Source organism: Micromonospora sediminimaris (genome assembly GCF_016863575.1).
Lineage (GTDB): Bacteria > Actinomycetota > Actinomycetes > Mycobacteriales > Micromonosporaceae > Micromonospora > Micromonospora sediminimaris.
The window spans coordinates 115344-172773 of sequence record NZ_BOPD01000010.1 but is presented as its reverse complement, the minus strand read 5'-3'; the positions used below and the strand labels follow the sequence as shown (position 1 = coordinate 172773).

Sequence of the window (57430 nt, the reverse complement as noted above, 5' to 3'; positions counted from 1 at the left end):
GGATCCCGGATCCGGAGTCCGGGATGCCCCACCTGATCGACGACGCCCACACGGCCGCGGACTGCCGGGTCAGCAATGCCCTGCCCGTCGGGGACCACGTCGTGGTCTTCGGGACGGTACTGCGGGTACGCACCCACGCGGTCGCCCCGGTCAGCCCGCTGCTGTACGGCATGCGGCGGTACTGGTCGCTGGCCGTCACCCCGGACCCCGAACGTGGCGGGCCCGACCTCGACGGCCGACGGTGAACGAGTCCTCTGGAGTTGAGATGAGCAGTGTCCACACCGGCGCCCCGCCCGGCGCACCCCGTCCGACCGGCCCGAGGGCCCGGATCCCCGACTGCCCGCTGGGACGCACGGTGGAGGCCGTGGGCGCCTGGTGGACGTTGGAGATCCTGCACGAGATGTTCAACGGCCACACGCGGTTCGGGACCATCCGCCACAACCTCGGGACCCCCGACGAGCTGCTGCTGGAGCGTCTTGGTGACCTGCGGACCAGGGGCCTGATCGAGCAGGTGGCCGATGCTGCGGACCTGGAGGTCCGGGAGTACCGGCTGACCCCCTTCGGTAGGACGCTTCGTCCGCTGCTGCTGGTCATCGCGGCGTGGGGCAACCATCGGCTCGTCCCCCAGGAACGCAGCGTCATCCTGGTCGACACGGAGACCGGTGTGGAGGTGGAGCCGGTCGTGGTGGACCGGCGGACGGGCCGGCGGATCGACGACGAGAACGTGGTGTTCGCCTGTGGCCCGAAGGCGAGCGAGATGGTCACGGCGCGGTACCCGAAGATCATGCTGACCGCCTGAGGTTGTCGTCGTCAGGAAGGGTGGCGGTGTCCCGCCGCGTGTGCGCCGTGGAACGGCGTGCTGACGCCGTCGTACCGCAGGCGGAGCATCATGCCCTGGTCGGCGTGCGGCAGATTGTGGCAGTGGTTCATCCAGATGCCCCGGTTGGTCGCCTGGAACACGACCTCCCACACCTCGCCGGGGCGGACGTCGAACGTGTCCATCCAGAGCGGGCTGCCCGAGGACTGCTGGCCGTCGCGGGACAGGATCAGCACCGGATGGCCGTGCAGGTGCCAGGGATGGGTCTCCAGACTCCGGTTGACCACGGTGAACCGGACGATGTCGCCCTCGGTGACCAACTGGTCGGGGATCGACGGATGGCCGAGCCCGTTGACGGTCTGCGCGAACGCGGGTCGTCCGTCGACCATGGCCAGCCCACGGTCGAGCACGAGGGTGAAATGCCGGTCCGCGGGCGCGGTTCGCAACGGCACGGGGGTCGAGGTCCCGTAGGTGAGCAGGTCCAGTTCCGGCCATCCGGCGGTGTCCTCACCGGCCGCCGCACCGTCCGACGCGCCCGGCTGGGGCCGTAGCCACACCGCGGCCACGCCGTCGACGAAGAGCGCGACGGGGGTCTCCGGCATGGCGAACACCAGGTCACGCCGCCCACCCGCAGCGACCCGCAGCGCGGTCCGGCTCGTCTCACCGGGCCCGTGCAGGTCCCGGCCGTCGACCGCGACCACCCGAAACGGGGTGCCCGCCAGCGCGAAGCGACGCGGGTCGGAGTCGGTGTTGATCAGACGCAGCCGGACCGTCGCGCCGGCCGCCGCGACATGCTCGACGCCCGCGACCGCCGCGCCGCCGCTGAAGGTGTGCACGGGGACGACCACGTCGAGATCCGCGGGGTCGGGATCCGTGCGGGGGGCAACGACGAGCACGCCGTAGAGGCCGCGCCGCACGCCGACGTGGGACGCGTAGTGGGTGTGGTACCAGTACGTCCCGACCTGGTCGGCGCGGAACCGGTAGACGAAGGCGGTGCCAGGCGCCACCGCCGGTTGGCTGAGGCCCGGCACCCCGTCCTCCCCGCACGGCACGTCGTAGCCGTGCCAGTGCAGGGTCACGCCCCCGTCGATGTCCTGGTTGACCAGGCGCACTTCGAGCAGGTCGCCCTGGGTGGCGCTGAGCTGCGGACCGGGCACCGCACCGTCGAAGGTCCAGGCATCGATGTCCTTCCCGGACGGCAGGCGCACGGCGGCCTTGCGGGCGGTCACCCCGTACGCGCGTCGAACGCCACCCGGCGCGGGAGTGTCCGGCCCACGCAGGTCGGCCACCGACACCAGCGATCCCCTGCTCGGGCCGGGACCACCGCCGAGGGTGTGCGCCGCCCCGGAGGTAAGCACCGACAGGCCCGCGCCGGTACCGGTCGCGCCGACAGCGACCACGCCGCCGGCCACGCCGAGGAAACCACGACGGGACAGGCCCATCCCGGCGTTCGAGACCGCCTCCCCCACGACCTCCGCGCCGGGTGCCGGGAGCGACCGCGCGGTCAGCAGTACGGCCGCCACCACGAGACCGACCGTGATCAGCGCCGTCGGCAGGGTCAGCGGGTACCCCACGAGGTAGGTGGTCACGAAGCTGGCCACCGCTGCGTACCCGGCGGCGAACAGCGCGACGACACCCGCCTTCTCGCCACCGGATCGCCGGGGCATTCCGGCGATCCGCGCGAGCAGCATCGGTCCGGCGGTCACCGCGGCGGCCAGGGCGGTGACCCCGAGCAGCGGCATCCCCAGCAGGACCTTCTCCTGGACGAACCACCAGCCCCGTCCGGCCAGCACCGCCACCGACACAGCCTTGGCCAGGGTGAGCAGCAGGGCCGCGCCGAGCAGCACCAGGCCGGCTCGGGCGCGGCCCCGTACCGCGGTCACACCGGCGGCGAGCCAGGCGGCGGCGCCGAGCAGCGCCCAGGCGTGATCGAAGACGGTCAGCGCCGCCGTGGTCATGACCGGGTCGCGTGGCTGAGCTCGGTGCGCGGCCAGGCGATCTGGCGAGCCTCACGCACCACCCAGATGGTGGCCCCGACGATGATCAGCCCGTTGACGGCGTGCACGCCGAAGATGAGGTGACCCGTCTCGGAGCCCTCGCCGAAGGACCTGGCGACCTCCCGGATCAGCGACTGGATGAGCACCAGCCCGGCCACCAGGGCCGTCCTGCCGATCACCCGGCCGGGCATCCGGGCGATCGCGGAGACAACCACCAGCACCACGGCGGAGAAGAGGATCAGGTAGCCGAGAAAGCGATGAGGGGAGAACGCCTCCTCGATCGGCGCGGAGTCGAATGCTCCGCTGGCGGCGAGATAGAACTGTGCGACCTCGGCGAGCAGCAACAGTGACGCCAGGCCCGCGAAGAGCTTCTTCATGGCACCGATCCTGGTGCCGGGACCACCGTCGCGCATGCCCCCAGGCGTGTCTCCGGCTACGCGAATTCGCGTAGCCGGAGACGGTCCGGATACGTCGCAGGGCGTAGTTGGCCACGCACCAGAGAGTGTGAGAGGTGCCGTAGGATCGCGTCATGACCCTGCGGGTGCTGCCGGAACGACTGCGGGCCTGGCTCGCCCGACGGCCTGCCTGGTTCGCGGACGTCCTGTTGGCACTGTTCATCACGGTGGTCCAGGTCCAGAGTGTCAGCGAGCACGGTGCCGTCCTTCCCGAGCCGATCGCCCGTCCCGCCTCGGATTTCGGGTACGCCGGATACGCCCTGGTGGTGTTGAGTGGTGTGGCCATCGTCGCCCGACGCCGGTGGCCGGTCGCCGTGTTCGCGCTCACCGGAGCGGCCAGCCTGGTCTACTTCGGTCTCGGGTTTCCCGACCGGATGGCCTGTCTCGGCCTGTTCGTCGCCCTGTACACCCTCGCCGCCTACGGTGACGGGCGTCGGTCGCTGCTGATCGCGGGCACCGGCACCGCGGTGCTGGCCGTCGGATGGTTGGTCGCCGGTGCGGATGTCCAGCCGAGTGAAGCCCTGGGCTGGGTGCTCTTCCGGATCGGAGCGTCGGTCATCAGCATCACGCTCGGCGAGTCCGTCCGGTCCCGCAGGGTCATCGCCGCCGACGCGCAGCGACGGGCCGAGCTGGTTGAGCGATCTCGCGAGGAGGAGACCCGGGCCCGGGTCGACGCCGAACGGTTGCGGATCGCCCGCGAGGTCCACGACACCGTCGCGCACGCCATCGCCATCATCAACGTGCAGGCCAGCGTCACGGCGCACGTGCTCGACAAGCGGCCGGCTCAGGCCCGTGACGCGTTGCGGGCCATCGAGCAGACGAGTTCCCGGGCACTGCACGAGATGCGCGCCGTGCTCGGCGTCCTACGCGAGGACGACGGGCGCGAACCGCACCCGGGTCTCGACCAGGTCGACGCGCTCGCCGGCAAGGCCCGCGAGGCCGGCTTGGAGGTCACCATCGAACAGAGCCCGGCCGTGGCACCGCTGCCGAGCGCGGTGGACAGCGCGGCCTACCGCATCGTCCAGGAATCGATCACCAATGTGATCCGCCATGTCGGGCCGACCCGGGTGACAGTGACGATCGAGGCGACCTCCGACGCGCTACGCATCCGGGTGCTCGACGAGGGTGCCCGCGACCCGGTTCTGGTCGCGGTGGGTGCGGGCGGTCCACCGTCGGGCGGGCGTGGAATCGTGGGCATGCGGGAGCGCTGCCAACTGCTCGGTGGGGAACTGCACGCCACCGCACGTACCGGTGGCGGCTTCGAGGTCGTCGCCCGCCTGCCGCTCGCGCCGGTTGCGTCCCTCCCGTGACCAGCGTGTCCATCAAGGTGCTGCTCGCCGACGACGAGCGGCTGGTCCGCTCCGGTTTCCGGCTGCTACTCGACCTGGAGGACGACATCACAGTGGTGGGTGAGGCCACCAACGGCGCCGAGGCCGTCGAACTGGCTCGCGCCACCCGACCCGACGTCGTCCTGATGGACATCCGCATGCCGCGACTCGACGGCATCCGCGCCGCCGCGCAGATCGTCGAGATGCCCGGCATGGAGCAGGTCCGCATCCTCATCCTGACGACCTACGACACCGACGAGAATGTGTTCGAGGCCCTTCAGGCGGGGGCGAGTGGTTTCCTGCTCAAGGATGCCGGTCCTGCCGAGCTGCTGCACGCCATCCGGGTCATCGCCGCCGGCGACGCGCTGCTCGCCCCACGGGTCACCCGCAGGCTCATCAGCCAGTTCACCGCGCAACGCAAGGCAGCGCAGGCGGGCGAGGACCGGCTTGCCGTGCTCACCGAACGCGAGCGTGAGGTGCTCACACTTGTCGCGCAGGGGCTGAGCAACGACGAGATCGGGGCCGCCCTGTTCCTCAGCCCGGCCACCGCGCGCACCCACGTCGGCCGCATCATGGGCAAGCTGGGTGCCCGGGACCGAGCGCAACTGGTGGCGATCGCGTACCAGACCGGTCTGGGCCAGTACACCGAGCAGCACTGATCCGGTCCCGTACCGAGCCGGAAAGGAACAGGCAAGAGTCCACACGGGAGCGTCATGTGCCTGCCACCATCGGGCCATGAGCGAGCCCGCCCTCGGCTTCCGGTCCCTGGACCTGGTCGACCCAGCCACCTTCGTCGACAACGACGTGCACGGGTTCTGGCGGGACGTACGGGCGGAGAATCCGGTCTACTGGCATCCGGCCACCGACAACAATCCGGGGTTCTGGGTGGTCTCCCGGTATGCCGACGTCCAAGCGCTCTACCACGACGCGGCGCTCAGTTCCGAACGCGGCAACGTCCTGGACGTCGTGCTGCGGGGCAACGACTCCGCAGGCGGAAGCATGCTCGCGGTCACCGACGGACCGTCACACCGGAAACTACGCAACCTGATGTTCAGCGCCTTCACGCCGCGGGCGCTCGCCGAGGTGGTGACAAACGTTCAGCTCCGCTCCACCGAACTCGTGTCGGCGGTCGTCGGCGCGGGCTGTTTCGACTTCGCCGCCGAGGTGGCCGAGCAGATCCCGATGAACACCATCTGCGATCTGCTGTCGGTGCCGAGCGCCGATCGCAGGGACCTGCTCCGGTGGAACAAGATGGCGCTGTCGTCGGACCGGGCCGACAGCAGTGACCTGGACGCGCTCAGCGCTCGCAACGAGATCCTGCTCTACTTCGTCGAGTTGGCCGAGGAGCGGCGGCGCAAGCCGGGCGACGACGTGATCAGCATGCTGGCGAGCGCCGAGGTGGACGGGGTGGCGCTGACCGTCGAGGAGATCGCGGTCAACTGCTACAGCCTGATCCTCGGCGGCGACGAGACGTCCCGGATCTCGGCAATCTGTGCCGTACTTGCCCTGATCGAGAACCCGGACCAGTGGGACGCCCTGCGGACCGGCGCGGTCGACGTCGACTCGGCCGTGGAGGAAGTGCTGCGCTGGGCGACCCCGGGGATGCACGTGGCGCGTACCGCGCGTACCGGTTTCGCGATTCACGGGCACCGGGTCGAGGCCGGCGACATCGTCACGCTGTGGAACATCTCGGCGAACAACGACGAATCGGTCTTCCACCAGCCGCGACGGTTCACCCTGTCCAGGTCGCCAAACAAACACCTTTCGTTCGGCCACGGCCCGCACTACTGCCTCGGCGCCTTCCTCGGCCGCGCGGAGCTGCGGGCACTGCTGACCGCCCTGACCACCCAGGTGACCCGGATGGAGCTGTGCGGCAAGCCCCGCCCCATCTACTCGAACTTCGTATCCGGCTACGACACCCTGCCCGTCCGTTTCGAGATGTCGAGGTGACCGTGAAGAAAGCCGTCTGTGTCATCGGCGCGGGCCCGTCGGGTCTGATCGCGATGAAGGAACTGCTCGACGAGGGCCACACCGTGACCTGCTTCGATCACAACGCCGAACTCGGCGGTGTGTTCCGCGCCGGTGCGGGCACCGACGAGCCGGGTGCCTACGACTCGACGCTGCTGACCATCTCCAACTACATGATGGCGTTCTCCTGCTTCCCGCCGCCGGAGAAGCAGGAGCGACGGTTCTGGACGGCGGTCGAATACCGGCAGTACCTCCACGACTTCGCCGACGCCTTCGGCCTGCGTCCCCTCATCCGCCCCCGCACCGATGTGCTGAGCGTCGCGAGGAGCGACAGCGGCGAGGGCTACGTGGTCGAGACCGCGCCCGTGGACGATCCCACCGCCCGGGTCAGTCACCAGTTCGACGCGGTGGTCGTGTCCAGCGGCACCCACCGGGTTCCCAACAAGGTCAACCTGCCGGGGCAGGAGGACTTCGCGGGCGTGGTCACCCACTCGGCCTTCTACCGCAATGCCGAACCGTTCCGCGGAAAGCGGGTCCTCTGCGTGGGCATCGGCGAGACCGCAGCCGACGTCGTCAACGAGATCGCCCAGGTGGCGGCGAGCTGCACGCTGTCGATCCGCCGTTGGCAGTCCGTCGTCGCACGGTTTCCGGGTGACCGGCCACATCCGAACGACGCCTACACCTCGGAGATGCTGAACGCGCTACCGCTGTCGGCTGCCACCGCTGTCCACCGCATCGGCACGCTGATGGGCAAGCGGTTCGGCAAGACCGCCGCAAGCCGGGCGATAGCGGCGTGGAACTCGAACAACAAGAGCTTCTTCAACCACTTCCTGACCAAGAACGATGCGTTCATCCATCGGATCGTCGATGGCACCCTGACGGTCAACGCCTCCGGCATCGAGCGGCTCGGTGCGGATTACGTCCTGTTCAAGGACGGCCGGCGGGAGACTATCGACACGATCATGCTGAACACCGGGTACACCGAGGACTTCACCCTCCTCAAGGACGTGCACATCACCGACGTACGCCAGATGTACAAGCACATGATCCACCCGGAGCTCGGTACGGGCGTGGTCTTCATCGGATGGGCGCGGCCCGCCGCGGGCGGGGTCCCGGCCTGCTCGGAGATGCAGGCCCGCTACTTCGCGCTGCTGTGCAGCGGCAAACGGACGCTGCCGCCGCCGGAGCAGCTAAACCAGCTGATCAAGCAGCAGGCGACGTACGAGGACGAGTTCTTCACCGGCAATCCCGAACTGCGCACGCTGGTGCACTACAACCGGTACATGATTGATTTTGCCAAAGTGATCGGGTGTTCGCCGTGGCGTCCCGAGGTCTTCCGCAACCCGCGGCTGGCATACCACCTGTGGTGCGGTTCGCAGGTGCCGCTCGTCTTCCGCCTGCACGGGCCGCACAGCGACCGCGCGACGGCACAGCGTCGGATTCTGGAGCTGCCGGTCGCCTTCAACCCCGCGGAGATCATTCTGGCCACCGCGCTCACCGGTGTCACCCGCGCGCTGGGCGCGGTGGGCCTGGCCAAACGCGACGGCGTCTACTGACCTGCCGCGCAGCTCGGGTGCTGCCCGCGACCAACCGACGGGCAGCACCCGACACCTGCCTACCTGGACTGCGCCATCAGCTCGGCCAGATCGGCCAGGCTCTCGGCCTCGAAAACCGAACGCATCGGTACGGTCACGCCCAGCTCTTTGCGCATCCGGCTGGCCAGCTTGGCGGCGAGCACCGAGTGCCCACCCAGCTCGAAGAAGTTGTCCTGCGGCGTCACCTCGGTGATCTCCAGCGTCTCGGCCACCAGGCCGCACAGCCGGTCCTCAAGTGACGGCGCGGAACCCGAGCCGTCGACTGCGGGCTCACCGTCGGGCGTACCGGCCGCCGGTGACGGGGCAGGGCGCTGCTCGGCCGGGGCCGTCGCCGCCCGCTCGGCCAGCGCCTTGCGGTCGATCTTGCCGTTCGGCAGCGTGGGCATCCGGTCGAGCACGACGACGGCGGACGGAACCATGTGCTCGGGCAGTGCGGCCCGGGCGTGCTCGCGTACCTGCGTCGCCACCATCGGCTGCTGTCCCGAGGCCGTCACGTAGGCGACGATGTGCTGCGACGAGGCGTCGGCGCCGCCGAGTACCGCCACGGCCAACTCCACCGCCGGGTGGCTTTCCAGCCGCGTCTCGACCTCGCCCAGTTCGACCCGGAAGCCGCGCACCTTCACCTGGTCGTCGACCCGGCCGGTGAAGTAGAGCTGCCCGTCGGCGGCGCGTCTGCCCCGGTCGCCGGACCGGTACATCCGGCTGCCCGGCGGGCCGTACGGGTTGGCGACGAAGCGTGCCGCGGTCAGGCCCGGACGGTGCAGATAGCCCCGGGCCATGCCACTGCCGGCCAGGTAGAGCTCTCCCTCGTCGCCGTCGCGCAGATCGCGTAGGTGCTCGTCGAGCACGTACACCGCGCTACCGTCCCAGGGCGAGCCGATGCTCACCGTCTCCTGCACGCCCTCGACCGGGCCACCGATCGACGTGCCCACTGTCACCTCGGTAGGACCGTAGCCGTTGAACAGGCGCCGGCCCTGCGACCACTGCGTCGCCAGGGCTCTGGTGCAGACATCTCCGGTCGAGGTGAGCGTGCCGCCGGACAGCAGGCCCGCGCTGTCGGTGATGCTCAGCGCCACCGGGGGCAGCGTGGCGTGGTCCACCTCGTACTTCACCATCGTGTCGCGCAGCGCCTCGCCGGGCATCAGATCGTCCTGCTCGGCCATCACCAGCGTCGCGCCGTGCATGAGGGCCATGGTGAAGTCCCAGAACCAGGCGTCGAAGCTGAATGAGGCCCACTGCAGCACCCGCTCGCCGGACCGGATGCCGTACACCCGGGTCTGGGTGGAGACCAGGTCCGCCACCCCGGCGTGGGTGAGCGCGACTCCCTTGGGTACGCCGGTGGAGCCGGAGGTGTAGATGACGTACATCAGGTTGTCGGCGGTCAACGGCGCCCGCCGCTCCGCCGCGGTGACGTTGTCCCCCCGTTCGCCCGCGCACTCCGCCACGACGGCGGGATCGTCGAGCACCATCTCCGGCACACCCAGATCCAGCGTCGCGACGCCGCTGGTCCGGATCGACAGCATGGCCCGTGCGTCGGTGACCATGTGGGTCAGCCGCTCGCCCGGGTAGGTCGGATCGAGCGGCAGGTACGCGCCGCCGGCCTTCAGCACGGCGAGAACCGCCGTGATCAGGGTGTCCGAGCGCGGCACCGCGACCGCGACCAACGAATCCGGACCGACACCGGCCGCGATGAGCCGACGGGCCAGGCGATTCGCTCGTGTGTTCAGTTCCGCGTACCCGACGGTGGTGTCGCCGAAGATGACCGACGGAGCGTCACCGGCCTTCAGCACGCTCGCCTCAAAGAACTCCGAAACAGTGTCCACTCCGCCTCCGACGCAGCTTTCCTGCCGATGTGGTTCCGAACATAACGGTGGTGGCACGGCCCTTCGCCGTACGCTTTCTCGGATCTGTCAATCTCCTTGCGGGTGGACGGACCGCGAGGTCCAATTCACCACGTACGCACCGACTCACCTCGACCGGTCCTTCTTCGACACCGCAGTGACGGCCCGCCGCGTGTCCACCCGAGGTGTGGACGCCCGTGATCCGGGCTCGACGAAGAAACCACGTCCCCAGACCGTACGGATCGCGAGACCGACGATCTCCAAACGCCGGCGTAGCCGCATGACGTGCAGGTCCAGCGCGTTGCTCGACGAGCTGGCCCCGGAGCTTTCCAGGATCTCCCGCAGCTCGGTCCGGTAGACCAGCTGGCCGTACCTGGTCAGCAGCGGCGCCAGCATCTCGCACTGCATCAGAGAGAGCGTGACGGATGTGTTGTTGAAGTACAGCATTCCGGCCGGGTCCAACACCGGCTTCTCGTTGAGCACTGCCCGGGCCGCCAACTGACGGACCCGGACCTGGAGGTCTTCCCGTCCGATGGGCGGGCGTACCCAGTCCTCGTAAAGGCTGAGTTGGTCCGGCGGTGCCGCGCCGTGTTCCACGATCAGCAGACAGAGGTGCTGCTGCTCGTGGCACTCCGCGCGGATGTCACTTTCCGCAGGCCAACGAACGAACTTAACCCGGTTCTTGACATCGACCATCGCCTGCATCCCCCATAGCCACCATGTCTCGATGGGAATTAAGAAATGCCACCCTTGAGACTCCTCACAGGTCTGTCTTCTTTGCGTCCCAGCGCTGAACCGGCGCGCCGGTCACCAGCGGGTGGTCTCGTCGGTCCGGCCCGGAGGGCGATGCCGGCGACCCGAGCTTCCCCTCGCGCCTGAGCGACCAACGCACCAGCGGCCCGGTCACCGCCGTGGTGAGCACGGCGACGAGCACGAGGACGCTGTATCCCAACTGGTTGAGGAAGCCGGCCTGGTAGCCGATGCTCAGCACGACCAGCTCGGTGACCCCTCGGCAGTTCATCAGGATGCCGAACCGCAGCGCCTCGCCGTTCGGCATACCGGCCAACCGAGCCACCCCGCCCGCCCCGACGATCTTGGTCACGACGGCCGCCACGAACACCCCGGCGAATACCAGCCAGGTGATCGGCGCAGTGCCGATCAGCCCGACCGAGGTCGTCAGGCCGACACCGGCGAAGAACAGCGGTAACAGGATGAGCAGGGTGAAGCCCTCCAACTGCTGACAGATCCGTTCGACGACCAGCGAATCGCGCGGTACAGCGACGCCGAACAGGAAGGCGCCGACCACCGGATGAAGCTGGATGGACTCAGTGAGCACCGAGTAGCCGATCGCTCCGGCCACCAGCACCACCGTCAGCGACTGACCAGAGCCCAGCCGTCGGACCAGCGCCAGCAGCAGCGGGCGGACGCACAGGACGGTCACCAGAACCAGCGCGGCCCCGAGCAACAGGACGCGCAGCCCCCCGCCGCCCGCGCTCTGCCCGGCCAGCAGGAAGGCCAGCACCAGCCAGAGCAGGCCGTCACCGATGGCCGCTGCCGAGATGGACAGCACACCGACGCTGGTGTGCCGCAGTTTCAGGTCGTCGAGGATGCGTGCCAGCACGGGCAACGCGGTCACCGCCATGGCCAGTCCGACGAACATCATCGTGCCCGCCGGCGAGCCCTGCGAGCCGACGAACAGCCCGCCGGCAGCGGCGACGATGCCCATGCCGGCCAGCCACGGCAGACCCATGCCGGCGACCACCACCGCCCCGACCACGCCCTTGCGCTCGATCCGGTCGGTACGCAGTTCACAGCCGAGCAGGAAGACGAAGATGACCAGGCCCAGTTGCGCGACCTTGTCCAGCCCTTCCGTCACCGCCGGGGGGAACAGGAACCCGGTAGCCGCCGGCCAGACCACACCGAGCAGGGACGGGCCGAGCACCAGACCGCCCACCATCTCGCCGACCACGGAGGGCTGACCGAACCGGCGGGCCAGCCCGGCGCACACCTGGCAGGTCACCAGGACCACCGCGACCGCGAGCAGGAATCGGGTGAGCGAGCCCCCGTCGTGCGGGCCTGCCGTGTCCCACAGCGGCACCGTGCTCACCAGCACGACGAGGCCGACGGTCACGCCGAGCAGGGTCCGGGCCCGGGCGGACAGGTTCATCACGCCCGCGAGCCGGTCGACGGGGCCGAGTCCGCTCTACCGCCGGCAGCGCCGTACTCGGGCACGGCGTCCCGCAGGCTCTTCGGCCGCATGTCGGTCCAGGACCGATCGATGTGGTCCACGACCTCCCGTCGGGGCGCCGGACCGTACACCACCTGCCAACCGGCGGGGACGGTGATGCCGGTCGGCCACAGCGAGTACTGCTCCTCGTCGTTGCACAGGGCCAGGAATTCTTGACTGTCGTCGTCGAACGGATTGGACACGCGGACAACCCCTCAGGATCTCGAATGGTTTCCGGATGGCGACGGGTAAGGGTTGTGGCAGGCGCCGGTCCTCGTGGCTGGTGTGGTGGTGGCCGGCGAGGTGGGTGAGTGTCCGGTTGTCAGGCCGGTGCGGGTGCCGCCTTCTCGATGAACAGTTGTCGCGCTTTCGCTCGTTGCAGCTTCCCGCTTGTGGTCTTGGGGAGGCTGCGTCTCGGTACGAGGTGAACCTGGGCCACGGGCACACCGCTGCGTGCGCTGACCGCGGACCGCACCGCCTGGCGTAGTTCTTCCTGCTGATCTGCGGGCACGTACGACTCGACGATGAGGTGCAACTCCTCCGAGTCGCCGCCCTCGGGGCGATGGCCGACGGCGACGACCGTGCCGAGGCGGACGCCCGGGACCGCCTCGGCCGCCTGCTCGAAATCCGACGGGAAGTAGTTGGCGCCGCGGATGATGATCAGATCTTTGGAACGTCCGGTGATGCGGATCTCGCCGTCTCGCAGGTAGCCGACGTCGCCGGTCTTCCACCAGTCCGGCTCGGCGATGGCCGCAGCGGTCTCCGCCGGCAGGTCGAAATATCCGACCGTGCGCGACGGGCTGCGGAACTGGATGTCGCCGATCTGGTTGTCGCCCAACGGCTCGCCGTCACCGTCGACGACGCGGATCTCGGTACCCACGACGGGCGCACCGCAGGCGACGACCTGCATCCCGCTCGCCTCCCCCGGGTCGACGTCGATCACCTGACCGTGGGTGACGGCGGCCGTGCGGTCGATGGTGTCGACCCGGACCGGCGCGTTGTGCGGCGACATGCTGATGGTCAGGGTCGCCTCTGCCATGCCGTAGCAGGGCATGAAGACGTCCTGCCGCAGACCCCACGGGCGGAAGCGATCGACGAAACGCTGGATGGTGCCGGGGTGGATGGGTTCCGCTCCGCAGAATGCCATCCGCCAGGACGACAGGTCGACACCCTCGAGATCGCTGTCGCGGACCCGGTCGGCGGTGTAGCCGTAGGCGAAGTTGGGCGCCGCCGCGAGGGTGCCCCGCATCGCCGTGATGTTGCGTAGCCACTCGACCGGTGAGCGCAGGAACTGCGTCGGCGGCATGAGGACGCTGCTGCCCCCGGTGTAGACGGGAACCATGATCCCTGAGATCAGGCCCATGTCGTGGTAGAGCGGAAGCCAGCTCACCGACGTGTCCTCGGCCGACCACCCCGTCGCCGCAGCGCTCTGGGCCAGGTTCGCGGCCAGGTTCGCATGCGAGATCATGACGCCCTTGGGCCGGCCGGTCGATCCGGACGTGCACTGGATGAACGCCAGGTCGTTCTCGGACGGCAGACGGAACCGCTGCAACGAAGCCTCGGCGGACGCGGCACGCTCCTGCAGCACGTCCGCGTCGATGAACACCGTGTCCGTCACGGCCTCCGACGCCTGAACCACCGCGGCCCTGGCCAGGACGGCCGCCGGCCGCAGGTAGGCCACCAGGTCCTTCACCTGGCCGTCGAATCCCGCCGCCCGCCCGAAGCTCGTCGGCACCGCGATCGCCGTCGGGGCAGCGCCGAGCAGCTGACACCCGAGGAACGCCGTCACGAACGTCCAACTCGTCGGCAGGCAGAACAGCACCCGGTCGCCACGCCGCACGCCGTACTCGGCGAGGACCGCGGCACAACGCAGCGCGTCGTCGAACACCGTGTCGTAGCGGCGCGACTCCACCCGCCCCGGCTCGGGTACCACAGCCATTTCCGCCCCGTCCGAGCCGCGCTCCGCCTGGGCCGCCAGGGCATGCATCACCGTCGGATAACTCGGCACAACTTCACTCATCGACCCCGCTCCTCACAACCTGGGACGGCCTCACTGACAGCCCTCAACCACATCCAGCACATCGCGCTCCCCCGCGCGCCGCGTCGTCCCGGCGGACCGCCGCGTTCGCCGGCACCGAAACGCCTCACCGCCGCACCGCCAGGGCAAACGCGAGGCCGTCCGCATAGCGGGCCCACACCGGTACCGACAGGCCACCAAAGGAGGCAATCAGCCCATCACCCGCCCGGTGCAGCTTGATTCGCCAGAACAGCACGCCGTCACCGACCGCCATCCCGTCCAGCGCCTTGAACGCCGCCTCCTTGGCGGAGAACAACTCGACCGGGCGGTACCGGCCGTCGGGCGCGAGCAAGGTACGCCGCTCCCCCTCGTACAGGACAAAATCGACCATGCGCTCGGTGACGGCCGCGTCCTCGATGTCGACGCCTACCCCGGCGGCGCCGGGGACCACCACCGCGACCGCCACCCGCTCGGTGTGCGCGATGGACCCGGGGTAGCCGCGCGGAAAAGCCGGCCTGCCGCCGGCGACGCGCGGCACGCTCCGGACGACCGAGCCCGCCGCGGCCAGCGCCGCCGCGGCGGCCTGACGGCCGGCCACGAACTGTTCGTCGGGCCCGTTCGGCGGCGCTACCGGAGACCATTCGAGGTACGTGCCCGGTGTGACGAGGGCTCCGAGTCCAGCGGTCACCGAGTCACCTCAGACGCGCAGCGCCACGACGTGCTCGGCCAGCGAGCTGATCGAGCGCAGCACCTCCGGTTGGATGTCGTCGTCCCACTCGAAGCCGAACGCATCCTCCATCGCCACGAGCAGGCTGACCAGCGCGGCGGAGGACAGCCCCTGTTGGCGCAGCGACACCGTGTCCGACACGGTCCGGACGAAGCTGTCCGGGCCGTGCATCTCGACCAGCAGCTCGCGAATGCGCTGCCGGGTCTCTGTCACCTGGTCAGCCATTGTTGTCGACCTCGTCGACAAACCTCGCCACCGAGGCCGGCTGCTCAATCCTCGTCGGATTCTTTTCGAGTTGAAAACTGCTGAGTGTCACGTTCGGCGGACACCCAGGAAGGTCACCAGCAGACACCACATCCCCCTTGTTCATCCCCTGCGCGCCCAAGGCGCATTCGGATGACTGCGTCACGTCCCGCCAGCGCACTTGATGGGCGCACCTCAGTCAGGTGAGCGTCCACCGGGCGTCGCCTCCATGGCGGCGCCTGATGGCGCGACAACCGCACTGATCTCGTGGCATCGCGCGGATTGCGCCCATTCCCCAAACCGGCGGAGCACTACCGTACGCTATCATCTGATCGACGTACTGCAATCCATTAATTCTGCATACCCTGTTGTGCGCTTCCCACGTGACAGGCAGCGAATAATGGGTCGAACCACACCTGTGAACCGCCGGGAGGAAGTTTCCATTTCCCGACGGTCCACAGATGTTGACAAAATCCGGACGCGACCTAACGCGCGTCGCGCCACATGAAAGAGGTATTGATGCCGAGAATCGCCTCCTGGGAGACCACCCGGAAGCCGAACCTCTCGTAGAGCACGACGTTGCGGTCGACATCCGCCTGGAGGAACGCCGGCACCTGCTGCCGGTCCACGTCCGCGAGAAAGGCCGTGAGCAGTGCCGAGCCGATCCCGTACCCCTGCTGGTTTGGGTGGACCGCGATCGGTCCGATGTGCCAGTGGGGTTTGTGGGGTTCGTGCTTGGCCCGTCCACCCACCACCTTCAAGGCACGCGGCAGCCCGAAGCCCATCGTGCGGACCTGCGAGGGCACCGATTTGATCTTTTCGCGGACCGTCATCTGGCAGTGCGGCCACTCCGCGGCCTTGAGCACCCCGGCGAGCTCGCCCTCCCGCTCGGCGACGAGCACGTGGCTGGCCGTATTGCCGAGCTTGAGGGTACGGGCAGCGTGTTCCATGATCCGGGCGGCCTTGTCGCGGTTGCCGCCGGCGATCGCCAGGTTGCTCGGATTCAGGGCGAACGCGAGGCCGACGATCCGGCTCGCCTCGTCCATCTCGGCGGGCGTGATCCGCCGTACGGTCACCACGCTCATATGCCAACCTCCGGGTGGGTCGTCAGTCCGGTGGAATCCCGCACCATCCACGGCGTCGTCGATACGTCCGCCGCAGTGATCCGGGTGGGATGGAAGCCGTGCCGACCGGCCAGTTCGAGAGCGGACAGCACACCGTCGACGGAGAGTCCGCCGTAGGACGGACTCGCGGCGGCCGGTTCGAGGCCGAGCAGGATGGTCTCGGCCAGGCACGAGTAGACGATGCCCGGCGGCAACGTGATGCCCGGGAAGTGGGGCGTCTGCCCATTGGGGAGCCGGACGCGGCCACCGGACACGAGGGTGACGTTCGGCAGACCCGCCACCGCCGGGTGAGCGTCACCCGGCACCGCGAGATCGCAGACGAGAACCTCCCGGTCGGCCGCCAGGTGGGTCGGGAGGATGACCGGGTCAGCCGCGTTCGTGGCGCTCACCACGATCGGGCAGTCGCGCAGCGCGTCGAGGTCCTCGGCCACCGAGACGTCGACCAGGTGGGCCATTCGTTTCGCGACCGCGGCGAGCCTGCGCCCGGAGCCGGGTCGGCCGACGAGGACGAGCGAGTCGCAGTGTGGAGCGACCAGATCGGCCATCACCGCGCCGATGTTGCCGATGCCGCCCACCAGCCCGACCCGACGCGCACCGGAACCGCTGCTGCTCAGGTGGCGCTGAAGCAGGTCGTACGCGCAGGCGGCGGTGAGTGAGTTGCCGGAGGTGACGCGTACCTCGTTCTCGATCACGTCCCGCCCGGCGCCGGTGACGATCGAGGTGTAGCCGCCCAGACCGACCACGTCGCCGCCGAGGGCGACGCCCAGCTCCACCGCGTCCAGTACCGTTCGGGACAACCAGGGCCGGTGCCCCGCGCGCAGCGCGTCGACCGCCTGAGCGGCGGTGAACGGCACCGCCACCACGCTGACATCGGCCTCGCGCCCGGTTGCAGAGGTCACCCGACGCCGGACCACCTCGAACGGATCCAGTTCGCCGCGCATCCGGTCCAGGGCCGCCGCGCACCGACTCTCCGACCACTCCGCCAGTTCGGGCGCCAGGGACCGAACCGTGGTGGCGTTGTCGAGGTTGGCGAGGAACACCACGTGCGGAACGTCCGCGTCGTGGCGCGCCCGGCGCGGGCGGGGTGGCGAGGGCACATGCTGGCGCGGCCGCCAGGCTCCCGTCGGTGGCACGGCCAGGTGCGACAGCAACGTCGCGTAGTCGCCCTTGGCGAGCAGGCCGGCCACGTCGTCGAACGCCGCGACGGCCCGCTCGATGTCCTCGGGTGCGAGCAGGGCGGACGGCTGTACGCGGACGGTCGTGGGCGCGGACAGGGTCGGCATGACCCGGACCCGGTGCGCGTGCAGCAACCGACCCGCGATCAGGAAGCCGAGCGACTCGGCGTCGAACACCGCACGCAACAGGGCCGACTCGGGCTGCGGCAGGCGAAACTCCACGCCGATGAGCAGCCCGCGGCCGCGGACCTCAACAACTGCTTCCGGCCACCGCGCCGCCACCCTGGCGAGTCGGTCCCGCAGCTCCGCGCCGGTCGCGGCGATCCGATCGCGGTGACTCTCGTAGAGCTCCAGGGCGGCCGCGGCGATCAGCGCGGAGAAGTCGTCCTCGGCGAAGGTGGACGTGTGGTGGCGACCGAAGTCGGCGACGTAGCGGTCGGCGGCGACCATCATCGCCGAGATCTTGGCCAGTCCACCGCCGAGCGACTTCGACAACAGATAGTAGTCGGCGACCACACCGGACGGTTCGGACGCCAGGAACGTACCGGTGCGGCCCATGCCGCACTGGATCTCGTCGAACACCAGCGCCGCGTCGTGCCGGTCGGCCAGTCTCCGCAGTGCGGCCAGGGTCTCGGTCGGAACCTCCCGCACCCCGGCCTCACCCTGTACCGGCTCGGCGAAACACGCCGCCACCGGAGACAGGTTGCGGGCCCGGGACTGCGGCACCCCGTCCGCGTCCAGGGTGACGGTGCAGATCTCGACCAGCCGGTCGTCCAGCGCTGCCACCACCGCCTCGGGCGTCCAGTCGGCCAACCGCACTCGCCGGGGCCCCGGCACGTGCAGGTCCTCGGGCACGTTGGAGCCGTGGGTCAGGGTGCCCGCGGCGGTCGTCTTGCCGTGGAACGCGTCGCGCAGCGAGACCAGGACCGGCTCGGCCCGCAGCAGCTCGGTCACCTTCTCGACCGCCGCACCGACCACCTCGCCGCAGGGGCGTCCGGCCGCCGGCCCGCTGCCGCACGGCAGGTCGGCGAGGCCGTCGCGGTGCAACCGGCGCAGGGACCGCTCAAGCTCCTCGCGCAGCGCGCCGAGCCGCCTGCGTCGCTCGACCACGGCGTGCTTCACCGCAGCCTCCACCGCCTCCGCACCGGTGGACCCGAGCGTCACGACATAGTCCACACCGGTGGTGGCCCGCACGAGTGCCGACAGCTTCGCGGCCAGCACGGCCGCCCCCGGGCGGATGCTGGCCTGCGCGTTGAAGGGAAGCTGCTCGTCGAGGCACCGTCGGGCCACCGCGACCAGCGCCGGGTGGTTGTGCCCGAACAGGGAGGACCCGGCACCGCCGACCAGGTCGAGGACCTGGTCGGCGGTCTCGGCACCGTCCGACGACTCCGGCGTGAGATGGTCGCCGCGCCCGCGGCGGTACGCCACGTCCAGGTTGAGTGCCTGGAACAGGCGGCCCAGCTCCGGGCGGGCGTAGCGGCCGAAATCGAGGTCGGTGCTCACGGCTGGCCGATCCCGTTTCCGACCCGTACGGTCATCGACGCGGTGACCTGGTCCACGACGTCACGCAGCGTGCGCATCGACGCCGCCTGTCCGTCGGACATCTGCACCTCGAATAGAGACTCCATCTCCACGATCAGATCGATCGACCGCACCGAGTCCAGGCCGTAATCCGCCAGTGGCGTGTCCGGATCCAACTCCGGCACCTGCAACCGACGACGGAACAATTCGTCAACCACATCCAGAACTTCGCGATCCACTGCGCTCCCCCTCCTCACGCAAAGCGCCATCCCGCCCGGCGCTTCGGCAGCCGCCTCGTCGGTCGAGCGCACCTCGACCGGGCTTTTCCGACCGTCGACCGGTCAGGCACGGGTTTCGACCTCGTCGATGAACTTCGCGACCAACGCCTGGAAACCCGCCGCGTCGTCCAGGAACGGCAGATGGCCCGCTCCCGGCATGATCTCGTAGCGACCGTTGGGAAATTTCTCCGCCAGTTCCTTGGCCCCGGACGGGCTCAGCAACACGTCGTCGTCACCGATGACCACCAGGGTCGGTGCCTCGATCCGAGCCAGCACATCCGCGCTCGTCTCACCGGTCAACGCCAACTTCAACCCGTTGACCAGATCCTCCTTCGTCGACAGAGCCAGGAAGCTCTCCCGCAACCCGAGGAAGCCCGGCGTACCCAATTCCTCGATCATTTCCGCGCCGAACACCTCCGGGTACAGGTGCGCGTACAACGCCGCCATTCCGTGCTGCTCCAGCGTCAGCAGCCACGCCCGCTGCACCAGACGATGACGACGCATCCCCCGGGGACCGAGCGCCGGACCGGCCAGCACGATCCCCTTGACCCGGTCCGGGTGCTTCAGGGCCACATCCCGCGCCAACACCGTGGAGATCGAGGTCGACAACAGGTACGCCTGGTCGATCTCCAGCGCATCCAGCAGCCCGACGACGTCCTCGACGTGCTCGTCCCACGTCGGATACTTCTCCGGGTGCGACGACCGGCCATGGCCGCACAGGTCGTAACTCACCACGCGATGGCCCACCGACAACTCGTCCGTGAACACCCGCCACGTCGGAGTCGTCATGAAGAAGTTGTTGAGCGTCAGGACCACCGGACCCGTACCGGTCGACTCGTAGTACAGCTCGACACCCTCCCGCCCACGGGCCCGCACCGCATCCTCGCGGTACGCCACCTCAAGACGTTCGAGAACCTCACCAGCAGACACCACATCCCCCTTATCCCAGTTCAATGCGTTCAGCAGCAGGAAGTACGCCGGCGAACCCGGCGACGACATCGGCTGCCGACGTCTCGTCGGAGACCGATTCGCAGGACAGGCCGCAGTACATCGCCATCTCCTCGATGCGGCCGGTGGTCGCCACGGTGGGCACCGCGGCGCTGAAGCGGGGCACCAGGTACGAACGCTCTTCGACCCTCGTGCGGCCGATGAACTTCTTCGGTTGCCGCGGGTCCTCGGTCACCGGTGTGGCCAGCACCCGGTGACGCCGACCCGGCCACCCGATCTCGTAGACGTCGGTGATCACTGTGTCGGCACCGTCAGCCGCGCACACCGCCGTCTTGAAGTGGGGATGGGCCCAGGACTCCCGGGCGACGACGAACGCCGTCCCCAGCAGCACGCCGTCGGCTCCGGCGGCTATCGCCTGCTCGGCGTCGGCCGGCGAACCGATGCCACCCGCCGCGACGACGCAGGCGCTGGGCGCCCGGTCGCGCAGCTCGGCGACCAACTCGTCGCGGCGCGACCCACCGAGCAGGTGTCCACCTGCCTCGATGCCCTGCGCCACCACGACAGCGCCCCGCTCCGCCGCCCGTACGCCATCCTCCACGGTGCCGACCTGGACCACGAGAACCCGGCCGGTCGCGGCGACGCGCTCGAACACCGCTTCCTCGGGCATGCCGAACAGCGACACGTAGACGTGCGGCGGCGTCTCGGTGAGCACCTGCGTCACCTGGCGGTCGAGGTCGTCGGGACCGACCACCTCCGGGATGAGATTCACGCCGACCGGTCGCGACGTGCCCGCCACCAACCGGCTCAGCACCGCCGACAGTGCCTCACCCATCAGCTTGTAGCCGCCCACGCAGCCGGCCGCACCCGCGTTGGAGACCGCGCACGCCAACTCCGTGCCCGCGACGCCGCCCATGCCCGACTGGAGCAGGGCCACGTCGGTGCCGAGCACCGTCGCCACGCTCGACCGCATCAGCCCAGGCTCTCCACTGCGGACAGCGCGGCCTCGACACCACCGAAACGCGCCGTCAGCGTGTGCACCCACCGCTCGACGCCGAACGCCAGACAACTGGTGTGGGCGGTGTCGTCTCCGGCCTGGATCTCGCACCGCTCGCCGAAGAAGTTCCGGTGGTAGTTGACCGAGCCGATGGCCAGGCCATCGACGACGAACTCCTCCTTCACCGGGAACAACCGCTGCATCTTCGCCTTGCCGCTGTTCTTGTCGAAGAACGGATCCGTGGCGACCTCGAGCTTGACGTCGAGACCGAGTTCGGCGCACAGCGCCAGCACCGCGTCCTTGGCCCGGCCCAGGTGCTGCTTGGCACCCTCCTCCTGGCCGACGAAGACGATCTCCCGCATGGAGAAGCCGAGCAGCCGCTGTAGGCCGTCGTAATGCTCCTCGTTGCGGAAACAGGTGCCCAACGTGGTCCGCAGGACTCCGTCTGCGGGCAGGACCGACCCGGCCAGGTCCAGGTAGATCGCGTAGCAGGCGGCCGAGGGCAGGGCGAACTCGGCGGGCCGCAGCACGTCGGCCGGCACCTGTTCCAACGGCCGGGACGCGGTAGCCAGCAGGGTGCCCACCCGCTCCGGGTCGAGCCGGGCGGCCGCCAGCCCCAGATGCGGGAAGTTGTCGTAGTAGTCGAAGGTGTCCAGGTCCCGGGTGCGCAGCAGGAACGGGAACCGGAACTCCGCGGCACCCCAGCCGTCCCCGAATCGCCGGAACACCGCGTCGATCGCTCTCAGCAATCGCAGCTGGCCACCGTCGAGGACCCGCAAGCCATTGTCGGTAACGGTAGTCATGACGCCGCCTTCTGCTTCAGGAACCGCGCCCCGATCGCGTTGAGGGTGCGGAAGTCGTCGAGGTCGAGTTCCTCGGGGTCGATCGACTCGCCGGTCAGTTCCTCCAGCAGGAAGATGAACTCGACGAAGGCCAGCGAGTTGATCGCCCGGCTGTCGATGAGGTCGAGGTCGTCGTCCAGCTTGTCGAGTTTGGGATTGCGGTCCAGGATGAACTCCCGCACCGCCTGCATCGGTTCGGTCCTCACTTGACCAGTTCCCTGCCCACGCCGGCCTTCGTCAGAAAGCTGCGCGTCCGCTTGAGGATCCGCTCGTGCGCGGCGTGTCGGGCCGGGTGCTCCAACGCGCGGCGGCGCAACGCCAACGCGTCCGGAATGCCGGCGTCGCGGTAGGCCGCCGGGTTGTAGAGCGTGGCGATGCTGTACCGCAGGTAGTTCTCCAGGTACTCGGCGACCAGCGGCACCTCGGCCGGGTCGCGCTTGGCCACCTGGCCGAGCAGGTTGGTGAAGATCATGCGCCCGAACGCCACGTGCCGGCTCTCGTCCTGGTGGTGCACCCGGTTGATCTCGCGGGCGATGTGCGGCAACGACTCGTCGGTGGCCATGTACGCGTTGTAGTGGTCCACGATCTCCTCGAAGATGAGGATGCGGGCGAACACCACCAGCTCACGGGCCACCGGCGACAGGTGTTCCACCGAGTCGGCCTGCAGGGACGGCTGGGCCGGGTACAGCTTGCCGCCGTAGCGCAGGCAGAACTGCGCGAAGAACCACATGTGCTCGTTTTCCTCACCGATGAAGTGGTGCAGGAACTCCGAGACGTTCGCGTACGTCCGCTCGTGGATGCGCATCACGACTTCGCTCATCAGCTCGCGGATGCCGTGGATGTTGAGGCTGAAGAAGTTGATGGCCTCGTACTTGGTAAGCGCGATCTGCTGCTCACGGGTGAGCTCGTCCCACATCGGCGTGCCCGCGAGGGTGGTCAGGCTCTCGCTCATCCACGGCAGGTCCGGCTCGATGGCGTCCGGCCAGTCGAACAACGTGTACGGGTTGTAGTAGCCGGACTCGGCCATGTGCTCGAGCCGGTCCAGCTCCAGCTCGATCGGTTCGATCTCTCGTACCGCCATTGTCAGTCGTCCTCCCCGATAGGTGGTTCAAGAGGTCAGGTTCACCGCGCCGACCTGATGTCGGCACGCAACAGCGCCGGTTGTGGCGACCCACATTCGTGGTGTCCGAAGGACGCGTTGCCGGAGGCGGTCGACGGGATGACCTTGTTGTAGATCGATCCGAGACACAGCTCCTGGAACTGCTCGGTGTCGGCGGACAGCCGCGCCGCGAGCTGCGCCTTGGCGATGTCGACCGTCTTGGTCACCCCGTCGTCGTCGGTCACCTCGACACACGCGTGCGGCAGGTCGAGCGCGCCGCCGAGCACCCCGGTGAACCACCCGCGCTTCGCCTCCGCGCGGTATCCCGCCGCGCGGAACCGCTCGGCCAGCAGCAGGCTCGCCGCGATGCAGCTCGTCACCCCGAGTTCGTGCACCAGCGCGTAGTCGGCCTGCATCGGCACCGGAATCATCTGCCAGCGGTAGCCGGCGTGCAGGTAGTCGCGGGTCAACGTCCGCAGGGTCGGGGATACCAGAGGGGTACGAGCGCCGGTGTTTGTGACTGTCGCGGCGTACTCCGCCGACCCTGCGCTCGGCGTGAGTGGCGTGATCTCCTCCAGCTGGCCCCCGAACCGGACCACGTCGGGCCCCTCCAGCCGCCACGGCGCCACCCCCGAGCACTCGTGGCACTCCAGTCGGACCCGGAAGCTCCAGGTCTTCGGCCGAAGCAGGTCGTCGACCGAGCGACCCGCGAACCGGAACAGCATCCGGAACGCCAACTCCGGCTGCGTGTTCGACCGGTACGAGTACATGCCGAGGTTGTAGAGGTCGTTGGGGTCGAAGTAACGTACGCCGTCCCGCTCCTCGGCCGGCAGCCCGGCGTCGACCAGTCGGTCCACGTCGGCCGAGTCGCAGTGCAGCATTTCCCGGGCCACGGACTCCGGCTGAGTCTTGCGGGAAAACTGATCGGGAACGAATTCGATCGATTCGGCGACTTTTTCCCACGGTGGACAGGCAGTCGCTTGTTGCTGTGGCACGGTCTCTCCCCCAGGCAGCGTCAACCGGGTCTACGACCGGATCAACACCGGTCCCGACCGCACAGGATTACGAAACACCCGACAATGGGCCATCAGTATGGTTCACGACATTCAGCCGGGCCCTGCCTGGCCCTGCGGAACACCAACGCACGCTACCACCCACCCAACGTCCCGCAATCCGTTAATTCTGCATATGCGGCTGTGCGCTTCCCACGCATCGCACGATTCCGCCGATTCCTCCGCTACGCCGGCAGCACCCCTTCACAGCTCAGCCGGCACTAACACTCCCGCGACCAGCGGAAAAGCCAGTCGAAGCCATGTCTGCACAGCTCAGAGGGCCTTCCACCGATGTCGGGGATCCGATACGGAACCGCCACCAACAACCATGTGGCATAGGTCACACAATGAAAAGTGTATATGGCCTGGGAATGAAGAGCGGGTCACCGATCAGGGCTGCAACGACAACCTCGCCGAAACCGCGCCGGCCGACGCCAGGACCGACAACCGGTGACATATTCGTTTTGCAGGTTGCACGGGGCCGCAGACAGGTCACCTCTTCACCACGTCGGATAGCCGACATACCGTAGAAATGCAACCACCATGACAGCGCAAACCCCACGTGCATTTCTCATGGTCGTATTCCGATCCGACGCCGGTATCGTAGGGTGCGGCACAACGGACGCCCAGCGCGGCGTCGCGGTGCGGCGTGGCGGGCGCGGATCGGCGGGCCACAGTCGCCCGATCAAGCCGTCGAAGGGGCCAACATGCCGTTGGATCGGATACTCCGCCGTCTCATCGCCTGGCAACATGCCGACGGTGCGCCGCCTCCGCTCCGCACGATGCCGGTCGAACAGGCCCGCGAGCGCTACCGCGCAAGTGCCCTCCGCCCCCGGGGCCAGGGCGGCGAACCGGATCCAACGGTGGTCGTCGACGAAAAGATCGACAGTTTGGACAGCACGCCGATCCGGTGCAGGGTCTACACACCGCGATCCGACACCGACCGAGTGATCACCTACCTGCACGGCGGCGGATGGGTGACCGGTGACCTCGACACGCACGACCTGGCCTGTCGGGTGCTCGCGGCGTCACTGGGCACGGTCGTCGTCTCCGCCGACTACCGCAGGGCGCCGGAGTTTCCGTACCCCACCCCGCTGCACGACGCCATCGCGGCCGCGCGCTGGACCGGCCGGATGTTCCCCGACCGCGACCACGTTCTCGCCGGCGACAGCGCGGGTGCCCAACTCGCCCTCGGTGCCGCCCTGGACGCCCGCGCCAACGGCGACCCGCGCATCGCCGCGCTGTTGCTGATGTATCCGCCCGTCGACCCGAGTCTGCGGATCGCCGCCGCCAGTGCGCACACCGAGGGGTACCTACTGTCCGTCGAGGACCTGACCTGGTGCTACGAGCAGTATCTTCCCGATGCACGGCATCGGAGCGATCCGGCCGTCGATCTGCTACGCGCGGACCTGCGCGGTCTACCACCGACGGTCGTCGCCACGGCCGAGTTCGATCCGCTGCAACGCGAGGGCGAGCTGCTGGTGGAGCACCTCCACGCCGCGGGCGTACCCGCCCGGCACGTGCCGGGACCGGGCCTGGTGCACGGCGCCTTCCTGATCCAGGACATCGTGCCTGCGGCGGCGACCAACGCCCAGCAGGTCGTCCGGGAGGTCGACGCCCTCCTCACCGCCGCCCACCGGCACACCGCATGACCGGCCGCCACCTCGCCGCCGCGGCGACCGGACGTGTTCACGAGGTCGCGGCCACCAGTGGCTGCCAGTCGGTGTAGACCGGGTCCAGGCCGCCCCCGAGGAACAGCCGGCGCATCTCCGAGCGCTTGACCTTGCCGCTCGTGGCACGCCGGACGCCGCCCCGGCGCAGCAGGACGGTTCCGCCGGGGCGGACGCTGAACTCGCGGGTGAGCGTACGCGTGATCTCGTCGGCCAGATGGCGCAGCCGGTCCTCGGACGGCCGCCCGTTGACCTCGGAGACCACGACCAGGGCGTTGCCGGACCCGGATCCGTCGAGCGGTACCGTGAAGACCGCACCGATGATGCCCAGACCGGGGATCTGCGCCCGCAACGCCCGCTCGATCTCCTGCGGGTAGAGGCAGCGTCCATCCACGACGAGCAGTTCGGCCGTCCGCCCGGTCAAATACAGCTCGCCCTCGTGCATGGTGCCGAGGTCCCCCGTGCGGACGTAGCCGTCGACCGTGACCGTCCGGTCGGTCGCGGCCTCGTCGCGCCAGTAGCCACGGGAAACGCCGGGGCCGCGTACCCAGATCTCGCCGATCGTCCCGGCCGGCAGCGCCGCACCGGTGGTCGGGTCAGCGACCAGCACCTCGACGTCGCGGGGTGCGCCGCAGCTGACCACGCCCGGACCCGCGTCGGTGGGAGTGAACCGGTGCCGCTCCAACCCATGCTCGTCGACCCTGGTCACGACGGCCTTGCGGAACGGGTCGGCCGAGACCAGCAGCGTCGCCTCGGACAGGCCGTAGCAGGGGCACACCACATCGTCGCGCAGCCCGGCCGGAGCGAACCGCTTGGCGAACGCCTCCAGCGTCTCGGCGTGCACCCGTTCCGCCCCGTTGACTCCGATGCGCCACCGGGACAGGTCCAGCCCGCTCAGTTGGCTGTCGGTGACCCTGGCGCGACACATCTCGAAGGCGAAATCCGGGGCGGCGGAGACATGGATGTCGTACTTGTCGATCATGCGTAGCCAGCGGTGCGGCTGGCGGATGAAGGCGGCCGGGTGCATCAGTACGCAGCCGCCGCCCACCAGCAGCGCAGGCATCAGGTGACCGAAGAGTCCCATGGCGTGGTGCAGCGGGACCCAGCCGCCGAGCCTGGTCTCGGCGGTCAGCCCATACACGCGGCGCTGGCTCTCCATGTTGTGCAGGAGGTTGCCGTGGCTGACCGGCACGCCCCGGGGCTCGCCGGTGGTGCCCGAGGTGTACTGGATGATGGCGAGCGTGTCGTGGCCCAGCTCGCTCGGTGACCACGACTCCGCCTCCGGTACGGCCGCACCGTCGGTGGCCAGCAGGGGTAGGTAGCTCAGCCCGACCGACTGCGCCCACGCCATGACGGCGGAGCGGTTGACCGTGTCGGTCAGTACCACCGACACCCCGGCGTTCTCCGCGATACCTCGGGCGCGTGACCGCTCATGGGGATACCGGCCCGGCAGCGGTGCCGGCACTGCGATCATCCCGGCGTAGAGACAACCCACGAGAGCCACGGCGAAGTCGAAGCCGGTGGGATACAGCAGCAACACCCGGTCGCCGGCCGGGTAACGGGCCTGGAGCCAGGCCCCGATCTTCCTTGCATCGGCATCCAGCTGGGCGAACGACCAGCACCGATCGCCGTCCGCATGATCGATGTCATCGACAACGATCAGCGCGGTGCGCTCCGGTGTCGCACGGGCGTGCCCACGGATCACGGCGGTGGCACTCGCGGTGAGCGACAGATCCATCATTGCCCCGGTTCCTCTCCCTGCCGTGTGCACGAACCGCAAGCACCACGAATGACCCGTCGAGGCGCTCCAGGAAGTCAGCGAACGACGGAAGACGCGTCGGTTGCGTCAGGTGCCGTCGATTGTGCGGAGAATCGCATGGATCAGCAGGCTAGCACCGGCCGGACGGGCCATCCACCAAACCATCGCCACTGCTGAGAAATGCATACCCCGAGTATTAGAAACACATTTGGATGCAATGCCTCCCACACTGGGGACTCGCCAGCATAAAGCCGCCTTTACCGCAAGGAAAGGTTTTGTAAAGAAATCCGACCGGAGTGTGCTGATTGGACCCGGGGCCGCCCTCCCGTCCCACTCAGATCCAGTGCGACTCCCGGGCGATCCGCAGCGCGTCGATCCGGTTGCGCGCATTGAGCTTCGCGACGACCGACGACAGGTAGTTACGCACCGTGCCGTCGGAGAGGCGCAGCCGAGCCGCGATCTCGCCGACGGTGTCCCCCTGATAGACGTGGGTGAGTACCGAGAGCTCGCGTGGCGTGAGTGGGCAGTCCCCATTGCCCAGGGCGGCCACCGTGAGCTCCGCGTCGAAGACGCGCTCGCCGAGGTGGACGCGGCGGATCGCGTCGAAGAACTGGCGCGGTGGAACATCGCGCTGCACCAGCCCCGCGATCTCCCCCGCGAAGGCCCGGCGCACGACCGGCCGGGTGAAGGAGGTCGCGAGCAGCATGCTCCGGCACCCCGGGATGCTCGCCACCTTCTCGGCGAACGCGACCGCGTCGCTCTCCTCGCGCTGAAAGCTGATGATCACCACGTCGGGCCGATGCAGCTCGGCGAAATCCAACGCGTCCAAATAGTTACTCATGGATCCGACGACGCAGAACTCCTCCTCCTGCCCCAAGAGGGCAGTGAGCGCAAAACGGGACAGATGCAGAACGTCGGACACGAGCACGTCGATTGCCACTTATTCCCTCCAGACGGTTCCCCGACCGCGCCGTTGGGGGCCCAGCGCGCACCCTCGACGTCATAATGTCACACGCGTACGAAAATCTGAAGGTCGATATCTGACAGCGCCGGACGTGCAATTTGCTACCACTGTGGACATTCACTGGATCAAGATTGCGACAAGCATGACAGTGTCAAATTCGCGATAGTTGTCCGGCCTTCGGCCGATCGGACCAGGAAGGTCGTCGGGATCGCGGCGCTTCGACCGGAGACGGTGGCGGACAGCGCGCCACGTTGCCTGTCGGCGTCCGAGTCAGGGGAGGCGATTCGCTACCTGACGGTCCGGTACGCGCATCCGCCACGCGTCGGTGATCAGCTCGTCGAGCCGTTCGACGGTGACCTCGGCCAGACGCACCATGACCAGGGGTAGCCCGTCGTAGGCGGGGGTGGTGAAGAACAGCGCCGGCTCGCCGAGGAGCAGTGCCTGCTTCTCGGCCTCGTCGCCGACGTACAACACTGCGATGTCGGTGCGGATGACGCGCGGCTTGCCCGGTCGGCGCTCGGGATAGGACCAGACGAAGCCCTTGTCCGCGACCCGGAAGTCGAAGCCGTCACTGTCGATCTCCACGGCGTGCGGTAGCGCCAGGGCCAACCGGCGTACGTCGCAGGCGTCAGCCATCGCCTCCCCCTGAGCTCACCCATCGCGGCATGCCGAGAGGTTAGCCGCTGACTCCGACATCGACACCGCGTCGGGCATCTCCCCTGCTCGCGGGCCGGTTACCGCGGACTGCCGCGAGAGCGGCGGCGGACGGGACCATCCGCAGGTCGCTGCCCGCAGGCACCGGCCGGCGGCCCACCGCCTCATCGGGCTCCGCGGGCCGCCGTGCCAGCTCAAGCGTCGGTCCAGCTCAGGCATCGGGCCAGCTCAGGGGTCGGGCCAGCTCAGCGGCCCCGGGTCGAGGTTCCTAACGGGCCAGCGCCTTCTCCAGCTCCGCCTTCGACATCGACGAGCGACCCTTGACGCCACGCTTCTTCGCCTCGTTGTACAGCTGTTCCTTGGTGCGCCCGCCGGCGCCACGGTGCGAGCGCTTGCCGCCGCGGTGGCCGGACGAGACGTCGTCGAGCGACGATCGGCTCGCGGTCCGCGCCTCACCGGAGCGGGCCCGCTCCTTGTTTACCGTACGGGCCGCGATCTCCTCGGCCCGGCTGGTGGACACGCCACGCTTCTTGGCACTGGCCTTGACGTGCTCGTACTGCCGTTCTCTTTTCGGGCTGGATCCCGCAGGCATGGAGTGCCTCCCTCCACCGACAGTGTTCACCGCTCAGGTGCCCCACCGTCGGACGCCGAAACACTCGCGGACCCGCCGCAGCACCGGGGCGGCGGGACGCACGATGTCCGCCCCGCCGCCCGGGATGCTGGTGACTCAGGAGGTGAACTTGTCCAGCGCCAACTCGATGGCACCGCTGTCCGGCTGGGCGTACGCCCGCATGGTCTCCTTGTTGTAGGAGATGAAGCTCGGGCACCGCACCGCCGGGGCGTTGACCCGCCCGCCCTCACCGATCTTCTCGCCGGTCTTGGCGGCGTAGAAGGTCAGCGTGTAGCGCGAGGAGACGTAGTCGACGGTCACCTGCTTGTCGTCGCGGTCCTTGTACTGGCACTTGCGGGGCGTACCCTCGCTGCCCTGCTCGAAGGTGAGGCAGCCGACGACGGAGACCGATGCCCACTCGGCGGTCTTGGCGTAGTAAGGCTTGTCGAAGCCGACCGACTTGCTCAGCCACGACTCCGGACGCTCCGGGGAGTTGGCGAACGTGTAGACCTTGGTGCCCTTGGCCCCGGTGTAGGGCGCGGCGTTGAGGATCGGGCTGCCTTCGCAGACGGCGGACATGTCGCTGGAGTTGCGGGCGGTGACCGCGTTGTTGTTGTCCGGCTGCTCCTCCGCCGGTGGCGCGATCGACGGCGCGTCGGTCGGTGCACCGGGCGCGTCGCTCTGCTGGCCCGCGACCGGCTCACCCTCGTCGTCACCGGCCAGCACGAAGAAGCCGATGACGCCGCCGCAGGCGACGAGCACCGCCATCACGGCGGCACCGATCCCCAGACCGAGCCAGAGGCCCTTGTTCGAGGACTTCTTCGGCTGCGTCCCGTAGGCCGGGGGTGGCGGCGGCACCGGCGCACCGTACGGCGACGGGTAGCCGGCCGGGGTGACCGGCGAGCCCGGCGGACCGACCGGGGAGCCGGGTGGTGTGCCCCAGGGGGCGGCGTTCGGATCCGGCTGTTGCCCACCGTACGGAGGGTGGCTGTCACTCATCTGATGCCCTTGTCGAAGTCGAGAGGTTACCTGGCCGATGATCACAGTCAGGGTAGTGAGCAGCGCAAGTCCGGACGCCATCGACTCCCCGACCACCCAGCCGGCGGACGTCGGGGCGCGGGTTACCGGTGTGCCGACACCGCGCGGCGGGTACCTGTCGGACACCGGAGAGGAGGACGAGATGACGACCGACCCGAGGTACACGCCGATCGCAATGACCGGGACCGGCAAGCTGATCGACGACGACGGCGACACCGGCACCGAACTGGTCGGCGCGGACGACGCGGCGGCCGATGCCGTACGAGCCGGTGCCGACATCGACCTGGCAGCGGCAGAACGGGACACCGATCCGACTCCCGTCGGCGCTGCCGATGCCGAAGCCGACCGACGACGGGCCGCCGGCGAGGACTGAGTCGGCCCTGTACCGAACTGTGGCCCCGGGACGTCGTCCCGGGGCCACAGTTGGTTCCAGGCTTCGATGTATCGAAATATTGCGTCATCGTTTCGAAGCCACGTAAGCTGCCGTGGGAGCGCTCCCGGCCTCCTCGTCGCTGCCGCCGGAGTGCCGTGCCCCCACCACCACGACCAGATTGCGATGGTCCACCATGAAGCAACCTCCGCGCCGCCTGCGGCGCCTGTTGGTCGCGGCCGGTGCCGTCGGCGCATTGACCCTCGGCGCGTTGACGGCCCTGCCCACCACCAACGCGATGGCCGCCACCGGCTGTTCCGTGACCTACACGACGAACAGCTGGTCCGGCGGGTTCACCGCGAGCGTCACCGTCACCAACCTCGGCGACCCGGTCAACGGCTGGACGCTCGGCTTCAGCTTCCCCGACAGCGGCCAGCGGCTCACCCAGGGATGGTCGGCCACCTGGAGTCAGAGTGGCAGCTCCGTCACCGCGCAGAGCGCGAGCTGGAACGGTTCGCTCGGCACCGGCGCCAGCACCAACATCGGCTTCAACGGCAGTTTCACCGGCGCCAACCCGTCACCGAGTTCGTTCACGCTCAACGGCACCGTGTGCACGGGCTCGACCACGCCGACCACTCCCCCGCCGCCCACCACCCCACCGCCGACGACGCCGCCACCCACCACGCCCCCGCCCGGCGGTCAGACCCCGGTGGCCATCAACGGGCAGCTGCGGGTGTGCGGGGTCAACCTCTGCAACCAGTACGGTCGACCGATCCAGCTGCGCGGCATGAGCAGCCACGGCATCCAGTGGTTCGGCAACTGCTACAACCCGGCCTCGCTCGACGCGCTCGCCACCGACTGGCGCGCCGACCTGTTCCGCATCGCCATGTACGTGCAGGAGCAGGGCTACGAGACCGACCCAGCGGGCTTCACCAACCGGGTCAACAACCTGGTCGAGGAGGCCACCCGGCGCGGCATGTACGCGATGATCGACTTCCACCTGCTCACCCCGGGTGACCCGATGTACAACCTGGAGCGGGCCAAGACCTTCTTCGCCGCCGTCTCCGCCCGGCACGCGGCGAAGAACAACGTGATCTACGAGATCGCCAACGAACCCAACGGGGTGAGCTGGTCGACCATCAAGAACTACGCCGACCAGGTGATCCCGGTGATCCGGGCCAACGACCCGGACGCGGTGGTCATCGTGGGCACCCGCGCCTGGTCCTCGTTGGGCGTCTCCGAGGGCGCCAACCACACCGAGATCGTCAACAACCCGGTGAACGCCAGCAACGTCATGTACGCCTTCCACTTCTACGCCGCGTCGCACAAGGACAACTACCGCGCCGAGGTGGAGCGGGCCGCCGCCAGGCTGCCGCTGTTCGTCACCGAGTTCGGCACGGTGGACTACACCGGTGACGGCGCCGCCGACCTGACCAGCAGCGCCCAGTGGCTCGACCTGCTCGACCGGCTGAAGATCGGCTACGCGAACTGGACCTTCTCCGACAAGGCCGAGGGCAGCGCCGCGTTGCGGCCGGGCACCTGCAACGGCAGCTCCTACACCGGCACCTCGATGCTCACCACCTCCGGGGCGTTCATGCGCGAGCGCATCCGCACCCCGGACAACTTCCCCACCAGCTGATCCGAGCGCACCACCACCACGCGGCCCCGGCGGTTCACCGCCGGGGCCGCACTGGTGCGCAGGCTCAGCGCACGTGGGACACCGGGCCGATCAGCGAATCGGCCGGCCCGGCGGATCCCGCCCGGTACTCCTGTAGCGGCACCGCACCGGCCTTCCAGGCGGCCAGCACCGGCTCCACGATGCGCCAGCACTCCTCGGCGACGTCGCCGCGAACCGACAGGGTCGGATCGCCGTCGAAGGCACCGCGCAGCACCTCGCCGTACGCGGGCAGGTCGCCGGGGCCGAAGTCCGCCGTCAGGTTCGCCTGTTCCAACTCGAAGGGATTCCCGGGACCGTTGATGTTGAGATCCAGGCCGAGCCGATCGGGTCCGAAGCCGATTCGGAGCCGGTCGGGCCGTTCGTAGCCGGTCAATCCGTCGGGCACCCGGGTCGGCTGCTTGAAGGTGATGATCGCCTCCTTGCGTACGGCGTCCACCGCCTTGCCTGAGCGCAGCCGGAACGGCACTCCCGCCCAGCGCCAGTTGTCCACCGTGACCGCAAGTTCCGCGAGCGTTTCCGTGCCCCGCGCGGGATCGACACCGGGCTCGTCGGCGTAGTTCGGCAGCCGCCGCCCGTCGATCTCTCCCGCGGTGTACCGGCCCCGCCGGCTGGCCACCGCCGGATCGTCGTGCCACAGCCGGGTGGCCCGCAGCACCTGCGCCTGGCGTCCCCGCAGTTCCTCGGCCCGCAGCGTCGGCGGCGGATCCATGGCGAGCAGGGCCAGCACCTGGAGCAGGTGGGACTGCACCATGTCCACCAGCGCCCCGGCACGGTCGTAGTAGCCCGCCCGCCCTTCCAGGCCGAGCGTCTCGTCGAAGACGATGTCCACGCAGGCCACGTGCGACGAGTTGAGTACGGGCTCGAAGATCCGGTTGGCGAAGCGCAGGCCGAGCAGGTTGAGCACCGTCGACTTGCCGAGGAAGTGGTCGATCCGGTGGACCTGGCCCTCCGGTACGAGGGTTGCCAGCAGTTCGTTCAGCGAGCGGGCCGAGATCCGATCGACTCCGAAGGGCTTCTCCAGCATCAGCCGGGTGCCAGGAGGCACACCGATCCGGGCCAGCGCGGCGGCCGAGCGGGCCGTCACCAGCGGCGGCAGCGCAAAGAAGATCACCAACGGCCCGGTGCAGCAGCCCAGCAGCGACCGCAGGTCCTCCTCGCGCGTCACGTCGGCCGGCACGTAGCGGGTCTGCTGGATCACCTCGGACTCCACCGGACCCACCGCGCCGACGGTGCCGAAGGAGTCGGCCACCCGGCGCCGCCAGCGCTCGTCGTCCCAGCCGTCCATACCGCTGCCGATCAGCCGCAACCCGGGCACAGCTCCGGTGGCCAGCAACCGGCCGAGCCCGGGCAGCAGCAAACGCCCGGTCAGGTCACCGCTGGCGCCGAGCACCAGCAGTGTCTGCCGTACGCCGGTGGCGGCGGCGGGTTCTGCGGGGACAGCTGCGGGGGCGCTCGATGCCGGCGTCGTCATGCCACCACCATGCCCTGTCCCGGCGACCGGCACGCACCGGACCCCGTGGACTCGCCGACTGTTCGCGCACCGCACCCAGGTCCGTGCGGATCGTCACCCCGGTGGCGTCCGGCGATCCCACAGGTCGTGGTGTCGGGCTGGCGAGCCGATCTTCATATGGCAGTCTGGTCTCACCGGCGGCCGGGACGAGGCCGGCGGCGTGTCCGACCCCTGCGAGGAGACGATCGATCCGATGGCTGCGGACGTCACCAGCACCGACGAGTGGCAGGCCCTGCGCAAGCACGCCGACGAGATCCGCGGGACACACCTGCGGGACCTGTTCGCCACCGATCACGAACGGGGCCGGCGGCTGACGGTCGAGGTGGCCGACCTCTACGTCGACTACAGCAAGAACCTGGTCACCGACGAGACGTTGCGCCTGCTGACCGCCCTGGCCGAGCGGGTCGGGCTGACCGACCGGATCGCCGCCATGTTCGCCGGTGCCCACATCAACGGCACCGAGGATCGCGCGGTGCTGCACACCGCGCTGCGGCTGCCGTCCAGCGCCACGCTCACCGTCGACGGGCAGGACGTGGCAGCCGACGTGCACGCGGTACGGCAACGGATGGCCGAGTTCGCCGAGAAGGTGCGCTCCGGGCAGTGGCGCGGGCACACCGGCGAGCGGATCCGCACCGTGGTCAACATCGGTATCGGCGGCTCCGACCTGGGGCCGGTGATGGCGTACGAAGCGTTGAAGGCGTACCGCGACGGCGGTCTGAGCTGCCGCTTCGTGTCGAACATCGATCCCACCGACATTCACGACACCACCGCTGATCTGGACCCGGCCACCACGTTGTTCGTGGTGGTGTCGAAGACCTTCTCCACGCAGGAGACCCTGGCCAACGCTGAGCAGGCCCGGCGCTGGCTGCTGGCCGGCCTCGACGCCGATGCCGACGCGGTGGCCCGCCACTTCGTCGCGGTCAGCACCAACGCCCAGCGGGTGGCGGACTTCGGCATCGACCCGGCCAACATGTTCGGCTTCTGGGACTGGGTCGGCGGCCGGTACTCGCTGCCGTCTGCGGTGGGACTGTCGGTGATGCTGTCCATCGGGCCGGCGCGCTTCGACGAGATGCTGGCCGGCTACCACGCCGTGGACGAGCACTTCCGTACCGCGCCGCTGGCAGCCAACGCGCCGGTCCTGCTCGGCCTGCTCAACGTCTGGTACACCAACTTCCTGGGCGCGCAGACCCATGCGGTGCTGCCGTACTCGCAGTACCTGCACCGGTTCCCCGCCTACCTGCAACAGCTGACCATGGAGAGCAACGGCAAGTCGGTCCGCACCGACGGGCAGCCCGTGTCGTACGACACCGGGGAGATCTTCTGGGGCGAGCCCGGGACCAACGGCCAGCACGCCTTCTACCAACTGCTGCACCAGGGCACCCGGCTGGTGCCGGCGGACTTCATCGCCTTCAGCGAGCCCAACCACGACATCGGCGACATGCACGACCTGTTCATGTCGAACTTCTTCGCCCAGACCGCAGCCCTGGCCTTCGGTCGGACCGCCGAGCAGGTCGCGGCCGAGGGGACTGCCGCCGACCTCGTGCCGCACCGGGTGATGGCCGGCAACCACCCGACCACGTCGATCGTGGCCGACCGACTCACCCCGGCCACGCTCGGGCAACTCGTCGCCCTCTACGAGCACATCGTGCTCACCGAGGGCGCGATCTGGGACATCAACCCGTTCGACCAGTGGGGTGTCGAGCTGGGCAAGGTGATGGCCAACCAGCTCGCTCCGCTGCTCACCGGCGACCAGGCCGACCTGACCGAACTGGACTCCTCCACCGCCGCCCTGATCCGGCGCTACCGCGTCCAGCGCCAGCGGGACTGAGCCCGGGAACCGTCCGAACGCTGCGTGAGCCGTGACTGGCCTGAGCGTCGAGGAGGCGATCACCCGCGCCCACCAGGAGGAGTGGGCGCGGGTGGTCGCCAGCCTCGCGCGCCGCTTCGGTGACCTCGATGTCGCCGAGGACGCGACGGCCGAGGCGTTCGTGGCGGCCGTCGAACGGTGGCCGCGCGAGGGCGTACCACCCAGTCCCGGCGGTTGGCTCGCCACCACCGCCACCCGCAGGGCAATCGATCGACTCCGTCGCGAGTCGCAGCGCGAGGCCAAGCACCGGGCGGCCCGGATCGTCCACGACGACTCCCCGGCCGAGCCGACCGGCGCGGTCGAGGACGACCGGCTCAGGCTGGTCTTCACCTGCTGCCACCCGGCGCTCGCGATGCAGGCCCGGGTGGCGCTGACGCTGCGCCTGCTCGGCGGCCTCACCGTCGGCGAGATCGCCCGCGCCTTCCTGGTTCAGGAGACCACGATGGCGCGACGGATCACCCGCGCCAAGGTGAAGATCAAGGCGGCACACATTCCCTACCGGGTGCCCTCGCCCGACGACATCCGCGAACGGCTCGTCGGTGTGCTCGCGGTCGTCTACCTCGTCTTCGACGAGGGCTACCTCGCCAGCGCGGGGGACGAGGCGGTACGCGTCGACCTCAGCGACGAGGCGATCCGCCTCGGCCGGCTGCTCCGGACCCTTCTCCCTCACGACGGTGAGGTGGCCGGCCTGCTCGCCCTGATGCTGCTCACCGACGCCCGACGATCGGCGCGCGTGTCCCGCACCCGGGAGCTGGTGACCCTCGATGAGCAGGACCGCACCGCCTGGGACCGCGATCGGATCGCCGAGGGCAACGCGCTGCTCCACGAACGGATCAAGGTGGTGGCCGCCGGCGGTGACCCACCCGGGCCCTACCAGTTGCAGGCCGCGATCAACGCGGTCCACACGAATGCCCCCTCCAGCCGGGAAACCGACTGGTCCAGCCTCCTCGCCCTCTACGACCAGCTGACGCTGCTCGACCCCTCGCCGATCGTGCGGCTCAACCGGGCGGTCGCCGTCGCCGAGGTCGGCGGCCCCGCGGTCGGCCTCGCTGAGATCGAACCACTCGTCGCGGCCCTCGACGGCTACCACGCCTTCCACGCCGCCCGAGCCGACCTGCTGCGACGGCTCGGACGCGACGGCGACGCACGGGTGGCGTACGACCGGGCCATCGGTCTTGCCGGCAACCCCGCCGAACGGGCCTATCTCACCCGCCGCCGCGACCTGCTCGCCGGTTGACCGGTGGGAAAAATCTTCTGGCACCTTGTCGGATGGGCGGCGGGTCGCTCGTAGATGAGGTGAGAGGCGGCCGGAGAAGGCCGCCGGGACATGGGAGCTATGCGATGGCGCGGTACTTGATCTCGTTCAACGATGGCGCGATGGACCACATCCCCGACGAGGATTGGCCCGACGTGGGCAAGGCCGCGCACGCGGTGACCCAGGAGGCCGTGAACGCCGGGGTGTTCGTGTTCGGCGCCGGACTGCAACGGCAGCGGGCGAGCGTCGTGGCCACGGACGGGCTGGTGACCGATGGCCCGTACCCGGAGACCAAGGAGGTCATCGGCGGATTCATGGTCGTCGACGTAGCCGCACGCGAGGAGGCGCTGGCGTGGGCCGCCAAGATCGCCGTCGCCTGCCGCTGTGCGCAGGAGGTGCGGCAGCTCATGCCGGACCCGGAAACAGACGAGATGCTCCGCCAGGCCGGCAGGCGAGGCTGATCTTCCGCCATTCGGTTGTCTTTCGGTCCGTTCTGGCCCAATGGGTCACGTGCGGGTGTCCGGACTCCCCCCGTTGTCCGGGCACCCGCGTCACGACGACGCGACCGAGGAGCACAGCCCATGCGGAGCACCATCAACAGCGCCACCGTGAGCGAGCTGGACGCCCCAGGCGAGCACGCCGACCACACCCGGCTGCTGGAGCGGACCCTGTTCGAGGTGAAGCGGGTGATCGTCGGCCAGGATCGGCTGGTGGAGCGGCTGCTGACCGCGTTGCTCGCCCGGGGCCACTGCCTGCTGGAAGGGGTGCCCGGCGTGGCCAAGACCCTCGCCGCGGAGACCCTGGCCACGGCGGTTGGCGGCAGCTTCGCCCGGATCCAGTTCACTCCTGACCTGGTGCCGTCGGACCTGCTCGGCACCCGGATCTACCGAGCCTCGACCGAGACGTTCGACGTCGAGCTGGGGCCGGTCATGGCCAACCTGGTCCTCGCCGACGAGATCAACCGAGCCCCGGCCAAGGTGCAGTCGGCGCTGTTGGAGGTGATGGCCGAGGGACATGTCTCGATCGGTGGGCGGACATACCCGGTCCCCACCCCGTTCCTGGTGCTGGCCACCCAGAACCCGATCGAGTCCGAGGGCGTCTACCAACTGCCCGAGGCGCAACGGGACCGCTTCCTGATGAAGGTCGTGGTCGACTATCCAACCGACGACGAGGAACTGGGCATCCTCTACCGGATGGGCACCGGCACCCCGGCCGCCCGGCCGGTGCTGGACCCGACTCGGCTGGTGGCGTTGCAGGCCCGGGCCCGCGAGGTCTTCGTCCACCACGCTCTGGCCGAGTACGTCGTACGGCTGGTGCTGGCCACCCGCGATCCGCGCCGGTTCGGGCTACCGGACGTGGCCGCGCAGCTGGCGTACGGTGCCAGCCCCCGCGCCACCCTCGGTCTGATCGCCGCCGCCCGGGCCCTGGCGTTGCTGCGTGGCCGGGACTACGTGCTCCCCGCCGACGTACGGGAGATCGCCGGCGACGTGCTCGCCCACCGGCTGGTCCTCTCCTTCGACGCGGTCGCCGACGACGTCGACCCCGACGAACTGGTACGGCAGGTCGTCGAGGCGGTGCCGCCCCCGCAGATCGCTCCCGCCCAGGAAACCCAGGGGCCAGGTCTGGGGACGGCGGCATGAACGAGAACGCGACGAGCCTCGGGCACCTGGCGCCGCAGCGTCGGCTGCGCCGGCTGGAACTGACCATCACCCGCCGGCTCGACGGGTTGCTGCACGGGCAGCACCTGGGCCTGCTGCCCGGCCCGGGCAGCGAACCGGCGGGCAGTCGGGAGTATCGCCCCGGCGAGGACGAGGTACGGCGGATGGACTGGTCGGTTACCGCGCGGACGACCGTGCCGCACGTGCGTACCGTCGACGCCGACCGGGAGCTGACCACCTGGGCGTTGGTGGACGCGACGCCCAGCATGGACTTCGGCACCGCCGAGTTGGAGAAGCGCGAGCTGGCGGTGGCGGCCGTCGCCGCCGTCGGGTTCCTCACCGCGGGCTCCGGCAACCGGCTCGGCGCGCATCTGCTCGGCGACGCCGGAGTGCGCCGCTTCCCCGCCCGCACCGGCCGGTATCACCTGCTCAGCCTGCTGCGCACCCTGTTGGAGGTGCCACGCGGCCGGCCGGCCAGCGACCCCGTGCCGCTGGCCGAGGCCATCGACGGGTTGCGCCGGTCGGCCGGCCGTCGCGGGCTGGCGGTGGTCGTCTCCGACTTCCTGGATGGCCTGCCCGACGAGGGGGTGGCCGGTGCCGGAGGCCGCCCCCCGGACTGGGAGCGACCGCTACGGCGGCTGGCCGCGCGGCACCAGGTGCTCGCGGTCGAGGTCCGCGATCCGCGCGAGCTGGAGCTGCCCGACGTCGGCCTGATCACGTTGCTCGACCCGGAGAGCGGGCGACGGCGCGAGGTCGCACCGGCAGCCGCCGGCTGCGCGACCGTTACGCGGCGGCCGCCGCCGCGCAACGGCTGGCCGTGGCGCGGGCGCTGCGCCGGGCCGGCGCGGCGCAGCTCCCGCTGAGCACCGACCGGGACTGGATCGCCGACATCGTCCGGCACGTCCACGCCCAGCGCCGGCTGGCCCGGGCGACCCGACCGACGAACGGAGGCGCCGCGTGAGCTGGGAGTCCCCCGAACGGCTGTGGCTGTTGGCCGGGGTTGCCGCCCTGGTGGTCGGGTACCTGCTGCGTCAGCGCCGACACAGCCGGTACGCCGTGCGGTTCACCAACCTGCGCCTGCTGGACAAGGTGGCGCCCACCCGCCCGGCGTGGCGCCGGCACGTACCGGCCGGGCTGTTCGTCGCGATGCTGGCGCTGCTGGTGGTCGGCTTCGCCCGCCCGACCGACGAGGTACGGGTGCCCCGGGAACGGGCCACCGTCATCGTGGCCGTCGACGTGTCCCGGTCCATGCTCGCCGACGACGTACCGCCGGACCGGCTGCTCGCGGCCCGGGAAGCGGCCCGCGAGTTCGTGGCCGACCTGCCGGCGGAGTTCAACGTCGGGCTGGTGGCCTTCGCCGGCAGCGCGTCGGTGCTGGTCGCACCGGGCGGCGACCGGGAGTCGGTCACCGCCGGCATCGACCAGCTCGACGAGGGTGTCACCGGCCTACAGGGAACGGCGATCGGCGAGGCCATCCACGCCTCGCTGGAATCGATCCGCACCCTGGACGCGCAGGCCGCCGAGGATCCGCCGCCGGCACGGGTGGTGGTGCTCTCCGACGGGGCGAACACCTCGGGACGGGAACCGGCGCAGGCTGCCGCCGACGCGGTGCAGGCGGGCGTACCTGTCGACACCATCTCCTTCGGTACGCTCGACGGCCGCATCGGTGGCGGCCAGTCGGTCCCGGTCGACGGGGAGACCCTGCGCGCCGTGGCCGAGCAGGCCGGCGGGGGCTACTACGAGGCGGGCAGTGGCGACGAGTTACGTGCTGCGTACTCCGACATCGGCTCGTCGGTCGGTCACCGGCTGGAGCGCCAGGACGTGTCGGCGCGGTTCATCGGCGCCGGCCTGGTGCTCGCCCTGCTGGCCGCCGCCGGCTCCCTGTTCTGGTTCTCCCGACTGCCCTGACGGCCGTCCTACGGACCTCTTCGAGGAGGGACATCGCATGCACAGCACGATTCCGGGGTTGGGTGAGCCGCGCGGACCACGCTTCGTCTCGCCTGCCCTGTCGACCGACGATCAGCCGACCGGGTCCACTCCCGTCGCGCCGATCCCGGGCGCGCTGACCGGGCCCGACGACCCGGCACACGGCCTGGCGGACCAGAGCGCGGAAGCGGACTCCGGTGCGTCGCGCTGGCCCCGGCTGCTGCTGGCCGGGTTGGCCGTGGTGGCGGTGTCGGCTGGCGCCGGCGGCGTCGCCGGGCACCTCACCGCCGGCGACACACCGGCAGCCGACCCGGGAGCCGCGCCGGCCGGTGCGACCGGAAGTACGACCGCCGACCTGGTCACCGCCGCCGACCAGGTGCTCGCCGGGGTGGTGTCGGTGCGGGTGACCAGCGGCGGCCGAGGTGCCTCCGGATCCGGGTTCCTGATCGACGAGCGGGGGCATGTGGTGACCAACAGCCATGTGGTGGCCGGCGGGGACACCTTCCAGGTGGTCGGCCGGGACGGCCGTCGGCTCACCGCACGGTTGGTCGGCCGTGACCCGGGTACCGACATCGCCGTGCTGCGGGTCGATCCCGGCAACGCGCTGCGCCCGCTACCGCTGGCCTCGGCCGGCCGGACCCGGGTCGGTGAGCCGGTGCTCGCCGTCGGCTCGCCGCTCGGACTCTCCGGCACGGTGACCGCCGGAATCGTCAGCGCGCTGGACCGGCCCGTCCGGCTCGGCGGTGGCGCCCGGCAGCCAGCGGTGCAGACCGACGCGTCCATCAACCCCGGAAACTCCGGCGGCCCACTGGTAAACGGTCGGGGCGAGGTGGTGGGCGTGAACACCGCTATCGCCACGCTGGAGGGCAGCGGCAACATCGGGATCGGTTTCGCCATCCCGGTGGAGCGGGCAGCTCAGGTGGCGCAGGGGCTGATCGCGAGGGGATAACTGACAGATGCGGCTGCTCGTGGTGGAGGACGAAGAGGATCTGGCCGGCGCGTTGCGGGTCGGGCTGGCCCGCGCCGGCTACGCCGTCGATCTCGCCGCCGACGCGGCGCAGGCGTACGACCTGCTGCTGGTCAACGCGTACGACCTGATGCTGCTCGACGTCAATCTGCCCGATGGCGACGGGTTCGCGCTGTGCCGGGCGATCCGCTCCGGCGCGGTCGAGGTGGCCGGTGGGCGGGATCTTCGGGTGCTGATGCTCACCGCCCGCGGTGCCTTGACCGACCGGGTCCGTGGCCTGGACGAGGGCGCCGACGACTACCTGGTGAAGCCGTTCGCGCTTGTCGAGTTGCTGGCGCGGGTGCGGGCGCTGCTGCGCCGGGACACCGGCGGTACCGGGGTGGTCCTCACCGTGGGCGCGTTGACCCTGGACGTGGCGCGGCAGGAGGCCCGGCGGGGCAGCCGTCAGCTGCACCTGACCCGGAAGGAGTTCGGCGTCCTGGAGTACCTGATGACCCGTCCCGGGCGGGTGGTGCCGGCCGAGGAGTTGCTGGAGCACGTCTGGGACGCCAACGCCGACCCGTTCACCGAGACCGTCCGGGTCACCGTGGGTACGCTGCGGCGCAAACTCAGCGGTGGCGGCGACGCCCCGGCGATCGAGACGGTCGTCGGACGCGGCTACCGGCTGCGGGAGGTGCTGGCATGACTGTCTTCCGGTCGATCCGGTTCCGGCTGACCGTGCTCTACTCGACGCTGTTGTTCGCGCTTGCCGGCGCCGGCCTGCTGGTGGCGTACGTGGCGGTGGACCGCGCGGTCGATCCCAAGCCGATCACCAAGCGGTACGAGGCGCAGTTGGTCAAGCTCAAGAGCGACGGGCGTACGGTGCCGACCGGCACCACGCTCGAGGTGGCCGAGGTGCAGCAGATCGAGGACGAGGTGAACCTGCGGCTGTTGCAGACGGTCCGGGACTATTCGTTGATCGCGCTCGGCGGGCTCTTCGTGGCCAGCCTCGGCATCGGTTGGGTGCTCTCCGGCCGGGCGTTGCGTCCGGTCGGCGAGATCGCCCGTACCGCCCGGGAGATCCAGGCCACCGACCTGTCCCGACGGATCCGCCTGGCCGGTCCCCGCGACGAACTGCGCGACCTCGGCGACACCATCGACTCGATGCTCGACCGGTTGGATCATGCCTTCCACGCCCAGCGGCAGCTCATCGATGACGCTTCGCACGAGTTGCGCAGCCCGCTGGCGATCATCCGCGCCAATCTCGACGCCTCGCTGACCGCACCGGAGGCCGGTGACCAGGAGCGTGCCGCGGCGGTGGCGACGATCGACCGGGCCACCGACCGGATGTCCCGGCTGGTCGAGGATCTGCTGGCCACGGCCCGCCGGGACGCCGACTCGATGTCCGACACGGACGTGGACCTCAGCACCGTGGCCCGTGAGGCCGGCGAGGACTTCGCCGCCCTGGCCACCGGCCGTGGCCTGCGCCTGCGGTTCGCGCTCGACCCGGATCTCACGCTCATCGGAGACCCGGACACGCTGCGCCGGGCCGCCGGCAACCTGCTGTCCAACGCGGTACGCCTCTCCCCTCTCGGCGGGGCGATCAAGGTGGCCACCGGCCGGGTGGGCGACTGGTTGTGGTTGGCCGTCGCCGACGAGGGGCCGGGCATCGCCGAGGCCGACCAGGCACGGGTCTTCGACCGGTTCTGGCGGGGCGAGGCCGGTCGGGGTGGCTCCGGTGGCGACCGGCGGACCGGGTTGGGGTTGGCCATCGTCCGGCAGATCGTCGAGTCGCACGGTGGACAGGTGGCGGTGTTCTCCCGGCCGGGTACGGGCAGCACCTTCGTGTTGTGGCTGCCGGCCGCCGATCGGACCGGAGACACCCGGCCGCCGGCCAGCACGCCGCTGTGACTGTCATCCAACTGTCATCCAACCGTGCGGTCGACTCCAAGGTCGTTGCGCAAGGTGGTGATCGATCGGGACGGCGCGTCGGGTCGCCGGCATCAACAACGAAGGAGACCGCTGTGGTGATGCCGTGGCCTTGGCCGATGCCCGACGATCACTCCTTCCGCGCGCTGTGGGACGAGCCACAGCATCACGACGAGGATGTCCGTCTCGCCGCCCTGGTCGCGCAGCGGCTGAGCGCCGACTGGTCGACCCGCAGGCAGCAGATCACGGTGATGGTGCAGAACCGCGTCGTGATCCTCACCGGCCTGGTCGCCAGCGCCGAGACCCGCCGCGCGGCCGGCGAGTTGGCCTGGGACATCGAGGGCGTGACGGACGTCTGCAACGCGCTACGGCTGGCCGGTCACCGGCGAGGTCGCCGCTGATGAACTTCGGCTCGTCCACGGTGCCACGGCACCGGTGCCGTGGACGAGCCGGACCCGCGTAGGTCGCCTATTCCGCCGCGTCCGCTGCCGCCGGGTGTCTCTGCAAGCGGGCGAGCGCGTCGGCGCGGGTGTCCGCGACCGGAAACACCTCGTCCAGCCGGGTGACCCGGAGCACCTGACGGATCAGCGGCGAGGTCGACGCCACGCAGAGCTGTGCGCCGCGGTCAGCGGCGGCGCGATGCGCGCGGACGAGCAGCCCGAGCGCGGTGGAGTCGACAAGATCCGTCCCACCGAGATCCACCAGGACGTGCCCGCCCATGTCGGCCGCGTGCCCCAACGCCATGCCCAGCGTCTCGCCGGTGTCGACATCGACGTCGCCGGCGACGGTCACCACGGTGACGGCACCGAGGTGCTCGATGCCGAGGATGCCACCGGGCACGCCGGCAGCGGCGGGGCCGAGCTGGGTGCAGTGCGCGCAGCGGTGCGGACCGTCGGCCAGCGGGGAACCGCTCCAGCCGTGCTCGGACACCAGCGGCCACACCACCTCCGCGGCGGAGTGCGTCCGCGGTCCGGCGACCGTGTCACCGCAGTTGTCACAGGTCAGGGTGACCAGGTGGTCATCGAGAACGACGGCCATGGCGCGCTCCTTCCCAGGTCGGAGGGGTTGAGGTCCCAACCCTGCCGGGGCCAGGTGGCGGGCACCGCGCGGACACATGACGGTTGGGTGACGAATCGTCTTCCCGCTGCTTGCGGGTCGGATGGGCGACGTCGGCGCCGCGTACGTCGTCCGCTTTGCGACGATAGACGTAGAGCGATCAGTTGATCCCTGTGTGCGACGGGAGGTCGAAGGATGCGAAAGGCACTACCCACCGACGAACCGGTCGGCACCCTGGACGTGGTGCACCGGTTCCACGGCCCGATGCCCACCGGGGTGACCGTCTCGCACCGCGGTCGGATCTTCGTCAACTTCCCCCGCTGGGGCGACCAGGTGCCCGCCACCGCGGTGGAGCTGCGACGCGGACGCGAGGTTCCCTACCCCGACCTGCGGTGGAACACACCGTCCAGCGACGACGACCCGGCCGCGTTCGTGTCGGTGCAGAGTGTGGTGGTCGACCCGGCCGACCGGCTCTGGGTGCTCGACACGGGCAGCCCGATGTTCCAGCCGACCTCGCCCGGCGGGCCGAAGCTGGTCCGCGTGGACCTGAGAACCGACACCGTCGCCCAGGTGGTCACCTTCCCGCCCGAGGTGGTGCTGCCCACGTCGTACCTCAACGATGTGCGCTTCGACCTGCGCCGTGGGGAGGCCGGGCTGGCCTACATCACCGATTCCGCCGATGGTGCCCCCAACGCCCTCATCGTGGTCGACCTGGCCAGCGGGGCATCGTGGCGGCGACTCAACGACCACCCGTCCACGAAGGCCGCGCCGCTGGAGGACTTCCGTCCGGTGGTCGAGGGACGCCCGTTCCTGGTCCGGCCCCCGGACGCTCCCCCGCAGCCGGTGGGCGTCGGCGCCGATGGCATCGCTATCTCCGCCGACGGCACGCGGCTGTACTACTGCGCCCTCGCCACCCGCCGCTGGTACAGCGTCGCCACCGACGCCCTGGCCGACCGCGCCCTGGGCGACGCGGAGGTCGCCGCGACGGTGCTCGACGAGGGCGACAAGGGCGGCGGCGCCGACGGCCTGGAGTCCGACGACGCCGGCCGGATCTATCTCACCAACTACGAGCACAACGCGGTGCTGCGACGCCGGCCCGACGGCGAGTACGAGACCGTGGTGCACGACGCCCGGCTGCTCTGGCCGGACACGCTAAGCGTGGCCACCAACCGGCACCTCTACATCATCGCCAACCAGGTGCACCGGCAGCCGCCGTTCAACCGCGGCCGGGACCTGCGACGCCGGCCGTACGCCCTGTTCCGGACCCGCATCGACGCGGGCCCGGTGCTGCTGCGACCGTGACGACCGGCACGCCCCGATCGGGTGGAAGCGGCACCTGATCGGGGCGGCGGGCCATGCGCCGCAGATAGCGTCGGAGGGAATACCGACGAGGTGAGGAGCCGGGTCGTGACCGAGCCGGAGGAAGAACGCGAGAAGAGCGCGAAGACCGACCCGGTGCTGTTCTCCCCGGACGGCGACCCGCACCACAATCCGGCACAGACGCCGCTACCGGACGAGCACCTGCCGGTGACGTACTCCCACGACGGCGAGACCGACGTGATCGACGGGGAGCAGTAACGGCTACCCGCCGGCGCGTACCGCGGCGGTCAGCTCGTCGTCGTAGCGGGCCAGGGCACGCCCGTCGGCGGAGTAGGCGATCAACTGCCCGTGCGCCATGGTGGCCGAACGGAACGAGAACGTCCGGACCCCGGGATAGGCGGCCAGCAGCGGGATGGTGCGCGGCGGACCGCCCGGAGCGGAGTGGTAGTCCAGCCGCGCCACCTGGTCGGAGACCACACCGTTGACGCGCACCTTGGTCTTTTCGCTGCGGGTGCCGAAGGTGACCGGGGCACCGGTGCCGTAGCGGGCGCACTCCACCGGCCCCCGGCAGACGAAGAAGTACCGCGAGTTGACCACGTCCGGGAGACGGTATGCCTTGAAGGTGGGATCGGCCCCGGCGGGCAACGGCTGCACGGCGAAGAACGCCAGTGCGCCGAGGGACGCCACGCCGACCCGCAGCCACCCTCGCGGGAAGGCCCGGTTGGCATGGGTACGGGCGGTGGTGAGCGCGACCGCGCCGAACCCTGCCACGCAGAGCACGACGGTGCCGATGGCACGGGCGTTCTCGAAGAGAAACTGCACACCGGGTCGCATCGACACCGGGGCCAGCACGACACCCAGCGACAACACCATGCTGGCCAGCAGCAGTGCACCGGCGACCCGCCGGGCCACGCCGACGGCGCCCACCAGCAGCATCGCGGCCAGGATGGTCCACACCTGGTGGTGGGTCCAGGAGACCGGGGACGCGGCCACGGTGGCGCAGCCGACCAGCACGGCGGCGTGCCCCGGTCGCCCCAGCCGGGACAGCGCCCGCGCCCGGAGTAACGCCAGGGCGCAGATGACGGCCACCAGGGCGGCCCAGACCAGCGGAAGGGACCCCTCGTCCATGCCGATACGAAGCAGCATCCCGTGCACCGACTGGTTGCCCAGCGACGCCAGGTTGCCGATCCGGGAGGTCTGGGTGACCGTGCCCGCCCAGTAGGTCAGGCTCTCGGCGGGCAGGACGGCCAGGGCGAGCGCCGCGCAGCCGACGAAGGCGGCCAGCGCGCGGGCGGCGTCGCGGTACCGGCCGCAGGCCAGGAAGTAGAGCACGAACAGCAGCGGCGTCAGTTTGATCGCCGCCGCCACGCCGATCAGCACACCGCGCATCCGTGACGGCGGCGCCATCCCGTCGAGCAGCGCCATCAGCACGATGAAGATGCTCACCTGCCCGAACCGCAGGTTGCTCTGCACCGGCGCGGCGACCATGAGCACCGCCGCGACCGCCGCGATGCTGACGGACGCCGACGTCGTCGTGCGATCCCCGGCCGTACCCGGGCTCGGCATGGCGGCGCGCCCTTCGGCCAGGGCACGACCGACGGGTATGGCGATGGCCACCACGGCGGCACAGGTCGCCGCCAGCCAGAGCGCTTCGACCACGCCGAGCGGCACGGTCGTGATCGGCCAGAGCACGAGCGCCGCGAACGGCGGGTACGTGAACGGCCCGCCGTTCGGCGCCACGTACCCGTACAGCGGACGTCCGGCCCGCAGATCGGTCAACGCTCCGTGGTAGATGTGCAGGTCGGACAGGCGGTCAGGGCGCCGCAGCACCAGCGCGACGGAGACCAGTGCCGCGACCGCGAACCCCACCCACAGCAGCGCCGCCCGACGATCCCGCATGGACAGAGAATAGATGTACCCGCGACCGCTGGGCGCGAGGCGGCGCGCCGCTCGGCGCGGCCCCACCACCGCTCAGCGCGGCTGCTCCACCACACCTTGTGACGTCGCGACGCAGGCGAAGAGAATCATCGATGTTCTGAGAGCCGGACGAGGTAGGGCACCGGGCAGCCCTCGATCGGAACACCACCATGTCTCCTTCCGTCCGGAGGACCCGTTCCATGAGAAAAGCGATCCGACTGTGGTGCGCCGCCCTGGCAACCCTCGTCCTGACCGCGTTCGCCGCGCTGTCGCTCCCGACATCGGCGTCGGCGGCGACGCTTACCGAGGTGACGAATTTCGGCACCAACCCGAGCAACCTACGCATGTACCTCTACGTGCCGGACCGGGTCGCGCCACGACCGGGCCTGCTGGTCGTGGCGCACTACTGCACCGGCAACGGGCCGGCGATGTACTCGGGCACCCAGTACGCACGCCTGGCCGACCAGTACGGCTTCATCGTGATCTACCCGTCGGTGACCCGCAGCAGCCAGTGCTTCGACGTCTACTCGCAGCAGGCGTTGCGTCGCGGCGGGGGCAGCGACCCGGTCGGCATCATGTCGATGGTGGAGCACGTCCGGAGCCGCTACTCGGTGGACCCGGCCCGGATCGCCGCGACGGGCACCTCGTCCGGAGCGATGATGACGAACGTCCTGCTCGGGCTCTACCCGGACGTCTTCCGCGCCGGCGCGGCCTTCGCCGGGGTGCCCTTCGGCTGCTTCGCCACCACCGGCGGCTCGGAGTGGAACAGCCAGTGCGCCAACGGGCAGATCATCCGCACCCCGCAGCAGTGGGGAGATCTGGTCCGCAACGCCTATCCCGGGTACACCGGCCCACGGCCACGGATGCAGATCTGGCACGGCACCAACGACGACATCCTGCGCTACCCGAACTTCGGCGAGCAGATCAAGCAGTGGACCAACCTGCACGGGTTGAGCCAGACCCCGACCTTCACCGACAGCCCGCAGTCCGGCTACACCCGGACCCGGTACGGCGGTTCCGGCGGTAACGCACCGGTCGAGGCGATCAGCATGCAGGGCGTGTCGCACAACCTGCCGGTCGACGCCGCGCAGGCGATCCGGTTCCTCGGACTCGACGCCGCGTCGCCCACCCCGACGCCGACGCCGACGCTCACTCCCACTCCCACGCCGACGCCGACGCCGACGCCGACGGTGACTCCCACGCCGACGCCCACCACGCCGCCGCCGGGCACGGGGTGCCGCGTCAGCTATGCGGTGAACGCCTGGAACACCGGGCTGACCGCGTCGGCGACCATCACCAACACCGGCGCCACAGCGGTCAACGGTTGGAACCTGGCGTTCACCCTGCCTGCCGGGCAGACCATCACGAACGGTTGGAACGCGACCTACTCCCCGACCTCCGGGGCGGTGACCGCCCGCAACGTCTCCTACAACGGCACCATCGCTCCCAACGGCTCGGTCACCATCGGCTTCCAGGCCACCCACAGCGGCAACACCGCCAGCCCGTCCTCGTTCTCGCTCAACGGCGCTCCCTGCGCGGTCAGCTGACCGTAGCCCTCGCCCGGATCGGCCCGGTGTCCGTACGGCTACCGCCGTACGGACACCGGCGTCCCGCCGCTCACTTGGTTTAGGCCGGACCGGAAGATATATTGCTGTCGATGTTAGGAAAGCGCTTGCTCTGCGTCGTTCACCACTCCGGCACGCGCTCCACCACCGCACTCGCACCCGGAGGAACCCGCATGCTGCTCAGGACAGGAAGACGAACGGCTCGGCGCTGGCTGGTCGCCGTCAGCACGTTGGCGCTTGTCGGCGCCGGTGTGACGGTGGCCTCGCCGAGCGCCCGGGCCGCGACGGTCGATCCCAACGCCACCTACGTGTTCGTCAACCGGCACAGCGGCAAGGCGATGGATGTGTGGAACTGGTCCACCGCCGACAACGCCCCGATCAACCAGTACACCCGCAACGACGCCGCCGTGCAGCAGTGGCGGTTCGTCGACGTCGGCAACGGCTACTACCAGATCCGCTCCGTACACAGCGGCAAGGTCCTCGAACTGCCCAACGCCACCGACGGCGTCCAGCTCGTGCAGAACGCCGCAGCCAGCGGCAACACCCGCCAACACTTCCGCCTCGCCGACTCCGCCGGCGGGTACGTCCGGTTCCTCAACCGGCACTCGAACAAGGCCCTCGACGTGTGGGGCTGGTCCACCGCCGACGGCGGCATGATCTCGCAGTACCAGGACCACGACGGCGCCAACCAGCAGTGGCAGCTGGTCACCCTGGGAGGCGGCAACGGCAACGGCTGCGGCAGCGGCTCGTTTCAGGCCGAGGCGGTGCTCAACGGCGGCACCTGGACCGCCCGCAACGGTGGCAGCACTGTCTACACCGGCAGCGACATGCGCTCCGCCGTGCAGGCCGCGGTGAACAGCCTCAGCGCCGGCCGGACCAGCAAGCAACGGGTCGTGGTACGCGGCTCCGGCTCGATCAGCGCCGGCTCGCGCATCTCCCTGCCGAGCTACACGACGATCGACGTCTGCGGCACGATAAACGTGACCGGCTCCGGCTCCGGTGACCAGGCACCGATCTACTCGCGCGGCACCACCCAGGTCGAGGTGCAGAACCTCACCGTCACCGGCACGCCCCTCTACGGCATCTTCATGCGCAACGTCACAAACGTGATCCTCGGCCAGATCGACCTGCGCCTGTCGAGCGGCTTGGGGGTACGCATCGACAACCGGGGCGACACCAGCCAGTGGACGCGCAACGTCCGCATCGACAACGTGTTCGTCTCCGGCACCAGCACTCACGGCGTCGAGACGTACGGCGTGGACGGCCTCACCGTCGGCACGGTGACCGCCCGCAACGTCGGCGGTTCCGGCCTGCTGCTCAACGAGACCATCAACGCGACCGTGGCCACCGTCGACGCGGAGAACGCCGGCACCGGCACCGGCTACGCGGCGTTCCGCACCGCCAACCGCGCCGGGCGGATCGGCTCCGGTTACCCGATCAACATTCGGGTCGGCACCGTACGGGCACGCGGCGGCGGCCGAGGCATCTTCTGCGTCTCCGAGTCCGGCGGTGTGGCGGTCAACCGGGTCGACATCGCCAACACCGGCAACAACGCGATCCTGATCGAGAACTGCTACGGCGTGGACATCGCGGCCGGCGGTGGCACCATCAGCGGTGGCGGGGAGGTTCGACTGGCGGCGCGGACGGAGTTCCCCGGCAACCGGGACATCACGCTGCGCAACTTCACCCTGGCCAACAGCCGGATTCTGGAGAGCCCCTGCACGACCAACCTGACCATCAGCAACGTCACCCTCAGCAATTCGAGCATCAACCGCTGCTGACTCGCCCGCACCCGTCCCGGCGGTCCGTCAACGGACCGCCGGGCGCGTGGGTGCGTCGGGCAAGGTCAGGCAACCGAACGGCCGCACGGCCACCCGCTCGGAGTCGGTTGACAGATCATGGGGGTGATCCCAGACTGGCTCGCGTCGATGCCGTCGGCCACCGGTGAGGAGCCTGGATGAAGATCGCCGATGCCCGGGTCATCGTCACCTGTCCCGGCCGGAACTTCGTCACGTTGAAGCTCGTGACGGACGACGGGGTGACCGGGGTCGGCGATGCCACCCTCGTCGGCCGGGAGATCGCGGTCGCGAGTTACCTGACCGAGCACGTCGTACCGCTGTTGATCGGTCGGGAAGCCGACCGGATCGAGGACACCTGGCAGTACCTGTACCGGGGCGCGTACTGGCGGCGCGGCCCGGTGACGATGAGCGCCATCGCGGCGGTGGACACCGCGCTGTGGGACATCAAGGGCAAGGTGGCCGGGCTGCCGGTGTACCAACTGCTGGGCGGTCGCAGCCGCGACGGGGTCACCGTCTACGGCCACGCGAACGCGCCCACTGTGGACGGCCTGCTCGCCGAGATGGCCCACCACCTCGATCTCGGGTACCGCGCGATCCGGGTGCAGTGCGGCGTGCCCGGGCTGGCCGACACCTACGGCGTGACTCAGGACGGCGCGGCACATGAGCCGACGGGCGCGGCCGTCCCGGCCGAGACCGTGTGGAGCAGCGAACGGTATCTCACCCATGTGCCGTCGGTCTTCGCCCAGGTACGCAGCGAGTTCGGGCCGGAGGTGAAGCTGCTGCACGACGTGCACCACCGGCTGACCCCGATCGAGGCCGCCCGGCTGGGCAAAGCCCTGGAGCCGTACGCGCTGACCTGGCTGGAGGACCCGGTGCCGGCGGAGTTGCAGGAGGGTTTCCGGCTGATCCGCCAGCACACCACCACGCCGCTCGCCGTCGGCGAGGTCTTCAACACCGTCTGGGACTGCCAGCAGCTGATCACCGAGCAGCTCATCGACTACGTGCGGGCCACCGTCGTGCACGCGGGAGGCATCACCCACCTGCGCCGGATCTTCGACCTCGCCCACCTGTACCACGTACGCAGTGGGTCGCACGGCACCACCACGCTGTCCCCGGTGTGCCTGGCCGCGGCCCTGCATCTCGACGTCAGCATCCCCAACTTCGGTCTGCAGGAGTATCTGCCACACACCGAGGCGACCGACGCGGTCTTCCCGCACTCGTACCGCTTCGCCGACGGCTGTCTGCACCCGTCGGAGGAACCGGGGCTCGGCGTCGACATCGACGAGGAGTTGGCGGCGCGGCATCCGTACCGCCCGGCTTCGCTGCCGGTGAACCGGTTGGAGGACTGCACCCTGCACAACTGGTGACGTGGCGCTCGGCCTGACCCGCTGAGCCAGGCGGCACCTGGCGCGCCGAGGCCCGGCGCGGACATGTCCGCGCCGGGCCCGGTGTGGTGCTGACGGATCAGCTCCCGGAGCAGGCGAAGTTACCGGATGGCCCGGTACCGGTGCCCTGGAAGCCGAAGCTGGCGGTGCCGCCGGCGCCGACGCTACCGTTGTAGCTGACGTTGCGGAACGTCACGTTGCCACTGGTTCCGCTGGAGCTGGCGTTCCACGTATTGGTCACCGAGCTACCGCCCGGAAGTCCGATGGTTACCGCCCAGCCGTTCAAACTGCTGGAGCCTGCGGTGACCCGGATCTGAGCGACGAAGCCACCGTTCCACTGGTCCAGCGACGCCACCGACGCGGTGCATCCGGATCCACCGGGCGGCGGAGTGCTCGGCGGCGGGGTGCTCGGCGGCGGGGTGCTGGGCGGCGGAGTGCTCGGCGGAGGAGTGGTCGGCGGCGGGGTGGTGGGCGGCGGGGTGGTCCCGCCCGCGTTCAGGGCATCGAGCGTCGCGTTGTACGCCTGCTTCTTGTTGCCGTTGTTGTCGAACAGCAGCGGGGTGCCGTACGAGCGCCACGAGTCGCTGTCCCGGATGCCCCAGACGGTGATGCCGTTGCACCGCGGGACCGCGAGGCAGTCCTGGACCACCCGACGGTACGTGTCCGCCTGCTGGGAGCCGGAGCCCTCGATGTCCAGCTCGGTGATCTGCACGTCCACCCCGAGCGCGGCGAAGCTGGACAGCGTGGTGCGGTAGTTGCTGTTGTACGCCGACTGCGCGTTGAAGTGCGACTGGAACCCGACGCAGTCGATCGGCACGCCACGCTGCTTGAAGTCCTGCACCATCCGGTACACGGCCTGGGTCTTGGCCCAGGTCCAGTTGTCGGTGTTGTAGTCGTTGTAGCAGAGCTTGGCGCCCGGGTCGGCGGCCCGGGCGGCCCGGAACGCGGCCTCGATCCAGTCGTTGCCGGTGCGCTGCAGGTTCGAGTCCCGCCGTGCGCCGCTGTTGCCGTCGTCGAACGCCTCGTTCACCACGTCCCACGAGTCGATCTTGCCCCGGTAGTAGGACGCGACCTGGGTGACGTGGTTGAGCATCGCGTTACGCAACGCGGTGCCCGACATGTTCCGCATCCACTCGGGCTGCTGCGAGTGCCAGGCCAGGGTGTGACCCCGGACCTTCCAGCCGCGGGACAGGGCGTGGTTGACGATCCGATCCGCGTTCGTATAGGTGAACCGCCCCTGCTGCGGCTCGAGCGCGTCGATCTTCATCTCGTTCTCGGCCGTGACCGAGTTGAACTCGCGGTTCAGGATGTTGACGTAGGTGGAATCGGAGAGCTTGTGCCCCGCCACCGCGGCACCGAAGTACCGGCCGGACTGGGCCGCAGCCGCACCGAGGGTGGACTCGGCGGCCTGGGCGCTGGAGGTCACCACCAGGCTGGAGGCAACGAGGGCGAGACCGACTGCGGCCGAGACCAGCGCAGCGCGCGTTCGCAGTCGGGTAGCCGGCCGCCCGCTGGCGCGGGCGTGGGCGTTGTTCATGGCATGAGCCTTTCGACGAAGCCGTGCTGATGAGAAGCCGGCCCCGACTACTGCCCAACACGATGGCCCTCGTCGCCGACGCGGTCGCCCGGATGCCGCGTCGGCCGGTGCACTCAGCCGGCCATCATGAGTAGATCGAGGCTGTTGTATCGAAAACCTTATCGAAACAGGTCCGAAAGCTCAACGCGCCGCAGCACTCTTTGACCGTTCATCCCCGTACCGGTCCGACTCCGCCGTCGTCGGCGCGCCACCGGGAATGTGGTCATGCCGGTGAGATCAGAGCCCTCGAAAGTTTCGGGCCGTCCGACCGATCCGTGGTTTCCTCGCCGAGCACGTCAGCCAGCCAGCGCAGCTGCCGCCGCACCTGAGTCGCGTCGCCGTGTTCGTGGCCGTTGAACGGATAGACATGCATCGTGCGCTCGGGAGGCGGACCACCAACGGTGGCACCGTAGTGGTTGTAGGCGGCGAACCCGGTGCTCGGGGGACACACCATGTCCCGCAGCCCGATGCCGAAGTGGACCGGCGCGTTGGCCCGACGGGCAAAGCTGACCCCGTCGACGTACGACAGCGTGCGTCGTACGGCCGGCTCCGCGTCGCGGTTGACCGCGAGGTAGTTGACGATCTCGCCGTACACGCCGACCTCGGTGATCTCCAGGGCCCGCTGCGGGTGACAGAGGAACGGTGCGGTGGTGAGCACGGCGGCGAGGTCACTGACCAGGCCGGCGACCGCGAGGGACAAACCGCCCCCCTGGCTGTTGCCGGCGGCCACCACCCGACGCGGGTCGACTCCCGGCAGCGCACGGGCCGCCTGCACCGCCCGCACCGCGTCGGTGATGAGCCGGCGGTAGTAGTAGCCCTCCGGGGTCATGATGCCGCGGGTCACCGGCGACGGACCACCGGGTGCCGCACCGTGCGGGTCCGGCGTATCCCCCGCGCCGTACTGGCCGGACTGTCCCCTGGCGTCCATCAGCAGGTGGGCATAGCCGGCAACCGGCCAGGTCAGGCGTTCGTGTGGCAGCCCCCGACCACGGCCGTAGCCGACGTACTCCACGATCACCGGTAGCGCCTCGTCGACCCCGGCCGGACGGTTGTACCAGGCCCGGACCGGGTCGCCGCCGAAACCGGCGAAGGTGACGTCCCAGCTGTCCACCAGGCGCAGGTCGGTCGGTTCGGGTCGGAGGTCGAGCAGCACCGGCGACTGGGTCGCCGCGTCCAGGGTCGACTGCCAGAACGTGTCGAAGTCGGCGGGCTCGGCCACGGCCGGCGTGTACTGGCGCAACTGGGCCAGCGGGAGGTCGAACAGGGGCATGGCTCCTCGCAGCGGGCTCGGTCATGAATGTGGGGGCGGCGCGGTGCTCTCCCTGATCACCAGTTCGGCAACCAGATCTATCCGGCTGGTGGGCAGGGCGTTGCCGCGCGCTAGGTCGAGCAGCATCTGGGTGGCGGTGCCGGCCATGTCGCGCAGCGGTTGATGGACCGTGGTCAGGGCCGGACCGACCCAGGCCGAGAGTGGCAGGTTGTCGTAGCCGACCACCGACACGTCGCCGGGAACGTCGAGGCCGAGCTGCCGGGCCGCCCGCAACACCCCCAACGCCTGCAGGTCGGAGCCGGCGAAGATCGCCGACGGACGGTCGGGCCGGCTGAGCAATTCGATGCCGTGGGTGTAACCGGCGTCGAGGTGGAAGTTGCCATGGCGGACCAGCGTGGCATCGATCGGGACGCCTAGTTCCTCATGGGCACACCGGAAGCCGGCCGTGCGGGCCCGGGCACAGAGCACGTCCCGTGGACCGGAGATGACCGCGATCCGGCGGTGCCCGAGATCCAACAGGTGCCGGGTGGCGATCAGACCGCCGTTCCAGTTGTTCGAGCCGACGGTCGGCACGGAGGCCACGCTGGCGCTGTCGGTGTCGATGACGACCACGGGGATCGACTGGCGCTGCAACTGCTGCCGCTGCGGTTCGGTGAGGTTGCACATGACCAGCAGCACCCCGAGGGGGCGCCGGGCGACCGCCGCGTCGACCCAGGACTGCGGTGGCCGGCGAGCGGCACTGAGCTGCGACAGCATCACGTTCACCCCGGTGAGGGCGGCGACCGCCTCGACCCCCCTGATGATCTCCAGGGCCCAGTCGGAACCGAACTCGTGGAACACCAGGTCGATCTGGCCCTCTCCGGGCGCCCGACGGGAGCGTCGGCGGTAGCGGTGCCGTTGCAGGCTGGCCTCGACGCGCGCCCGGGTCACGGCGGCCACGTCCGACCGTCCGTTGAGGACCTTCGAGACCGTGGCCGAGGAGACACCGACCTCCCGCGCGATGGTCGCGATGGTCGCGGAGCCGAGCGCTGCCGGCGAACGCTTCTCTGCCATCGGATCCTCTGCAACGATTCCGAAATTTTCGGAGACTGTAGCACGCATCGGACCGGCGGAAGGTGACCCAAGTCGATGCTGCCCACTCGCGGAGATGAATACGGGCAATCGCTTACCAGCACGGCAAGTACGGCCTGAACAGTCTTTCCATGCCTCTTGACATGCCCTGTCGACGCGCTTAGGTTCCCCGACACAGGTGTCCGACTGGTTTCCGAAAATTTCGATAATCGCCGTGCTCCACGGCGGTCGGCGTGGCCTGCCGGGAGACCTCCCGGCCCCGGCCGGAGGGGTTCGCATGACAAGTCAGCTGCCCGTCGACGACCGATTGGCGTCCACTCACGCCGATCGGTGGCGTGATCCGAAGCTGCGACCGGACGAACGGGCCGACGCGCTCATCCCGCTGATGT

General features: G+C 69.8%; 54 protein-coding genes and 1 pseudogene (2 of these 55 only partly in view). 25 read left to right on the top strand and 30 right to left on the bottom strand.

Annotation, left to right across the window (positions count from 1 at the left end):
- Positions 1 to 245, top strand: the end of a protein-coding gene (locus tag Vse01_RS09055) for a flavin reductase family protein (RefSeq protein WP_093406821.1). It extends 325 nt beyond the left edge of the window; 245 of the gene's 570 nt are visible here — the last part of the coding sequence; its start codon lies beyond the left edge, outside the window; the stop codon is at positions 243 to 245.
- A gap of 20 nt (positions 246 to 265) precedes the next feature.
- Positions 266 to 799: a winged helix-turn-helix transcriptional regulator gene (locus Vse01_RS09050; protein ID WP_093406823.1), complete on the top strand. Its 534-nt coding sequence runs from the start codon at positions 266 to 268 to the stop codon at positions 797 to 799.
- 11 nt (positions 800 to 810) lie between these two features.
- Here the strand turns inward: Vse01_RS09050 and Vse01_RS09045 are convergent, their stop codons facing one another.
- Both Vse01_RS09045 and Vse01_RS09040 read right to left on the bottom strand, forming a co-directional pair.
- Positions 811 to 2775, bottom strand: coding sequence for a multicopper oxidase family protein (locus Vse01_RS09045; RefSeq protein ID WP_093406827.1), 1965 nt, complete (start codon positions 2773 to 2775; stop codon positions 811 to 813).
- Entirely contained in the window at positions 2772 to 3191 is a 420-nt protein-coding gene (locus tag Vse01_RS09040) for a DUF6220 domain-containing protein (RefSeq protein WP_093407140.1), read from the bottom strand. The genes Vse01_RS09045 and Vse01_RS09040 overlap by 4 nt, the downstream gene beginning before the upstream one ends.
- A gap of 152 nt (positions 3192 to 3343) precedes the next feature.
- Between Vse01_RS09040 and Vse01_RS09035 the strand changes: the two genes are divergently transcribed.
- The 4 genes from Vse01_RS09035 (at position 3344) to Vse01_RS09020 (ending at position 8121) form a co-directional block, all read left to right on the top strand.
- Complete coding sequence (locus Vse01_RS09035; protein WP_093406829.1) at positions 3344 to 4579, top strand: sensor histidine kinase; 1236 nt, start codon at positions 3344 to 3346, stop codon at positions 4577 to 4579.
- 5 nt (positions 4580 to 4584) lie between these two features.
- Positions 4585 to 5256, top strand: coding sequence for a response regulator (locus tag Vse01_RS09030; protein WP_198413205.1), 672 nt, complete (start codon positions 4585 to 4587; stop codon positions 5254 to 5256).
- Between the two features lie 76 nt (positions 5257 to 5332).
- Positions 5333 to 6547 (top strand): cytochrome P450, encoded by a 1215-nt coding sequence (locus tag Vse01_RS09025; protein ID WP_093406834.1) that lies wholly within the window; start codon positions 5333 to 5335, stop codon positions 6545 to 6547.
- Positions 6544 to 8121 (top strand): flavin-containing monooxygenase, encoded by a 1578-nt coding sequence (locus Vse01_RS09020; protein WP_170863492.1) that lies wholly within the window; start codon positions 6544 to 6546, stop codon positions 8119 to 8121. Before Vse01_RS09025 ends, Vse01_RS09020 begins: the two co-directional genes overlap by 4 nt.
- Positions 8122 to 8180: 59 nt before the next feature.
- Here Vse01_RS09020 and Vse01_RS09015 read toward each other — a convergent pair whose 3' ends face one another.
- The 17 genes from Vse01_RS09015 to Vse01_RS08935 all read right to left on the bottom strand — a co-directional run bounded on the left by Vse01_RS09015 (position 8181) and on the right by Vse01_RS08935 (position 24089).
- The gene (locus Vse01_RS09015; RefSeq protein WP_093406839.1) at positions 8181 to 9983 is read right to left on the bottom strand and encodes a non-ribosomal peptide synthetase; all 1803 of its coding nucleotides are present in this window, start codon (positions 9981 to 9983) and stop codon (positions 8181 to 8183) included.
- A 144-nt stretch (positions 9984 to 10127) separates the two neighbouring features.
- Positions 10128 to 10697 carry a helix-turn-helix domain-containing protein gene (locus Vse01_RS09010; protein ID WP_170863493.1) on the bottom strand — a complete coding sequence of 190 codons (570 nt, stop codon included), beginning with the start codon at positions 10695 to 10697 and terminating at the stop codon, positions 10128 to 10130.
- A 64-nt stretch (positions 10698 to 10761) separates the two neighbouring features.
- Complete coding sequence (locus tag Vse01_RS09005) at positions 10762 to 12168, bottom strand: cation:proton antiporter domain-containing protein (RefSeq protein ID WP_093406843.1); 1407 nt, start codon at positions 12166 to 12168, stop codon at positions 10762 to 10764.
- Positions 12168 to 12431, bottom strand: coding sequence for an MbtH family protein (locus Vse01_RS09000; protein ID WP_093406846.1), 264 nt, complete (start codon positions 12429 to 12431; stop codon positions 12168 to 12170). Before Vse01_RS09000 ends, Vse01_RS09005 begins: the two co-directional genes overlap by 1 nt.
- A gap of 119 nt (positions 12432 to 12550) precedes the next feature.
- A complete protein-coding gene (locus Vse01_RS08995; RefSeq protein WP_093406849.1) occupies positions 12551 to 14248 on the bottom strand; it encodes a fatty acyl-AMP ligase in 1698 nt (565 codons plus the stop codon).
- Between the two features lie 124 nt (positions 14249 to 14372).
- Positions 14373 to 14933, bottom strand: coding sequence for a 4'-phosphopantetheinyl transferase family protein (locus Vse01_RS08990; protein ID WP_093406852.1), 561 nt, complete (start codon positions 14931 to 14933; stop codon positions 14373 to 14375).
- 9 nt (positions 14934 to 14942) lie between these two features.
- A complete protein-coding gene (locus tag Vse01_RS08985) occupies positions 14943 to 15197 on the bottom strand; it encodes a phosphopantetheine-binding protein (RefSeq protein WP_093406854.1) in 255 nt (84 codons plus the stop codon).
- Positions 15190 to 15396 carry a hypothetical protein gene (locus Vse01_RS08980; protein ID WP_204019238.1) on the bottom strand — a complete coding sequence of 69 codons (207 nt, stop codon included), beginning with the start codon at positions 15394 to 15396 and terminating at the stop codon, positions 15190 to 15192. The genes Vse01_RS08985 and Vse01_RS08980 overlap by 8 nt, the downstream gene beginning before the upstream one ends.
- A gap of 304 nt (positions 15397 to 15700) precedes the next feature.
- The gene (locus tag Vse01_RS08975) at positions 15701 to 16261 is read right to left on the bottom strand and encodes a GNAT family N-acetyltransferase (protein WP_170863494.1); all 561 of its coding nucleotides are present in this window, start codon (positions 16259 to 16261) and stop codon (positions 15701 to 15703) included.
- 35 nt (positions 16262 to 16296) lie between these two features.
- The gene (locus Vse01_RS08970; protein ID WP_093406859.1) at positions 16297 to 19017 is read right to left on the bottom strand and encodes an aminotransferase class III-fold pyridoxal phosphate-dependent enzyme; all 2721 of its coding nucleotides are present in this window, start codon (positions 19015 to 19017) and stop codon (positions 16297 to 16299) included.
- Positions 19014 to 19346, bottom strand: a complete 333-nt coding sequence (locus tag Vse01_RS08965; RefSeq protein WP_093406861.1) for an acyl carrier protein — start codon at positions 19344 to 19346, stop codon at positions 19014 to 19016. The genes Vse01_RS08970 and Vse01_RS08965 overlap by 4 nt, the downstream gene beginning before the upstream one ends.
- Before the next feature lie 30 nt (positions 19347 to 19376).
- Complete coding sequence (locus Vse01_RS08960; protein ID WP_170863495.1) at positions 19377 to 20243, bottom strand: alpha/beta fold hydrolase; 867 nt, start codon at positions 20241 to 20243, stop codon at positions 19377 to 19379.
- Between the two features lie 10 nt (positions 20244 to 20253).
- Complete coding sequence (locus Vse01_RS08955) at positions 20254 to 21231, bottom strand: NAD(P)H-dependent flavin oxidoreductase (protein ID WP_093406866.1); 978 nt, start codon at positions 21229 to 21231, stop codon at positions 20254 to 20256.
- On the bottom strand, positions 21231 to 22058 hold the full coding sequence (locus Vse01_RS08950; protein ID WP_139233173.1) for a class-II aminoacyl-tRNA synthetase family protein: 828 nt from the start codon (positions 22056 to 22058) through the stop codon (positions 21231 to 21233). The genes Vse01_RS08955 and Vse01_RS08950 overlap by 1 nt, the downstream gene beginning before the upstream one ends.
- A complete protein-coding gene (locus Vse01_RS08945; RefSeq protein WP_198413196.1) occupies positions 22055 to 22303 on the bottom strand; it encodes a phosphopantetheine-binding protein in 249 nt (82 codons plus the stop codon). Before Vse01_RS08945 ends, Vse01_RS08950 begins: the two co-directional genes overlap by 4 nt.
- Positions 22300 to 23178, bottom strand: a complete 879-nt coding sequence (locus Vse01_RS08940; protein WP_093406872.1) for a diiron oxygenase — start codon at positions 23176 to 23178, stop codon at positions 22300 to 22302. Before Vse01_RS08940 ends, Vse01_RS08945 begins: the two co-directional genes overlap by 4 nt.
- 41 nt (positions 23179 to 23219) lie before the next feature.
- Positions 23220 to 24089: a hypothetical protein gene (locus tag Vse01_RS08935; RefSeq protein ID WP_093406875.1), complete on the bottom strand. Its 870-nt coding sequence runs from the start codon at positions 24087 to 24089 to the stop codon at positions 23220 to 23222.
- A 941-nt stretch (positions 24090 to 25030) separates the two neighbouring features.
- Here Vse01_RS08935 and Vse01_RS08930 point away from each other — a divergent pair.
- Positions 25031 to 25900, top strand: a complete 870-nt coding sequence (locus Vse01_RS08930) for an alpha/beta hydrolase (RefSeq protein ID WP_139233174.1) — start codon at positions 25031 to 25033, stop codon at positions 25898 to 25900.
- A 37-nt stretch (positions 25901 to 25937) separates the two neighbouring features.
- Here the strand turns inward: Vse01_RS08930 and Vse01_RS08925 are convergent, their stop codons facing one another.
- The 5 genes from Vse01_RS08925 to Vse01_RS08905 form a co-directional block, all read right to left on the bottom strand.
- Positions 25938 to 27659: a fatty acyl-AMP ligase gene (locus Vse01_RS08925; RefSeq protein WP_093406879.1), complete on the bottom strand. Its 1722-nt coding sequence runs from the start codon at positions 27657 to 27659 to the stop codon at positions 25938 to 25940.
- Between the two features lie 352 nt (positions 27660 to 28011).
- Positions 28012 to 28617 carry a response regulator transcription factor gene (locus Vse01_RS08920; RefSeq protein ID WP_093406882.1) on the bottom strand — a complete coding sequence of 202 codons (606 nt, stop codon included), beginning with the start codon at positions 28615 to 28617 and terminating at the stop codon, positions 28012 to 28014.
- 294 nt (positions 28618 to 28911) lie between these two features.
- Positions 28912 to 29277, bottom strand: coding sequence for an MmcQ/YjbR family DNA-binding protein (locus Vse01_RS08915; RefSeq protein WP_093406884.1), 366 nt, complete (start codon positions 29275 to 29277; stop codon positions 28912 to 28914).
- A gap of 286 nt (positions 29278 to 29563) precedes the next feature.
- A complete protein-coding gene (locus tag Vse01_RS08910) occupies positions 29564 to 29887 on the bottom strand; it encodes a plasmid stabilization protein (protein WP_093406887.1) in 324 nt (107 codons plus the stop codon).
- 135 nt (positions 29888 to 30022) lie between these two features.
- A complete protein-coding gene (locus tag Vse01_RS08905) occupies positions 30023 to 30904 on the bottom strand; it encodes a hypothetical protein (protein WP_093406889.1) in 882 nt (293 codons plus the stop codon).
- A gap of 55 nt (positions 30905 to 30959) precedes the next feature.
- On the opposite strand from Vse01_RS08905, the gene Vse01_RS29285 reads away from it, so the two are divergent.
- Positions 30960 to 31316 (top strand): hypothetical protein, encoded by a 357-nt coding sequence (locus tag Vse01_RS29285; protein ID WP_232511316.1) that lies wholly within the window; start codon positions 30960 to 30962, stop codon positions 31314 to 31316.
- A gap of 193 nt (positions 31317 to 31509) precedes the next feature.
- Entirely contained in the window at positions 31510 to 32952 is a 1443-nt protein-coding gene (locus Vse01_RS08895; RefSeq protein ID WP_170863496.1) for a cellulase family glycosylhydrolase, read from the top strand.
- Between the two features lie 64 nt (positions 32953 to 33016).
- On the opposite strand, the gene Vse01_RS08890 is transcribed toward Vse01_RS08895, so the two are convergent.
- Complete coding sequence (locus Vse01_RS08890) at positions 33017 to 34462, bottom strand: glucose-6-phosphate dehydrogenase (RefSeq protein WP_093406892.1); 1446 nt, start codon at positions 34460 to 34462, stop codon at positions 33017 to 33019.
- 232 nt (positions 34463 to 34694) lie between these two features.
- Here Vse01_RS08890 and pgi point away from each other — a divergent pair, with 232 nt between their 5' ends.
- From pgi to Vse01_RS08840, 10 genes and pseudogenes are all read left to right on the top strand, one after another.
- Entirely contained in the window at positions 34695 to 36329 is a 1635-nt protein-coding gene (gene pgi, locus Vse01_RS08885; protein ID WP_093407151.1) for a glucose-6-phosphate isomerase, read from the top strand.
- A gap of 31 nt (positions 36330 to 36360) precedes the next feature.
- The gene (locus Vse01_RS08880) at positions 36361 to 37605 is read left to right on the top strand and encodes an RNA polymerase sigma factor (RefSeq protein WP_093406894.1); all 1245 of its coding nucleotides are present in this window, start codon (positions 36361 to 36363) and stop codon (positions 37603 to 37605) included.
- A 104-nt stretch (positions 37606 to 37709) separates the two neighbouring features.
- A complete protein-coding gene (locus tag Vse01_RS08875; RefSeq protein WP_093406897.1) occupies positions 37710 to 38084 on the top strand; it encodes a YciI family protein in 375 nt (124 codons plus the stop codon).
- A gap of 120 nt (positions 38085 to 38204) precedes the next feature.
- The gene (locus Vse01_RS08870; protein WP_093406899.1) at positions 38205 to 39263 is read left to right on the top strand and encodes an AAA family ATPase; all 1059 of its coding nucleotides are present in this window, start codon (positions 38205 to 38207) and stop codon (positions 39261 to 39263) included.
- A pseudogene (locus Vse01_RS08865) lies at positions 39260 to 40242 on the top strand (DUF58 domain-containing protein). Before Vse01_RS08870 ends, Vse01_RS08865 begins: the two are co-directional and overlap by 4 nt.
- Positions 40239 to 41189, top strand: coding sequence for a VWA domain-containing protein (locus Vse01_RS08860; RefSeq protein ID WP_093406902.1), 951 nt, complete (start codon positions 40239 to 40241; stop codon positions 41187 to 41189). The pseudogene Vse01_RS08865 and the gene Vse01_RS08860 overlap by 4 nt, the downstream one beginning before the upstream one ends.
- A gap of 37 nt (positions 41190 to 41226) precedes the next feature.
- Positions 41227 to 42156: a S1C family serine protease gene (locus Vse01_RS08855; RefSeq protein WP_093406903.1), complete on the top strand. Its 930-nt coding sequence runs from the start codon at positions 41227 to 41229 to the stop codon at positions 42154 to 42156.
- A gap of 7 nt (positions 42157 to 42163) precedes the next feature.
- Complete coding sequence (locus tag Vse01_RS08850) at positions 42164 to 42859, top strand: response regulator transcription factor (protein WP_093406906.1); 696 nt, start codon at positions 42164 to 42166, stop codon at positions 42857 to 42859.
- Complete coding sequence (locus tag Vse01_RS08845; protein WP_093406909.1) at positions 42856 to 44064, top strand: HAMP domain-containing sensor histidine kinase; 1209 nt, start codon at positions 42856 to 42858, stop codon at positions 44062 to 44064. The genes Vse01_RS08850 and Vse01_RS08845 overlap by 4 nt, the downstream gene beginning before the upstream one ends.
- A 119-nt stretch (positions 44065 to 44183) precedes the next feature.
- Positions 44184 to 44483, top strand: coding sequence for a BON domain-containing protein (locus Vse01_RS08840; RefSeq protein ID WP_093407153.1), 300 nt, complete (start codon positions 44184 to 44186; stop codon positions 44481 to 44483).
- A 67-nt stretch (positions 44484 to 44550) separates the two neighbouring features.
- On the opposite strand, the gene Vse01_RS08835 is transcribed toward Vse01_RS08840, so the two are convergent.
- Positions 44551 to 45120, bottom strand: a complete 570-nt coding sequence (locus Vse01_RS08835; RefSeq protein WP_093406912.1) for an STAS domain-containing protein — start codon at positions 45118 to 45120, stop codon at positions 44551 to 44553.
- 213 nt (positions 45121 to 45333) lie between these two features.
- Here Vse01_RS08835 and Vse01_RS08830 point away from each other — a divergent pair, with 213 nt between their 5' ends.
- A complete protein-coding gene (locus Vse01_RS08830) occupies positions 45334 to 46440 on the top strand; it encodes an L-dopachrome tautomerase-related protein (protein WP_093406915.1) in 1107 nt (368 codons plus the stop codon).
- Between the two features lie 105 nt (positions 46441 to 46545).
- The gene (locus Vse01_RS08825; protein ID WP_170863497.1) at positions 46546 to 46716 is read left to right on the top strand and encodes a hypothetical protein; all 171 of its coding nucleotides are present in this window, start codon (positions 46546 to 46548) and stop codon (positions 46714 to 46716) included.
- Between the two features lie 3 nt (positions 46717 to 46719).
- Here the strand turns inward: Vse01_RS08825 and Vse01_RS08820 are convergent, their stop codons facing one another.
- Positions 46720 to 48357: a glycosyltransferase 87 family protein gene (locus Vse01_RS08820; protein WP_093406918.1), complete on the bottom strand. Its 1638-nt coding sequence runs from the start codon at positions 48355 to 48357 to the stop codon at positions 46720 to 46722.
- A gap of 218 nt (positions 48358 to 48575) precedes the next feature.
- On the opposite strand from Vse01_RS08820, the gene Vse01_RS08815 reads away from it, so the two are divergent.
- The 3 genes from Vse01_RS08815 (at position 48576) to manD (ending at position 53106) form a co-directional block, all read left to right on the top strand.
- Positions 48576 to 49922 (top strand): extracellular catalytic domain type 1 short-chain-length polyhydroxyalkanoate depolymerase, encoded by a 1347-nt coding sequence (locus tag Vse01_RS08815; RefSeq protein ID WP_093406920.1) that lies wholly within the window; start codon positions 48576 to 48578, stop codon positions 49920 to 49922.
- Between the two features lie 191 nt (positions 49923 to 50113).
- Positions 50114 to 51721 carry an RICIN domain-containing protein gene (locus tag Vse01_RS08810; protein ID WP_093406924.1) on the top strand — a complete coding sequence of 536 codons (1608 nt, stop codon included), beginning with the start codon at positions 50114 to 50116 and terminating at the stop codon, positions 51719 to 51721.
- Positions 51722 to 51897: 176 nt separating this feature from the next.
- Positions 51898 to 53106 carry a D-mannonate dehydratase ManD gene (manD, locus tag Vse01_RS08805; RefSeq protein WP_093406927.1) on the top strand — a complete coding sequence of 403 codons (1209 nt, stop codon included), beginning with the start codon at positions 51898 to 51900 and terminating at the stop codon, positions 53104 to 53106.
- Positions 53107 to 53203: 97 nt separating this feature from the next.
- Here manD and Vse01_RS08800 read toward each other — a convergent pair whose 3' ends face one another.
- From Vse01_RS08800 to Vse01_RS08790, 3 genes are all read right to left on the bottom strand, one after another.
- Entirely contained in the window at positions 53204 to 54661 is a 1458-nt protein-coding gene (locus tag Vse01_RS08800; protein ID WP_093406929.1) for an endo-1,4-beta-xylanase, read from the bottom strand.
- Positions 54662 to 54923: 262 nt separating this feature from the next.
- On the bottom strand, positions 54924 to 55970 hold the full coding sequence (locus Vse01_RS08795; protein WP_093406932.1) for an acetylxylan esterase: 1047 nt from the start codon (positions 55968 to 55970) through the stop codon (positions 54924 to 54926).
- 21 nt (positions 55971 to 55991) lie between these two features.
- The gene (locus tag Vse01_RS08790; protein ID WP_093406934.1) at positions 55992 to 57023 is read right to left on the bottom strand and encodes a LacI family DNA-binding transcriptional regulator; all 1032 of its coding nucleotides are present in this window, start codon (positions 57021 to 57023) and stop codon (positions 55992 to 55994) included.
- Positions 57024 to 57318: 295 nt separating this feature from the next.
- Between Vse01_RS08790 and Vse01_RS08785 the strand changes: the two genes are divergently transcribed.
- Positions 57319 to 57430, top strand: the beginning of a protein-coding gene (locus tag Vse01_RS08785) for a beta-xylosidase/alpha-l-arabinosidase (protein ID WP_093406937.1). The gene runs 2288 nt beyond the window's last position; the window shows 112 of its 2400 coding nt (coding positions 1-112); it begins with the start codon at positions 57319 to 57321; its stop codon lies off the right edge, out of view.

Coding starts and splice junctions, on each gene's coding strand:
- Vse01_RS08870 (WP_093406899.1), top strand. CDS start 38,205: ATGCGGAGCACCATCAACAGCGCCACCGTGAGCGAGCTGGACGCCCCA.
- Vse01_RS09040 (WP_093407140.1), bottom strand. CDS start 3,191: ATGAAGAAGCTCTTCGCGGGCCTGGCGTCACTGTTGCTGCTCGCCGAG.
- Vse01_RS08985 (WP_093406854.1), bottom strand. CDS start 15,197: ATGGCTGACCAGGTGACAGAGACCCGGCAGCGCATTCGCGAGCTGCTG.
- Vse01_RS08910 (WP_093406887.1), bottom strand. CDS start 29,887: ATGCCTGCGGGATCCAGCCCGAAAAGAGAACGGCAGTACGAGCACGTC.
- Vse01_RS08835 (WP_093406912.1), bottom strand. CDS start 45,120: ATGGCCGTCGTTCTCGATGACCACCTGGTCACCCTGACCTGTGACAAC.
- Vse01_RS08790 (WP_093406934.1), bottom strand. CDS start 57,023: ATGGCAGAGAAGCGTTCGCCGGCAGCGCTCGGCTCCGCGACCATCGCG.
- Vse01_RS08845 (WP_093406909.1), top strand. CDS start 42,856: ATGACTGTCTTCCGGTCGATCCGGTTCCGGCTGACCGTGCTCTACTCG.
- Vse01_RS09010 (WP_170863493.1), bottom strand. CDS start 10,697: ATGGTCGATGTCAAGAACCGGGTTAAGTTCGTTCGTTGGCCTGCGGAA.
- Vse01_RS09035 (WP_093406829.1), top strand. CDS start 3,344: ATGACCCTGCGGGTGCTGCCGGAACGACTGCGGGCCTGGCTCGCCCGA.
- Vse01_RS08925 (WP_093406879.1), bottom strand. CDS start 27,659: ATGATGGATCTGTCGCTCACCGCGAGTGCCACCGCCGTGATCCGTGGG.
- Vse01_RS08915 (WP_093406884.1), bottom strand. CDS start 29,277: ATGGCTGACGCCTGCGACGTACGCCGGTTGGCCCTGGCGCTACCGCAC.
- Vse01_RS08890 (WP_093406892.1), bottom strand. CDS start 34,462: ATGACGACGCCGGCATCGAGCGCCCCCGCAGCTGTCCCCGCAGAACCC.
- manD (WP_093406927.1), top strand. CDS start 51,898: ATGAAGATCGCCGATGCCCGGGTCATCGTCACCTGTCCCGGCCGGAAC.
- Vse01_RS08810 (WP_093406924.1), top strand. CDS start 50,114: ATGCTGCTCAGGACAGGAAGACGAACGGCTCGGCGCTGGCTGGTCGCC.
- Vse01_RS08995 (WP_093406849.1), bottom strand. CDS start 14,248: ATGAGTGAAGTTGTGCCGAGTTATCCGACGGTGATGCATGCCCTGGCG.
- pgi (WP_093407151.1), top strand. CDS start 34,695: ATGGCTGCGGACGTCACCAGCACCGACGAGTGGCAGGCCCTGCGCAAG.
- Vse01_RS08895 (WP_170863496.1), top strand. CDS start 31,510: ATGAAGCAACCTCCGCGCCGCCTGCGGCGCCTGTTGGTCGCGGCCGGT.
- Vse01_RS08875 (WP_093406897.1), top strand. CDS start 37,710: ATGGCGCGGTACTTGATCTCGTTCAACGATGGCGCGATGGACCACATC.
- Vse01_RS08795 (WP_093406932.1), bottom strand. CDS start 55,970: ATGCCCCTGTTCGACCTCCCGCTGGCCCAGTTGCGCCAGTACACGCCG.
- Vse01_RS09045 (WP_093406827.1), bottom strand. CDS start 2,775: ATGACCACGGCGGCGCTGACCGTCTTCGATCACGCCTGGGCGCTGCTC.
- Vse01_RS08930 (WP_139233174.1), top strand. CDS start 25,031: ATGCCGGTCGAACAGGCCCGCGAGCGCTACCGCGCAAGTGCCCTCCGC.
- Vse01_RS08800 (WP_093406929.1), bottom strand. CDS start 54,661: ATGAACAACGCCCACGCCCGCGCCAGCGGGCGGCCGGCTACCCGACTG.
- Vse01_RS08955 (WP_093406866.1), bottom strand. CDS start 21,231: ATGCGGTCGAGCGTGGCGACGGTGCTCGGCACCGACGTGGCCCTGCTC.
- Vse01_RS08950 (WP_139233173.1), bottom strand. CDS start 22,058: ATGACTACCGTTACCGACAATGGCTTGCGGGTCCTCGACGGTGGCCAG.
- Vse01_RS08820 (WP_093406918.1), bottom strand. CDS start 48,357: ATGCGGGATCGTCGGGCGGCGCTGCTGTGGGTGGGGTTCGCGGTCGCG.
- Vse01_RS08830 (WP_093406915.1), top strand. CDS start 45,334: ATGCGAAAGGCACTACCCACCGACGAACCGGTCGGCACCCTGGACGTG.
- Vse01_RS08940 (WP_093406872.1), bottom strand. CDS start 23,178: ATGGCGGTACGAGAGATCGAACCGATCGAGCTGGAGCTGGACCGGCTC.
- Vse01_RS08855 (WP_093406903.1), top strand. CDS start 41,227: ATGCACAGCACGATTCCGGGGTTGGGTGAGCCGCGCGGACCACGCTTC.
- Vse01_RS08840 (WP_093407153.1), top strand. CDS start 44,184: ATGCCGTGGCCTTGGCCGATGCCCGACGATCACTCCTTCCGCGCGCTG.
- Vse01_RS09005 (WP_093406843.1), bottom strand. CDS start 12,168: ATGAACCTGTCCGCCCGGGCCCGGACCCTGCTCGGCGTGACCGTCGGC.
- Vse01_RS09025 (WP_093406834.1), top strand. CDS start 5,333: ATGAGCGAGCCCGCCCTCGGCTTCCGGTCCCTGGACCTGGTCGACCCA.
- Vse01_RS09050 (WP_093406823.1), top strand. CDS start 266: ATGAGCAGTGTCCACACCGGCGCCCCGCCCGGCGCACCCCGTCCGACC.
- Vse01_RS08850 (WP_093406906.1), top strand. CDS start 42,164: ATGCGGCTGCTCGTGGTGGAGGACGAAGAGGATCTGGCCGGCGCGTTG.
- Vse01_RS08975 (WP_170863494.1), bottom strand. CDS start 16,261: ATGGACGAGGCGAGCCGGATCGTCGGCCTCGCGTTCGCCCTGAATCCG.
- Vse01_RS08815 (WP_093406920.1), top strand. CDS start 48,576: ATGAGAAAAGCGATCCGACTGTGGTGCGCCGCCCTGGCAACCCTCGTC.
- Vse01_RS08905 (WP_093406889.1), bottom strand. CDS start 30,904: ATGAGTGACAGCCACCCTCCGTACGGTGGGCAACAGCCGGATCCGAAC.